Below are 57,671 nucleotides of genomic sequence, written 5' to 3'. Positions count from 1 at the left end.
CGTGCAGCAGCATGATGGCCGCCGCGCGGCGACCGCTCCCGGGCTCCGCCTCCAGCAGGACCACCGATCCGGGCTTCTCCAGCTGGTCGGCGGCGAGGCGGTATCCGGCCGGACGAGCGAACCTGTCGGCCAGACGGACCCGGTCCTCCCGGGCGATCCGGAGGGAATCGATGCCCTTGCGGATCATCCAGTCCGGACCCCCGCCGTAGTGGATGTACTGAGGTCCCGGGCCGTTGTTCACCGGACCCTGGGGATCGGTGACGGTGACGTGGTCCCCCTCGCTCATCGTCCGTCGTCCGGACGCCGGCGCTCGCGCTCGAAGCGCTGATGGACCGTGCCGCTGTTGTCGCCCGCGGTGAACTGGACCCCGGTGTTGTCGCCCTGGAAGTGGGGGGCGTTGTACTGGGGACCCCTGCCGGTGTTCACGGGTCCCTGCGGCTCGTTGACGAAGGTGCCGAGGTCTCCGTTGAGGTTTCCGATGCCACCGTTCACCCGCTGACTCACATCACGCGCCCGCATCCTGATGTGCCCGGCGTCGCGTGCCGAGTCACCGCGGGATTCCGCTTCCTCGTGGTCCGGCGTCGTCCGGGCGTCGCGGTCCTCCTGGCCCAGATCGGGGAGCAGGCGTGCCAACGCGTCGCCGAGCGCCACCAGGTCCGCCTCATGGTTGCGGTGGTCGAATCGCTTGTACTGGCAGTCCGCCAGCTCCAGCAGGTCGTCCGGGAGAGCGGTGTGGTCGATCCGCGTGGCTTTGCCGACGAGCACGGGAATCACGAGGATCCCGCGTTCCAGCGCGACCCGGATCTCATGACGGGTCCAGTCCCGCTCGTTCTCGAGGGCGGGGCGGCCGTCGGCACCCAGCACCCCCGTCCAGCGCGGTCCGATCACGGCGAGGAGCGCTCCGCACTCCTCCACCGCCCTCTCCAGCTCCGCGGGGTAGCGGTGTCCGGGTTCGATCGAACTGCTGGCGAAGAAGACGCGCTCACGTCCGAATCGCCGGGCGAGCTCCCTGTCGATCATGGCTGCTGCGGATTCCTCGTCGCCTGTGCGGTAGTTGATGAAGACATCGGGCATGGATGTTCCCTTCAGGGTGGAGTGCGGGGGATGCGCTGGTGAGCGCGCGGGGCAGATGGGCCGGGCGGGTGCCTGGCCGCGGGCAGCGGAGCCGGAGCACACCCGGTGGCACCACATGTCCGGGTCAGGAGTGTGAAGGGGAGGGCACCGACTGGCGTCTCCTGGAAGCGGGCAGCGCGACGGAGTCGGTGGGATGGTGGGGGCAGAGCGGGACGCGACGCGTCCTGTGGAAGATCCCGGAGGGGAGAGCGGATTCTTGTCCGGTGGACTCGAGTCCGTGCGGCGGAGGCGGTGTCAGCCGTGCGTGGGTGCCAGTGCCCGGGCCAGAGCCGGCTGAAGCCGGTGGACGGCCCGGCTGGTCGGGAATCGGGAGAGTTCCCGTGCGAGACGCCGGACATCGGTGTTCACCGTCGCGGAGGGCACGGCCGGCAGCACGTCCAGGAGCTCGCCGGCGATCGCGCAGGCGTGCTCGACCTCTCCGGACGCGGCGTGCGCCAGGGAGCTGCGGAAGCCGTACCGTGCACGGGTCCGTAGCGCGTGCGGCGGGAGGCGGCGGCACTCACGGTCGAGAAGCTCGGCCGCTGCCCTGGGGCGACCGAGGTCGTACAGGCACCAGCCGGTCGTCATCGCCGCCGGATCGCTCACATGAGTGGTGCCGATCACGGGATGGTCGGCACCGCTGGTGTCGTGGCTGTCGAGCAGATCCCGCGCTCTGTCGAGGCTGCGGAGGCAGTCCCGCTCGTTGCCGGCGAGCGCATGCCCCTGTGCCTCCCGTTGGGCGGCGAGTCCCCGGATGCGGGGAGGGAGTGCGTGGCTCTGGGCCCGGCGGGCCAGAGCGACGGTACCTGCCGCGTCCCCGTCGTAGAGCGTGACCAGGGCACGGCGCACGAAGGCGTAGGAGCCGAGGTGCGTATCGCCTCCGGCGCGGGCCAACTCCGTGGCCTCCCCGGTCCAGGCGAGTGCCGCGCTGCTCATCCCGGCCTCTTGGGCGATCCAACCGGTGTACTCCGCGAATCGTGAGGCAAGTAGAAGGACGGCTGCCCGTTGTCCTGACGGGGTGTCCGCAGCCAGCCCGGCGACCATGCGTGTCTGCGTCTCCAGCAGCGGCAGCAGGACCGTCGGCGCGGCGGACTGGCCGAGCCCGCGCAACTGGTCGAACTGCACGCGGAGAGAGGGGAGGAGGGCGCCGATGGCGGAGGCCGGACGAACCCCGCGCGGCAGTCCCAGGTCGACCAGGACACCCGCGCCCGCCGACAGGACGTCACGGCGCCCCATGGGTCGGAGATCGGGAGGAGCCGGGGCCCCGGTCTCCCCCGACTCGGTCCTGGGGCGGGTGACGAGGCGTTGGAGTTCGCCGTTCGCACCCAGGAAGGCGTCGCAACGCTGCGCCAGTTCGACGGACGCTGAACGCTCCCCCCGTTCGACCTTGCTGAGGTGTCCCTTGTCGTAGGTGAGCGCTGCGGAGAACTCGGTCAGGCTGAGCCCCGCCTCCTGTCGTAAACGGCGTAGTTCTGGGCCGAAGTGTCGAGTCGTACCCATCGTTGACCTCCTTTGGGCAGCGGCCGCATGAGCAGATCGCCTTCACGGAGAACCTTCGTTCGCCGGTCGTCGGGGGATGAGAAGGCCGACGGGGAGGACCTGCCCGTGCGGAGCCTTTGCGCTTCGCATCTGAGAGCGAGTCTGACACGAGATGCGCCCGGGGAATCGGGGTTCCGCAGGGTTGCCCGTTGCCTCTTTCCGTACCGCTCGATCCCGATGGTTCCCGGCCCGTGGCTGGACTCCGGCCATGCTCGGAAGGGGCGGCGAGGCGTCTGTCGTTGGAACGGCGGGGACGCGAACGTCCGAGAGGTGCTTCGGCACCGCAGCCGCCGTTGTCGACCGGGGAGGGATGCCCGGGCGATGGGGCGAGGCGTGCCGACCGTCGCAGCGCCGATCGACCGGGGCCACCGACGGCATCGGAGAGGGACGCGGGTCATGGTGGCCTGGACCGGCTGTTGGCAGCCCGGCAGGCGGCCGCCGTCGACCTGGCCACCGGAACGGACTCGGGGACCTTCTGCTGTCACCAGCCGTGGAGTTCCTGGGCCTCGACGTGGTCCGCGTCCGCTCAACCGAGGCTCCGCAGTGACCGGGAGGGGACCATCAACCTTCCCCGGTCGCGTCCCGGTGGGCGGCGTATCCACCGGCCGCGTCCCGGCGGTTGCTTCCCAACCAGTCTTCCCGCAACCGCCGTTGGCCCTTCTCGCCTCTGTTACCGTGCCTGCGGTCGGCGATCTCAGGGGGGCGGATGGGGGCGGTCCGGCGGGTGGCGGCCGAGCGGCGGCGGCAGGCGCGGGTGCTGCGCTTCTGGCGTGCCGTCGAGTACTTCAGCCCGCCGAAGGTCGATCCGGTGAATCCGCGCAAGCACCTCTTCGCCGTGGGCGCGGACCGTCCGCTGCCCTGGGAGCCCGGTTCCCCCCTCGGCCGGGTCCGGTCCCGCCCGGGGGCCGTGTGGCAGCACACCGTCTACGCCGGGATCTTCCGGGTCGACAAGGTGCGGGACGTGTTGCTGGAGGCGTTCCGGGCCCCGGAGTCCGAGCGGGACCTCGACGGCCGGAGCGGCGGGGACAGCGCCGTGCTGTGCTTCACCGTGAACCAGGACGGCATGCTGATCAAGGACAGCGCCACCCTGTCCTCCTGTGCCTGGGCCGTCGGGCGGACCCTCGCACCCGGGCCCGGCGACGACGAGTGGCTGGCCGGCTTCGACGAGTGCGGCGCGCTCCTGCTGCGACGGCTGCTGGACCTCGGCGACGGGAAGGTCGGCGTCGACCGGCGGCCCGCGACCGGCGCCGGCACGGCGGGGACGGGGGCCGGTCCCGGTGCGGCGGGGGAGGGGCTCGGTCCGGTCGCGGGGCTGATGTCCCGTCTCGTCGTCAGCGCGGCGAAGGGCGGGCTCGGCGTGGCGGCCGGTGCGGTGGGCGCCGGGCTGGGCCCCGTGGCGGGGCCGATGGCCGCCACGGCGATCGAGGAGGTCGGCGGTGAACTGATCGACTCCGCCGCCGCCCGGCTCACCGCCCGCACTCCGGCCGCCGGCACGTTCCCCGCCCGCACTCCGGCCGACGGCACGGGCCCCGGCCGTACCCCGGGCGACGGCACGTCCTCCGACCGCGCCCGGGCCCCCGGCCGTATCCCGGCCGACGGCGCGGCCTCCGACCGCACCCGGGCCGACAGCACGGCCCCCGGTCAGGATTCGGACGACGGCGGGGCCCGGACGGACGGCGGCGGGGCGCCGGAGGAGGAGACGGAGCCGGAGGGGCCCCCGCCCGAGGTGGGCACCAAGGTCCTGGACGTCTTCGACCTGGCGGCCATCACCCGCTGGACGGCCGAGCAGCTCGGCGTCGCCGGGGCCCTCACGCCCGACGCGATCCGGATCAAGAGCTATCAGGTCTCCGCCCGGAAGGCGGACGAGACCAACGGCGACGTCTTCCTCAACAGCTTCTACGCCGACGACCTGGAACGGATCGCCGGTGTCGTGGAGAGCGGCGGGGCCGGCACCGCCCTGCTGGACTACCTGCGCTCCGAGGACGGTCTCGACGTGGGGGAACGCCTCGACGTGCGGGGCCGGCCCGAGGTCGTGCTGGAGGGCGTCCGCCCGTCGGACATGCCGCTGGGCCGCTGGCCGGCGGACACCGACAAGCCGCTGGTGCTCAGCCAGCAGTTCGCCGTCAACCGCATCCTGGCGGACCTCGGGCAGGACGCCGGCGGCCTCTACGCCGTCAACGGGCCGCCCGGGACGGGCAAGACGACCATGCTGCGCGATCTGATCGCGGCCCTGGTGGTCCGGCGGGCCGAACGGCTGGCGGAGCTGAGGCGTCCGGAGGACGCCTTCGCCCCGACGCCGCACACCTGGCGCACGGAGGAGACCGCGGGCAAGAGCTATCCGCGCACCATCCATCCCCTGATCCCCGAACTCACCGGCTTCGAGATCGTGATCGCCTCGTCCAACAACGGGGCGGTGGAGAACGTCGCCCTGGAGGTCCCGGGCGCGCACGCGATCGGCGGCGCCTGGCGGGGACGCGCCGACTACCTCGCCGGTCCGGCCAGCCTGGCGCTGGGGGAGGACGCCTGGGGCGCGATCGCCGCGCGCCTGGGGCGGCGCGGCAACCGTTCGGACTTCGTCCAGCGCTTCTGGTGGGGCGAGCGGCCCAAGAGCGGCGGCCGGGCGGAGCCGGAGACGGGCGCGGGCGGCCCGTTGCTGGGCCTCCACAAGCTCCTGCAGATGCAGGGCGACCACCTGTCCGCCGCCTCGCGGACCGCCGGCGGCACGGGCCCCGGCGCCCACGGCCCGAGCGCCGGGGCCTCCGGCACCGGGGCCCCCGGCACAAGGACCCCCGGCGGGAGGGTGCCGGGCGCCAGGCGGCCGGGCGCCGGGCCCCCCGCGGCCACGCCTCCCGGCTCGGCGGCCCGCGGCAGCACGACGCCCCCCGGCACCGGGAGGCCCGCCACCGGATCCCCCGGCACGACGCCCCCCGGCACCACCGCCGCCCCCGGCACCGACGGGGCGCCCCCGCTGGGGAGCGGGACCTGGAGGCAGGCGGTCCGGCGCTTCACCCGGGCCCGCGACCGCGTGCGGGCGCTGGCCGGGGAGCGGCAGGAGATCGCGGACCTCCGCGACCGGCTCGCCGGGCCCGACCCCCGCCTGGACGAGTTGCTGGCCCGGGAGGCCGCGGCCCGTGACGCGGTGCTCCTCCTCCAGCGGGAGCAGCACCGTACGGAGGCCGAACTCGCCGGGCTGCGCGACGAGCACGCCCGGTGCCGGGAGGCCCTGGCCGCCGAGCGCGACCGGCTCGACGGGGCCGAGGCCGCTGTCCGCGGCGGCGAGGAGGGGATCAGGTCGGCGGAGTGGGTGCTCCGCGCCCACGACGCGGCCCGCCCCGGCCTGTTCGGGAGGCTGTTCGCGCGCGAGGCGGCGCGGCGCTGGGAGACCGGGCGGCTCCCCCTGAGCGCGGACGTGGAGACCGCGCACGCCCGCCTCACCGGCCTGCGGTCCTCCCGGGAGGCACGGCACGCCGCCCTCGGCACCGCGCGGGGCGAGCTGGAGCGGGCGCTGGACGCCCTCGAACGCGTCCGGGGCCGGCTGGCCGACGGCGAGCGGGCCCGCGCGCGCCGGGCCGCGGCCGTCACCGAGGCCGGACGGCAGGTGGACCTGCGGCGGCGCGAGGCGGAGGCCGAGCGGCACCGGCTGGCCGCCGCCCGGGAGCGGTGGGGCGACCGCGTGCCGGGAGCCGAGTGGCTGGCGGAGCCCGACGACCGCCCGGCGATGGAGGTGCGCGAGCAGTCGGCGCCCTGGATGGACGCCGAGTTCGCCGGGGCGCGCTCGGAACTCTTCCTCGCCGCCCTGGACCTGCACCGCGCGCTGCTGGCCACCGCGCCCGACCGCATGCGCCGGAGCCTGCAGGCCGTGATGGAGGTGGTCAAGGGCCAGGTCCCGGCCGATCTGGACGACGAAACCGTGCTGGCCGCCTGGCAGTTGCTGTTCCTGGTCGTCCCGGCGGTCTCGACGACCTTCGCGTCGATGGGCCGGATGTTCTCCCGGCTGGGCGGCGAGGCCCTGGGCTGGCTGTTCGTCGACGAGGCGGGCCAGGCCGCGCCGCAGGAGGTGGTGGGCGCCCTCTGGCGGGCCCGCCGCGCCGTCGTCGTCGGCGACCCGCTGCAACTCGAACCCGTGGTCACCCTCCCGTGGACCGGCCAGCAGCGCCTGGCGGGGCACTTCGGGGTGGACCGGCTCTGGGCCCCCGCCGCCGCCTCCGTGCAGTCCCTCGCCGACCGCGTCACCCCGTACGGGACCTGGCTGAAGGACCAGGAGGGCGAGGAGATCTGGCTCGGCTCGCCGCTGCGGGTGCACCGCCGCTGCGACCGGCTGATGTTCGACGTCAGCAACACGATCGCCTACGACGGGATGATGGTCTACGGGGTGCACCGGGACCAGGACGACTTCCCGCTCGCGCAGCGCAGCGTGTGGTGGGACGTCCCCGCCCTGCCCGGCGAGGAGAAGTGGAACCCCGGCGAGGGGAGGGCCCTGGAGGCCACCCTCGACCGGATCCGCGCCCGCGTCGACGAGGCGCTCCGGCAGGAGCGCCCGCCCACCGGGGAGGCACCGCCTGCAGACACCTCCGGGGTTCCGCCGGGGGAGGACCACGCCGCGGCGCGGGACCGCCGACTGAACGACGCCGTCTTCGTCATCAGCCCGTTCCGCGACGTGGTCCACGGCCTCGGCCGGGTCGTCGGCGGCACGCTCGCCGCCAGGCGCTACGGCACGGTCCACACCACGCAGGGCAAGGAGGCGGACATCGTGATCCTGGTCCTGGGCACCGGCGCCGGACAGGTGGGGTCGAGGAACTGGGCCGCCCAGAAGCCCAACCTCCTCAACGTCGCCGTCACCCGGGCCCGTCGGCGCCTCATCGTCATCGGCGACTTCGACGTCTGGTCGAAGCACCGCTACTTCGGGGACCTGGCGCGGCACGAGCTGATCCAGAGGTGGTCGCCGGAGCGCTGAGGCCGGAGCCGCGAGGGGGCGTCTTCCGGCCGCGGGGGGCGGGGAGAGTCCCCCGGACCCCGGCCCCTCGCGGGGGCCGTTGTGTAGCGTGGGTGGTTCTGAGTTCTTTCGCGGTTCTTTCGTACGGTGAACAGACGATGAGCTCTCTCTCGTCGGAGGGGTTCCGAGCCCGGGGGGCAGTGTGGCGGTACGGACCGTGAAACAGGAGAGGGCGGCGCGGACGCGGGACGCGGTGCTGCGCGCGGCGGCGGAGGTGTTCGCGGAGTGCGGCTACGCCGGGGCCAGCGTGGCCCGGATCGCCGAGCACGCGGGACTGACGCTGGGCGCCGTGTACTTCCACTTCAAGTCCAAGGGGGACCTGGCGCGGGTGATCGCCGCCGGGCAGCCCGACCTCGTCGTACCGGCCTGCCCCTCCGAGGGGTTGCAGCGGGTGATCGACGTGACCCTCACCTGGGCAAGGCAGTTGGCGGACGATCCCATCCTGCTGGCCGGGGCGCGGCTGATGATGGAGCAGGAGAACTTCGTCCCGCACGAGCAGAACTCCCACGACCAGTGGCTGGGCATCGTGCTCGCCGACCTCCGGGTCGCCCGGGAGCGCGGGGAGGTGAGGGAGGACGCGGATCTGGAGGCGTTCGCGCGGCTCGTCGTCAGCGCCTGCACCGGCGCGCAGATGCACACCCGGCTGGAGTCCGCCCATCGCGACCTCGCCAACCGGATCGCCCAGATGTGGCGGTGCCTGCTGCCGGCGATCGCCACGCCCGAGGCCGCCGCGCGGATCGTGGTGGGGGAGGAGCGGGGGGCGGCCCGGTGAGCGGGCGGCGCGGAGGACGTGGTCCCGGGGGCCGCGGCGGGTCCGCGCGCCGGGGGCGGGGTCCGGGAGCGGCACGGGCGGGAGCGGTCGCGGGGCGTTCCCGGCGCCGGGGACGGTGCCCGTGACGGGCGGTTCCCCCGCCGGGGTGCACGGGAGCCACCTGAGGGCAGGGGCCCGTCGGACGCCGGACGTCCGCCCGGGGTCCGGGGCCCGTCGGACGTGCGGGAGTTAGGGTCTTTGGTTTGGGTCAGGCCGGATCAGGGAGCGGTGCCAGGGCCCGCGAGCCCGGCCTGATCCAAACGAGAGGCCCCAGCCCGCGGCGTCGCCGCGGCTCCGGCCGGCCGGGGACGCCGTCGGCCGGGCAGGCGGGTCCCGTGAGCCTCCCGGGGCGAACCGGCGAACCGGCGGACCGGCGAACCGGCGAGCCGGTGGCCCGGGGCACCGTGGCGCGGTGCTCCCGAGGCGTCCTCCGCCCCGGTCCCCGGGCGTGCCCCGGCACGGTTTCCGCGCGTGACGGGAAGGAGTACTCCGTGGAACTCTCGGGGAATTCCGGCCGCGGACGCGGGCATCCGCCCTACCGGGCCCGCACGATACGGAGGAGCGGTACGACGCGGCGGGGCGCGGTGACCGCGCGGAGCCGCGGTACGGAACGGTAGCGGGAAGCGGGGCCGCGACGGAGCGGCGGTACGCGGAAGCGGTGCGCCGACGGCGTACGGCACGGCGGTGCGGTACGGCGTTGCCGTGCGGCGGTGCGTCCGGTCGCGCGGGCCGGGACGCGCCACCGGGGCGCGTTGGGTCGTCGGTGGCGCAGGGGTCCCTGCCGGTGGTGCGCGGGCCCGCGCAGGTGGTGCGCGTTGGGTGACACCCGGCCGTCGGGCCGGGGCGGCCGGGGTCCTCGGAGCGGTGGGGCCCGGCCCGGAGGAGAGCGGATGGTGGTCGGCCGCCGCCCGGGGCTCCGTCCGGCGGCGTCCGGACGGCCCGGCACCGCGCGGTCGACGGGTGAGAGGGGAACACCGTGGTGGAGTCCGGGCAGGGGCTGCTCCGGGGCAAGGTCGTGATGGTCACCGGGGCCTCCAGCGGGGTCGGGGCGGCGGCGGCCCGGCTGTTCGCCGCCGAGGGAGCGGCGGTGGCGGTGATGGCGCGGCGCGGGGACCGGCTGCGCGCGCTGGCGGCGGAGATCGGGGCCGCGGGGGGCAGTGCCCTCGTGACACCGGGGGACGTGACGTCGCCGGGGGACGTGCGGGGTGCCGTGGCCGCGGCGGTCACGGAGTACGGGCGGCTCGACGGGGCGTTCAACAACGCGGGTTGGGGGAGTTTCGGGGCGCCGCTCCACGAGACGGACGACGCCGTCTTCGAGCGGATCATGGACGTGAACGTGCGGGGCGTGTGGAACTGCCTCAAGGCCCAGATCCCCGTCATGCTGCGGCAGGGCGGCGGCGCGATCGTCAACACGTCCAGTACGGCGGGGTCGTTCGCCACCGGTGCCGTCGCCCCCTACGTGGCGGCCAAGCACGCGGTGCTCGGGCTGACCCGGGCGGCGGCGGCCGAGTACGGCGAGCGCGGCATCCGGGTCAACGCGCTGATGGTCGGCATCACCCGGACCGAACTGGTGGAGGAGGCGATGGAGGGGAACCCCGGGCTGGAGGAGGCCGCCTCGGCCCGGGCCATCCAGCGCCGTCTCGCCGATCCGGAGGAGGTGGCCCGGGCGGCGCTCTGGCTCTGCAGCGACCAGGCCTCGTTCGTCACCGGGGCCGCGATGCCCGTGGACGGAGGATGCAGCGCCGTGTGAAAACCAACAGCCTTGTGAGGAAGGGGTGTTGGGCGCAGAATTCTGTAAGAAAAAAAATCATTATGTTATTCTTCTGGTGGTCGATGCCGGATGAGACGGTGGAGGGGCGACGGAATGGATCTGAGGGTGCTCGGAGGCATGACGGCGCACGAGGGAGGGCTGCCCGTCTCACCGTCGGCGGCGATGCCCCGGCAGGTGCTCGCCCTCCTCGCCGCGTCGGCCGACCGCGTCGTCCCCACCTGCGCCATCGCCGAGGAGCTGTGGCCCCGGGGCGCCCCCTCGGACGCCGAGCGGGCGATGGAGTCCCACGTCCACCAACTCCGGTCCGACATCGGCACGGTGCTGCGCGCGGCGGGCAGTGAGCGGTCCGCCGAGGACGCGCTGGTGTGGGTGCCCGGCGGGTACCGGCTCGACACCGGCGGCGGCACCAGCGACGCCAGGTCCTTCGAGCGGATGGCCGGGGCGGGCTACCGGGCGCTGGAGTCGGGGAACCTGGAACTCGGCGGCAAGTGGCTGCGGGAGGCCCTGGGCCTGTGGACGGCGGCCCCCTTCACGGGCGTCGCCCAGGGGCCCCATCTCCGCTCCCAGTCGGCCCATCTCACGGGCTCCTGGCAGCGGGCCGTGGACCGGTGGATCGAGACGGACTTCCGGCTCGGCCGCTGGCGCGCGCTCTGCACGGACCTCGCCCGGGTCCTCACCCGGTTCCACTCGACGGCCCCGCTCTACGCCGAGCTGAAGGCGGATCTCGAACACTGCGGCCAGGACCCCGAGGTGATCCGGCGGTATCTGCGCCGACGGCGCGGCGCCCCGGCGTTCAGCGCCCGCTGGGTCGTGCCCGGCGGCGAGGGCTACCGCTCGACGCGCGGCGAGCGCCCGCGCTGTCTGTCGGCCGCCCACGGCGTTCCCCGGACGCACCGGATCTGACGCGCCGACGGGCGCCGGGACGGACGGCGGGCCTCCGCCGCGGGGGCGCCGCGCGGGCGCCGCGCGTCGTCTCGCGTCGTCTCGCGTCGTCTCGTGGCGAGGGCCCGCCGTACGAGCCCTGCGCCGCTCACCCGCCGTGCGCGCCGCGCCATCCGTCCGCCGCGCCCGCCGCGCCCGCCGCGCCCGCCGCGCCCGCCGCGCCATCCGCCCGCCGCCCGCGCCGGGTTCGCCACCCGGCCGGTGCGTCCGCCGCCCGACCGCGGTGCGCTCCCCGTCCGGCCACCGGGTTCTGCCGGCCACCGGCCGGGACGACCGCCGACCGGTCCGATTCACCTGTCGCCCGGCCAGTTCGGTCCAGTTCGGTCCGGCCGTCCGCCGTCCGCCGTTCGCCGTCCGGTCGTGCGTACTCCGGCGTCCTGCCCGGCGCGGCGGCCCCGCCCCGGGAGTCGTCCCCGGCGGTTCCGTGCCTCGGCCGGCGCACCCCGCCCCCGGCAGGCCGTCGCGTACGTCCCCCGTCCCGCGCGGCGCTCCCCAGGGCGTCGGCCCGGAGGCCGACCGCCCCGGCGCCGCACCCGGAACGGTCCGCCCGGCACGCCGCGCCGCGGTCCCCGCCGTCTCCCCGGGACCCGGCATCCGGGCCCTGCCCCGCGCCACCCCGTCTCCCCCGGCCGGTGCCCCTCCGTTCTCCTCCCCCGGTCGGCGACACGGCCGGAACCGCACCCCCGCGGGACCGTCGACCGCCCCCGCCACCGCCTTCGTTCCCCCGCCGCACACCCCGGACGGCGGTGACGGAACGCGGCCTTCCCGTCGCCGCCCGTGTGCGCCGCGGCCGAAGTCGACCCCGTCACTGGCACGAAAAGGGCGCTTGACTAGCCGATCTTGCACTGTCTAGGTTCGACGGGGGCCGCACAGCCGACGGGGGGCGGGCAGGGTGGACGACGGAGAAATACATCGCCTCGACCTGCTCACCGTGCTTCGGCTTCTGGCCGAAGAGGCACCTCTGGAGAGCTTCGAGGAACTGCTGTTACGCGCGGGACAGGAGTGCACCCCCGCCGACCAGCTCCGTCTCGAACAGGCCGTCAGACTGGCCTACGGCATCCACAACGCCCAGGAGCGGCGCCGCCAGCGCGAGGAGGCCCTCGCCGACCTCGTCGACACCGCGCGCGACCTGACCCAGCTCCACGACCTGGGCGAACTGCTCCACATCATCACCCGGCGGGTCAAGCGGATCATCAACGCCGACCTGGCCTGCTTCGGACTGCTCAACGAGGACGGCAGCCTCAGCCTCCACGCCGCCGAGGGCGTCACCACCGCCCTCGTGCCGGGGACGCGGATGGACGGCGGGCCCGGGCACCAGGCCCTCTCCATGGGCGCCCCGCTCTGGACCGCCGACTACCTCCGCGACACCAGCGTGGACCACTGGCCCCAGGCGGACGAGTTCATCCGCGCCGAGGGCATCAAGTCCCTGCTCGCGGTGCCCCTGTTCCACGGCGACAGCACCCTGGGCGTCCTGTTCTGCGCCACCCGCAGCGTGCGGCGGCTCAGCCCCGTCGAGATCGGTCTGGTCTGCTCGCTGGCCGCCCTCGGCGCGGTGGCGATCGAACGCGCGGAACGACTCCAGGACGCCAGGAGCGAGGTCAGCGAACTCGAACTGGACGGCTTCCGCGCCCGTACCACCCTGGCCCGGCTGGAACAGCTCGGGGACGCGCAGAGCCGCATGATGGGCCTGCTGCTGTCCGGCGCCGACCTGGACACCGTGGCCCAGGCGGCCGCCGACGCGCTGGACAGCACCCTGCAACTGCGCGACCCGGCGGGCCGGATCATGGCGGCCACCGCCGAACTGCCGGACCTGGACGACGCCGGGATCGCCCGCACCTCCTGGGAGGCGCACGCCCGGCGCGCCCCCGTGGTGCACGGCGAGGGCACCTGGGTCACGCCCGTCCTGGCCGGTGCCGAGAACCTGGGGTTCGTGGTCCTGCGCCCCGCCCAGGCGCTGGTGGGGGAGGACCAGCAGATGCTGCGGCTGGTCGTGCAGACCTTCGCGCTGCAACTGCTCCTCCAGCGCGGCGCGGCGGTCACCGAGGCGCCGGTGCACGACGCCCTCTTCAACGCGCTCCTCGCCCTGCCGTCCCGGGGCTCGCAGCGGGCCCGCCACCTCGAACAGCGGCTGAGCGCCATCGGCATCGACCTCACCGAGCCGCACGTCCTGCTGGCGGTGCGGCCCGAGGGCGGGGGATACGGCCGGGCCATCGTGTGGGCCTCCTCCCACGCCCACGGGCACGCCGGGCTCAAGACCGTCCAGGACGGCTGCATCATGCTGCTCCTGCCGGGCACCGACGCGTCGGCGGTCGCCCGGTTCGTGGGCGGCGAACTGGCGGCGGTGCTGGGCCACCCGGTCACCGTGGGCGCGGCCGGGCCCGGCGGCGACCCGGGCGACGTGGGCCGGCTGCGGGCGGAGGCGGTGCGCTGCCTGGAGGCCCTGACCGTCCTCGACGCCACCGGGAGCACCGCGTCCCTCGGCGACCTCGGCTTCATGGGGCTGCTGCTGTCCGACGTCCAGGACGTGGGCGGCTTCATCGGCAGCGCGGTGGGACCGGTGCTCGACTACGACCGCAGGAATGACACCGGGCTGACCGAGACGCTGGAGGCGTACTTCGCGACGGGCTCCAGCCCCAGCAAGGCCGCCGAGGAGCTCCACGTCCACCCCAACACCGTCTCCCGCCGCCTCGAACGGGTCACCGCGCTGCTCGGCCCCGAGTGGCAGCGGCCCGACCGGGTGCTGGACATCCAGCTCGCCCTGCGCGTCCACCGGATGAGGGCCGTACTGCGGCTCGGCTCCCCGGTCGCCGAACCCCTCTGAGCCGCAAGCGCCGACCGCCTCCGGGCCACCGGCACGGGCCGCCTCCGGGCCACCGGCGCCGATCGTCCGGGACCACCGCTGCCGGCCGCCCCGGCGCCCACGGCGCCCGGCGTCTCCGGGCCACCGGCACGGGACGCCTCCGGTCACGCCCCTCCCGCCGTACGGCGCCGCGCCCCGTCCCGGGGCGGGTTCGCCGCTCCGGGGGCCTCAGCCGGAGGCTCCCAGGGCCATCGCCGTGTGCGCCACGGACGCCAGCGTCATGTGCCGGTGCCAGCCGCGGAAGGAGCGGCCCACGAAGTCCCGCAGCCCCGCCCGGTCGCCGATGCGCGCGAGGTCCGCGTCCACCCGGTCCTCCAGCTTGGCCGTGCGCAGCAGCGATCCGACCGGCAGGTGCGCCATGTCGGTCACCCAGAGCCGGGACGGCGGACGGGCCGGGTTGGTCCACTCGCCCAGGAGCAGCAGGTGCCGGGGCCGGTTCCCGGCGTGGCCCGGCAGCGCCACGGGCACCGCGGCGGCCAGCGTGGTGCGCAGGGTGTTGCCCTGGGCCGCGTCCCGCCAGGCGACGGGGGTGCGCATGCCCTTGACCACCTCCAGGATCCGCTGGGCGGGCAGCGAACCGGCCCGGTAGCCCGGCAGCGCCGGGTCCGCGACGGCCACCCGGTAGGAGGGGCTGACCCGGGCGACGAAGTGCACACCGCCGGCGGCGAGCCGGCCGGTCGCGGCGGCGACACCGCCCCGCCGCAGGTCGATCAGGACCGGGCGGCGCGGGATGTTCCACCGCTGCGCCATCCGCTCGACGGCGGACACGGCGCACTCCTCCGTGCTCTCCGCCCCGATCCCCTCCGGCAGGTCGGCCTGGTCGCGCCGCTCCCGGTCGTTGATCCAGGGCTCCGGGAGGACCAGCCGCCAGTCGACCGGCGCGCTCAGCTCGGGCGAGGCGAGCCAGACGCCGACCGCCTGCTGGCCCCGGAAGACCTGTCCGAGGTGGGGCGCGAAGTGCTCCTCGACCCCCACCGAGTGCCGGCCCGCCTTGGGTATGTGCAGTGGGCGGGTCACCCACGCCTGCGGGGCGGTGGTGTGCTCCAGGTAGTCGGCCAGGGCGACGCGCAGCGGCAGCCAGTCCCAGGCGGAGCTGGTGATGAAGTGGTGCAGGCTCTGCTCCACGGCCGCCCCGCCCAGATGGGCCGCGATGTTGCGGATGGACTTGCGGCCCGGGGTGGTCAGCAGTCCGCGCAGGTACTGCTCCGCGCGCAGGCGGCGGTCTCTTCGGCTCAGCAGGGAGAACAGGGCGGTGCACAGTTCGGCGACCATGTCGTCGGAGACGTCGGCACCGGCGGCGAGGGCGCGCTGGTGGGGCACTGCCACGGTGTCAGCGGAGGGGTCCGTACCGAGAAGGGAAGTGTTCACGATGCTCCAGCCAGTGGGGCGGCGCTTGTCGGTGTCTGCCGTACTCACCATGGCCGGTGGGGCCGCTCTCCCACGAGGTGCTTCGGGCACCTGATTTCGCCGCCGGGTGCACCGGTGGTCACACGCCCGGGGCCCGTGTGAACCGTTCGTGTCCTGCGAGCCGTGCGCGTGCGAACGCCGGACGGCCCCGAACGGGCGGACGGTGCCGGGACAACCGCGGACCGGGTGCCGGAGTGGGGTCCGGCCACCCCGGTCCGCGGCGCCGTCACCGGATGCGGAGGCCGTCGACGTACGACCGGACGTTGCGACGCGTCTCGGTCACGCTGTCGCCGCCGAACTTCTCCGCCACCGCGTCCGCCAGCACCAGGGCGACCATCGCCTCCGCGACGATGCCCGCCGCGGGGACCGCGCACACGTCCGAGCGCTGGTGGTGCGCCCGCGCCGGGCCGCCGGTGGCGACGTCCACGGTGCGCAGGGCGCGCGGCACGGTCGCGATGGGCTTCATCGCCGCCCGTACCCGGAGCGGTTCGCCGGTGGACAGGCCGCCCTCGACGCCGCCCGCGCGGGCCGTCGCCCGGCCGATGCCCTCCGGGCCCGGCACGATCTCGTCGTGCGCCCGCGACCCCGGCACCCGGGCCAGTCCGAAGCCGTCGCCGACCTCCACGCCCTTGATCGCCTGGATGCCCATCAGCGCGCCCGCCAGCCGGGAGTCGAGCCGCCGGTCCCAGTGCACGTGCGAGCCCAGGCCCACCGGAAGCCCGTAGGCCAGCACCTCGACCACCCCGCCCAGGGTGTCGCCGTCCCTGTGCGCCCGGTCGATCTCCCCGACCATCGCCCTCGACGCGTCCGGGTCCAGGCAGCGCACCGGGTCGGCGTCCAGCCGCGCCACGTCGGCCGGGACCGGACGGACACCGGGGGGCGCCGCCGCGGCGGCCAGCTCGACCACATGGCTGACGATCTCGGCGCCCGCGGTCTCCCGCAGGTACGAGCGGGCCACCGCGCCGAGGGCCACCCGTGCCGCCGTCTCCCGCGCCGAGGCGCGCTCCAGCACCGGACGGGCCTCGGCGAAGCCGTACTTCTGCATCCCGGCGAGGTCGGCGTGGCCGGGGCGGGGCCGGGTGAGCGGGGCGTTGCGGGCCACTCCCGCCAGCACCCCGGGGTCCACCGGTCCGGGTGCCATCACCCGCTCCCACTTCGGCCACTCGGTGTTGCCGATCAGGACCGCGACCGGTGAGCCCAGGGTCAGCCCGTGCCGCACCCCGCCGAGGAAGGACACCTCGTCCCGCTCCAGGGCCATCCGCGCGCCCCGGCCGTGGCCGAGCCGGCGGCGGGCGAGGTGGTCCGCGACGTCCCCGGTGGTGACCGGCACCCCGGCGGGCAGCCCCTCCAGCGTCGCGACCAGTGCGGGGCCGTGGGACTCCCCGGCGGTCAGCCAGCGCAGTCGGCTCACCGGAGCCTGCCGAGACCGCTGTCGGTGAAGCCCCGGTCGCCGTGGAGCCAGGACACCGTGTCGTACATCTCCTCCTGGGTCAGCGAGGAGAGCATGGCGTTGCGGGCCCGGGCCCGTTCGCCCGCCGGGTGGTACAGCTCGCTGCCCATGCGGCGCGCGATCAGCTGGGTGCGGCCCGCGCGCTCCTGGCGCACCGCGTTGAACTTCTCCAGGCGCTGGACGACGTCGTCCTCGCCCATGCCGTCCAGCAGGTCGCCGAGGACCACGGCGTCCTCCAGCGCCTGGCAGGCGCCCTGGGCCGCGTACTGGAGCATCGGGTGGGCCGCGTCGCCGAGCAGGGCGACCCGTCCGTCGGTCCAGTTCCGGACCGGGTCCCGGTCGCAGAGCACCCATTCGCGCCAGCCCTCGCCCAGTTCCAGGAGTTCGCGGGCGGTGGCGCCGACGCCGGGGAACTGCCCGAGGACGTGCGAGGGGTCGGTCTCCCGTCCGGCGACCGGCACGCTCGCGCCGTCGTCGCGGGTCACCGCGAGGTTGAGGTACTTGCCGCCGCCGATGATGTAGTGCACGAAGTGCCACTTCGGCCCGGCCCAGAGGGTGACCGAGTTCCAGCGCAGCGGCTCCGGGACCTTCTCGATCGGGATGACCGAGCGGTAGATGGTGTGCCCCGACACCCGGGGCTCGCCGTCGCCCAGCATCGACGCCCGCACGGTGGAGCGGATGCCGTCCGCGCCGATCAGCGCCGCGCCGCGCACGGTCCGCCCGTCGGCGGTCCGCACCCGCACCTCCCCGTCGCCCTGCTCGTGGCCCGTCACCGCTGCCCCGGCGACGAGTTCGACCGCGTCCAGCTCCTGGCAGGCGGTGAGCAGGGCCAGGTACAGGTCGCCGCGGTGCACCACGGCGTACGGGTTGCCGAACCGCTTCCGGTAGGCCCCGGTCAGTTCCATGGCGGCGACCCGCTCGCCGGTGACCCCGTCCATGAACCGTAACTCGTCGATGTACACGGCCTGGCGGCGCACGCTCTCGCCGACCCCGAGGCGGTCCATGGCGTGGAAGGCGTTGGGGCCGAGCTGGATGCCGGCGCCGATCTCCGCGAAGGTGTCGCTGCGCTCCAGCACGGTGACGCGGTGTCCGTGCCGGGCCAGCGACAGTGCCGTGGCGAGTCCGCCGATGCCGCCTCCGGCGACCACTATGTGTGCCATGTTCCATCAAGTCCCTTCTGAGTGAACAGGGTTGGGCCGATGTGCCAGTGCTGGTGCCGGTGCTCGTGCGTGCTCGTGCGTGCTCGTCCGGGAGCCGGGAGCCGGGAGCCGGGAGCCGGGAGCCGGGAGCCGGGCGGCGCGGTGGCGTACGTGTGGCGCGGGCGCCCGGCCGGGGGAGGACGGGCCGGGTACGGGGCGGGGCACGGCGGGTCCCCGGCGGGACCGGGGGAGGCCCGGCACCGCACCCGCGGTGCCGCCCGGACCCCGCGCCCCGCGCCGTGGAGTCCGAACCCGGGGTCCGGAGTCCGAAGCCGGGCCCCGCGCCACCCGGCCCGGCCCCGCCCCCGGTGGGGTCAGGCGCCGTCCGGCTCCAGGGCCAGGCCGCGCCCGGCCAGCGCGGCCAGGGCGAAGGTGCCCTCCACGGTGGCCTCCACGTCGAAGGCGTGCCGCTCGGCCGGGGGGCCGCCGATCAGCGGAGCGGCCAGGTCGGGCAGCACGGCGCCCTCCGCCGCCTCCCGGGACTCCCACAGCAGGACGGCCCCCCACCGGTCGGTGGCCGCGTCGGAGATCCAGAACTTCAGCCGCAGCCCCGGGAACCCCGAGAAGCGGGGCACCGCCTCGTCGCGCAGGAACTCCCGCAGGGACTCCACGGTCTGCCGGGAGCCGGACAGGTCCCACCACACGATCACCGCGTGCACGCGAGGGCCACCCCCCGGAGCAGCGAGCCGATGATGCCCGGTCCGTCCACGGTCAGCACGGACTCGGCGTGGAACTGCATCGACGCGAAGGCACCCGCCCGCAGCGCGTGCACCTCGCCGGTCAGCGGGTCCCGGCTCACCTCGACCGTGCCGTGCGCGGGATGCTCGAAGGAGTCCCCGTCCCACCGGGCGGCGAAGGTGTTGTAGAAGCCGACCCGCGCCGCCCGGCCGAACAGGTCGATCTCGTGCTGGGCGCCCTGGTTGGGCACCGGACGGCGGACCAGGTCCAGGCCGAGCAGGGTGCTCAGCACCTGGTGGCTCAGACAGACGGCGAGGAACGGTCTGCGCTCCTCCAGCAACCGGGCCACCGCGGACCGCAGACGGGCGATCTTCGGATGCGCCGTCTCCCGGGGGTCGCCCGGCCCCGGGCCCATGACCACGAGGTCGTACGCGTCCAGGTCGTACGGCTCGTCGAAGCGGCGCACCTCCACCTCGCAGCCCAGCGAGCGGATCTGGTGGGCGATCATCGCGGTGAAGGTGTCCTCGGCGTCGATCACCAGGAGCCGCCGGCCCGCCAGGGGACCGGCGGCCCGGACCGGGTCGTCGGCCTCCCGCAGCCAGAACCGCGCGATGCCCTCGTTGCGCGAGTCCAGCGCCTCGCGCACCGCCGGGTGCGCGCCGAACCGGGTGGGCTCGCTCCCGCCGAGCGCCGCCAGCAGCCCGGCGGCCTTGGCACGGGTCTCCTGCACCTCCGAGGCCGGGTCGGAGTGGCGCACCAGCGTGGCGCCCACCCCGATCCGCATCACCCCGGCGGTGTCGATGTCGGCGGTGCGGATCAGGATCGACGAGTCCAGGGTGCGCCCGCCGGCCGCGTCCCGTCCGATCAGCGCGGCCACGCCGCTGTAGTAGCCGCGGCCCGTCGGCTCGTGGCGGGCGATGACGCGGGCGGCGCTCTCCAGCGGGGAGCCGGTCACCGTGGGCGCGAAGAGCGTCTCGCGCAGGATGTCGCGCACGTCGCGCCCGGTGCGGCCCTCGATGAAGTACTCGGTGTGGGCGAGCCGGGCCATCTCCTTGAGGTAGGGGCCCACCACGCGTCCGCCCCCGGGGCAGATCCGGCCCATCATCTTCAGCTCCTCGTCGACGACCATGTACAGCTCGTCGGTCTCCTTGGTGTCGGAGAGGAAGGAGAGGACCCCGTCCAGGTCGGGGCCGGACTCGGGGTAGCGGTAGGTGCCGCTGATCGGGTTCATCACCGCCCGGTCGCCCCGGAGGCTGATGTGGCGCTCGGGAGTCGCCCCGACGAAGGTCCGCTCGCCGGTGTGGATGAGGAAGGTCCAGTACGCGCCCGCCTCGCGTTCGACGAGACGGCGGAAGAACGACAGCGCGGCCCGCGCGTCGAAGTCCGGCAACTGGGCGGTGAACGACCGCTTGATGACGAAGTTGGCGCCCTCGCCGGTGCCGATCTCGTCGGCGACGACCCGGCGCACCGTCTCGGCGTACTCGTCGTCGCCGATGTCGAAGTGGCCCCCGGTCACCTTCACCGGGTGGTCGGGCAGCAGCGCGAGGCTGTCGCGCAGCGGGACCGCGTACTGCTCGCGCACCCGCATCGCCAGCAGCGGACTGCCGTCGTCCGGGGCGGCGAAGCCCCGTTCGGCCAGTTGCCGGTAGGGGATGAGCACCAGCAGTTCGTGGCCCGCGGCCTGCCGCGCCGCGTCGAGCCGGAGGTCGGCGAGGGTGCCGACCCGGGTCATGTCTCCGGCCAGTGCCTCCAGGGTGTCGTCCCCCGCCGCCTCCGGGCGGTGCAGCAGCGCGAACGCCCCGGCCGTGCCGTCCAGGATGCGTGCCAGCAACCCGGACGCGCCGTCCTGCCTGGTCATGGGAATCCCTTCGCCTGGGCGGCGCTAGCGCGCCGCCACGGTCGCGGTGTCGAGTTCGTGCAGGGCAGCCCCGGCCGTCAGGACCCTGGCGGCCCGCTCGGCGGCGTAGGTGAGCGCCAGCCGGTGGTAGTCGGCGGAGAAGTCCGCGACGGCGTCGCCCACCAGGAAGGGCTGGACGTCGTTGGAGTACGCCTCCACCGCCGTCATCAGGACGCCCACGTGCGCGTACACCCCGCAGACGACGAGCTGGTCGCGGCCCGCCGCGCGCATCCGGTCGAGCAGGTCCGTGCGGTGGAAGGCGCTGTAGCGCCACTTGGTGAACACCCAGTCGCCGTCCTCCGGCTCCAGCGGGGCGACCACCCGGCGGTGCTCGGGGCTGGCCCTCATCCCCGGGCCCCAGAAGTCCTTGAGGAGCCCGCGCTGTTCCGGCGTCATACTGCCGGGCTGGGCGGTGTAGGCGACGGGGACGCCCAGCGCCCTGGCCCGGTCGCGCAGCCGCGCCGTGTTGTCCACCAGGGCCCGGCCGAGGGCGGTGGTGCGGGGGAAGGGCCGCAGGAAGTACTCCTGCATGTCGTGGAGCAGCAGCACCGCGCGCCGGGGCGAGAGCCGCCAGTCCACGGTGTTCTCGGGGAGCTGGTCCGCGGTGGGCGGCGGATAGGGCTCCACCGGGGGGATACCGGGCATGGGGCGATTCCTTCCGTTCTCAGACACCGAGGGTGGCCCCGCCGTCCACGGTGAGTTCGTGCATCGTGATGTGCCCGGCGTCGTCCGAGAGCAGGAAGGCGACGGTGCGGGCGATGTCCTCGGGGCGGGCGACCTTGCCGAGCGGTATGCCGACCCGGTACTTCTCCGGGCTGCCGGCGATGGACGCCTTGGCGGCGGTGTCACCGGTGTGCATCCCGTGCAGCATCGGGGTGTCGGTGGACCCGGGCGCGACCACGTTGCAGCGGATGCCGCGGTCGGCCACCTCCAGGCCCAGGCACTTGGTGAAGGCCGTCGCGGCGGCCTTGGACGCGGCGTAGGCCGCCATGTCCGCGCGGGCCGTGCCCGCCGCGTTGGAGGCGACGGTCACGATCGCGCCGGTGCCCCGGGTGAGCATGCGGTTGACCACGGCCCGCGACACGTGGAAGACGCCGGTGGCGTTCACCGCGAAGGTGGCGTTCCAGTCCTGGTCGGTCAGGGAGCAGGCGCGGCCCAGGCGCAGCACACCGGCGGTGTTCACCAGGTGCCGCACCGGTCCCAGCCGGGTCTCGACCTCGTCGACGAGTCTCTCCACGTCGGCGCTGGAGGTGACGTCGGCGGCGAGGCCGGTCACCTCCAGACCGTCCGCGCGCAGCTTCGCGGCGGTGGCCGCGATCCGGCCGGGGTCCAGGTCCACGGCCGCCACGCGCGCTCCGCGCTCGGCGAGCAGCCGGGCCACGGCCTCTCCGATGCCGCCGGCCGCTCCGGTGACCAGGGCGAGTGTTCCTTGCACGTCTCCAACCTCCTTGTGCCGTCGGCCCTGTGCCGACACGCGTCGGGTGATGCGGTGCGAGGGTGAAACGGGTCGGTGCGGTGCGGGCGCGGTCAGTTGCCCCAGGCCGAGGCGACCTCCACGGCCTGCTGGGGGTTGAGCCGCGGATCGCAGAAGCTCAGGTACTTGTCGCCGATGCGCTCCAGCTCGACCGCGGCCGAGACGCACTCGGTGACCGCCTCAGGGGTCGTCTCCAGGTGCAGGCCCGCCGCGACGCCGCCGCCGGCCTCCACCGCGTCCCGGAACGCCTGGATCTCGCACACCACCGTCTCGACCAGGCGGGTCTTGAGGCCCTCCGGTCCCGAGACGGTGTTGCCGTGCATCGGGTCCGACAGCCAGAGCACCGGATGTCCGGCCGCGGCCACGGCCTTCACCAGGGCGGGCAGCCTGCGCGCGGCGTTGTCGGCGCCCATCCGGGAGATCAGGGTGAGCCGCCCGGGGCTGCGCCCGGGGTCCAGGCGCTCGCACAGGCCGAGCAGTTCCTCGGGGGTCATGCCCGGCCCGACCTTCACGGCCACCGGGTTGGCGACCGCGGCGAGCAGGGCGATGTGGGCGCCGTCCGGCTGCCGGGTGCGCTCGCCGACCCAGGGCCAGTGGGTGGAGGCCAGCAGCAGGGAGCCGTCGGGTTCGCGGCGCAGCAGGGGCAGTTCGTAGTCGAGGAGCAGCGCCTCGTGGCTGGTCCACACCGGGACGCCGAACTCCGCGCGGTGGCCCGCGGTGCCCCGCCAGCCCAGGTAGTGCATGGTGTCGCTGGCGGCCCGGTAGCCCGAGAGCAGGTGGTCGGGGTCGGGGCTGCGCAGTCCGGTGTCGGGCTCGGGGCGGTTGACCAGGTGCCCCCGGTAGACGGGGAGTTCGACGCCGTTCACGGTCTCGGTCGGGTTCGACCGGGGCTTGCCGTACTGCCCGGCGAGACGGCCCACCCGCAGCACCGGTTTCCCGGCGGCGAGCTTCATCGTCCCGGCGAGCACGTCGAGCAGGGCGGTCTTGCGGGCGACGTCGGCGGGGGTGGCCTCGGCCGGGTCCTCGGCGCAGTCGCCGGCCTGGATGATCTGGAGGTGCCCGGCGGCGGCCTCGGCCAGCAGGCTCCGCAGGCGGCGGACGGCCTCGATGTCCACCAGGGCGGGCATGCGCCGCAGATGGGCGCGGGCCGTGTCCAGCCGGGGGTGGTGGGCCCAGTCGGGCTGTTGGAGGGCGGGCAGGGAGCGGAGGTGGGACTCAATCTCGGTCATCGGATTCCCTAGGCGGGCGTGCCGGAGTGGCTCCGGCTGAAGGCGGGCGTGGCCATGGATGAGTGAGCACGGGCGTGTGCGAGCCGGCGGGGGCTGGGCCCCGAGGGACTGCGGTCACGGGCATCCCGTCGTGCGTCCTCCAGTGGGCTCGCATCCGGGCCCGGTGGGGCGAGCACCACGTTGGAGGGGGGCGCGCCGGGCGGCAACGCCCCGCGGTGTAGTCCGTCGCGATGGCGGTCAGTCCGTCGGGTCGGGGCGTAGTCCGTCAACTAGCGCGTGGTCGATGTCACGTGAGGGCTCTCCGGAGACCTCCGCAGACCTCCGGGGCCCGTCCGGGCGTGGGCGGCGCGCTCCCCGGCCCGCCCGGGGAGACCGGTGCGCACCGCCCCGGGAGGGGGAGGGAGAGGGTCCGGATCGCCCCCGCGGGCGGCGACTCCGTCATGTTGGCCCGCCACATGTGACGGATTCCGCGGCGCGTGACAGAGTTCGCGGCCGCTCCGTGCGGCGCCGCCCGCCCCTGTGCCAAGAATCTCCCCGTCCGAACCGCCACCCCGCCCCGCAGAGCAGGAGCGTTCCGCGATGACCACCCTCCTCCCCGGCACCGCCGCGCACCACGCGACCGACGACGACGTCGTGACCGCGGTGGCCGTCCGGCCGGTCCCGGGGACGGGGACGGGGGCGGCGGGGACCGACGAACAGCCCGGCACCACCGGGCCCCGCGCACCGGAGTCCGGCACCACCGGGCCCCGCGCACCGGGGCCCGGCACCACCGGGCCCCGCGCGCCGGGGCCCCGAGGGACCCGCGCCCCCGGATCCCACGTATCCGGGACCGGCGCACCCGCGGGCCGCACACCGGCGTACGGCCCGCCCGCGAACGTCGGCCCGGCGGACACCGCCCGCCGCGCCGCCCCCCGCACCGCCCCCGCCGTCCGCACCGCCCCCGGGCACCCCGCCCCGACCTCACCGCGGCACCGCGCCCCCTCCTGCGGGCACCCGGCGCCGCACCCCGTGCCGTGCCACCGCGTCCCGCACCGGCACGCACGGTCCCGCTGCCGCGCCGACGGCTGAACCGCACGACGGCGGACCGCCCGCCCCCGGGCCCACGCCCGCGACCGGACCGGCGGACCACCGGCCGGCCGCCGGGGCGCCGCAGACCGACCGATCCCTCCGGGGCCGCCACCGGCCCCCATCGGACCTGGCCGAAAGGAAGCTCTCCGATGTCCGCAGCAGACCCCCTTCTCGAACTGCCCTACGGCACCGCGCCCGACCCCGGCGAGTTCCTCCGCGCCGCGATCCGCTGGCACTTCTCCAAGGAGACCGGAACGCCGTTCTGGCTCGACCGCGTCGGGCGGCTGGACTTCGACCCCGTCGAGGACGTCCGGACCTTCGACGACCTGAGGCTCTTCCCCAACTTCGCCAACGAGCTGCGGGAGGTGCGCGCCGAGGACCTGATCCCGCGCGGCTACGGCGAACGCCCCGGCATCGTCGGCGTCTTCGACAGCGGCGGCACCACCGGCGCGCCCAAGCGCGTCGTGATGCTCCAGGAGTGGCTGGACATGCTGCTCGCGCACAGCGACGCCCAGCTCGACGCGCACGGCGTGCCCCGCGACGCCAACTGGCTGCTCGCCATCCCGTCCGGCCCGCACATGGTCGGCGCCTCCTTCCAGCAGCTGGTGGCCCGGCGCGGCGGACTCTCCTTCTCCGTCGACGTCGACCCGCGATGGGTGAAGAAGATCATCGCCCGGGGCGACCAGGCGGAGTCCGACCGCTACACCGAGCACCTCATCGACCAGCTCCAGCACCCGCTCCGGTCCCAGGACATCGGCGTCCTGATGCTGACCCCGCCGGTGCTGGAGCGCCTGTGCCGCCGCGACGAACTCGTCGACCTGGTGCGCGAGAAGGTCAGGGCCATCATGTGGGTCGGCACCCAGCTCGACCCCGACACCCGGCACCTCTACCGCACCGAGCTGTTCCCCGACACCGTCCTGTGCAGCGGCTTCGGCAACACCATGACCCTCGGGCACGTCACCGAGCGCCCGGGACTGGGCGACGACGACCCCTGCGTCTACGACCCGTTCTCGCCGTACATGACGTACAACGTGGTCGACCTGGAGAAGCGCCGGCCGGTCGGCTACGGCGAGCGCGGACGCGTGGTCATGCACTACGTCGGCAAGAGCCTGTTCCTGCCCAACAACGTCGAGCGGGACGTCGCCACCCGCATCCGGCCGCTGCCGGGCCACGTCGGCGACGCCGTCGCGGACATCGCCCCGGTGCGCGAGTTCGACGACGAGAAGGTCATCGAGGGGGTCTACTGATGGCCGCCCCCGAGCCGTACACACTGGACGCGCTGGGCCCCGGCGGCCCCTACCGGGCCCGCCACCGCGAGACCGTCACCGACACCGCCGGGACCGCCGTCGCCGAACTCAGCCTGGTGCCGCGGCTGTTCGTCGGCCGGGCACTCGGCGCCCTGCACCGGGCGGAACCGCTGCCCAGGGAGCGGCGGCTGGCCGCCCTCGCCCGCGCCGCCCGCGTCTTCCGCGAGGACGAGGTCCACGGGCTCGGCTACGACGCGTACGAGCGCACCGTCTCCCGCGTCTCCGGCATCCCGCTGGCCGCCGTGCGCTCGGCCGCCGACGAGATCGCGGACTCGGCGCGCCGCGCCCTGGTCGGCGCCTACGGCGCGCTGCCCGGCGGCGCCGTGCTGGACTGGCGGGACGGGCGCACCCGCACCGGCAGCGCGGTGTGGACGCGGCGCGGCGAGGTGCTCGCCGTGAACGCGGCGGGCAACCACCCGGCCCCGCACGCCCTGTGGCTGGAGGCCCTCGCCCTCGGTTTCCGGGTGGCCGTCCGGCCCTCGCGCCGGGAGCCGTTCACCCCGCACCGCCTGGTCGCGGCACTGCGCGCGGCCGGCTTCGGCGACGACCACGTGGTGCTGCTGCCCACCGACCACGACGTGGCCGGGGAACTGCTCGGCGGCGCCGACCTGGCGCTGGTGTACGGCGGCGACGACGTCGTCCGCAGGTACGCCGCCGACCCGAGTGTGCTGGTCCAGGGGCCGGGCCGGACGAAGATCCTCGTCACGGCCGGGGCGGACTGGCGGGCCCACCTGGACACGCTGGTGGACTCCGTCGCCCACCACGGCGGGATGAAGTGCGTCAACGCATCCGCCGTCCTCGTCGAGGGCGACCCGGCGCCGGTGGCCGCCGCGCTCGCCGAACGCCTGGGCGCGCTGCCCAGCCTGCCGGCCGAGGACGAGAAGGCCGGGCTGCCCGTCCAGCCGCTCGACCGGGCCCGGGCCCTCGACCGGCACCTGCGGGAACGCGCCCGGGGCACCGTCGCCCACCTCGGCGGCGACGGCGTCGTGGAGGAACTGGCGGACGGCGGCGCGGTGCTGCGCCCCGCGGTCTTCGAGGCGCCCGGCCTCGGGGGCGGCTGGCACACCGCCGAACTGCCCTTCCCCTGTGTGTGGGTGGTGCCCTGGAGCCGTGCCGACGGGGCCGCCGCCCTCGGCGGTTCGCTGGTCGTCGGCGTCCTGGCCGACGACGCCGAACCGGCCGACGCCGAGCTGATCGACGCCCTGGTCGCCGACCGGACCATCGCCAACGTGTACGTCGGCGACCACCCCACCCACTGGATGGACCGCAGCGTCCCGCACGACGGCTACCTCGGCGAGTTCCTGATGCGCAGCAAGACCGTCATCCGCGGCTGACCGGCGGCCCCCGGGCCCCCAGCCGACACTCCCGTCACACCCAGAGGAGCAGACTCATGTCCATCACCGACGCACACAACGGCGCCGTCCCCGCGGGCGCGGCCGGGGAGTACGCCCTGGCCGGTGAACTCGTCGTCCGCCGGATGGGGTTCGGCGCCATGCAGCTTCCCGGACCGGGGGTCTGGGGACCGCCGAAGGACCGGGCGCGGGCGGTCGCGGTGGTCCGCCGCGCGGTGGAGCTGGGCGTCAACCACATCGACACCAGCGACTACTACGGCCCGTACGTCGCCAACGAGGTGATCCGCGAGGCGCTCCACCCCTACGACGACGATCTGGTGATCATCACCAAGGTGGGCGCCTTCCGCACCCCGGACCAGGCGTGGCCGGCGGCCCTGAAGCCGGAGCAGCTCCGCCGGGCGGTCCACGACAACCTGCGCGGCCTGGGCCGCGACCACCTCGACGTGGTCAACCTCCGGATCGTCGAGGAGGCCGGCGGCCTGGGACCGGAGGACTCGATCGCCGAACCCTTCGGCGCGCTGGCCGAACTGCGGGAGCAGGGCCTGATCCGGCACCTCGGGGTCAGCAACGTGACCGCCGCGCAACTGGCCGAGGCCCGGGAGATCGCCCCGGTCGTCTGCGTGCAGAACGAGTACAACGTGGTGCGCCGCCTCCACGAGGACCTCGTGCGCACCTGCGCCGAGGCGGGGATCGCCTTCATGCCCTTCTTCCCGCTGGGCACCTTCACCCTCCAGCACGAGAAGGACACCTCGACCGACACCAAGGTGCCCCAGCAGGTCCCGCTGGACGCCCGGGTCATCCACGCCGTGGCCGGGCGACTGGAGGCCACCCCCTACCAGGTGGCCCTCGCCTGGCTGCTCCAGCACTCCCCGAACATCTGCTGCATCCCCGGCACCTCCAGTCCGGGGCACCTGGAGGAGAACGTCGCGGCGGCGGCCCTGCGGCTGTCCGACACCGACGTCAAGGAGCTGGACGCGCTGTACGGGGGCGGGGAGCGATGAGCCTCGGGTACTTCGCCGGCCAGAACCGCAACGAGGTCGTCATCGTCCCGCCCGGCGAGGGGCCGAGCCGGTGGGCCTTCGGCGACCGGTACACGGTCAAGTCCGGTGAGCACAACACCGGCAAGTCCCTCTTCCTCATCGAGGCCCTGGTGCCGGAGGGCGGCGGTCCGCCGCTGCACGTCCACCACTGGGAGGAGGAGGCCTTCTACGTCCTGGAGGGCACCGTCGAGTTCCGGGACCGCCACGGGAAGCACCAGGCGCCCGCCGGCTCCTTCGTCTACGTGCCCCGGGGCACGGAGCACGCCTTCAAGAACGTCTCGCCGGAGCCCGCGAAGATGCTCTTCCTGACCCTCCCCGGGGGCAAGGAGAGGTTCTTCCTGAACGTCGGGGTCCCGGCGGACGACGACACCCCGCCGCCCTCGGAGGAGCAGCGCCTCAAGGACGTGGCCTACGGCTACGAGGTGGGCCCCGAGTTCGGCGACGAGTACCTGGAGTGATGCCCGGCGCCGCCACGGCGCCGCGCACCGCCGACCCCACCCACCATCGAGGAGTTCCCTTGTCACGCACCGGAAAGCAACCCACCCGCCGCTCCCTCCTCGCCGCCGCGGGAGGCGTGGCCGGCGTCACCGCCCTCGGCCACGCCCAGCCCGCCCTGGCCGCCCCCGGCGGCGCGGCGGGAGCGGCCGCGGCCCCCGACACCGTCGTCGAGGCCGCCGTGGTGCCCGGCGACCCCCGCTACGGGGACCTCCGGGCCGGGCTGAACCAGCGCTGGACGTCCTCCCCGGACCGCATCCACCTGGTCTCCACCACCGAGCAGGTCGTCCGGATCGTCGCGGAGGCCGCGGCGTCCCGCAGACGGGTGACGGTGCGCAGCGGCGGCCATTGTTACGAGGAGTTCGTCTACAACGCCGACGTCGAGGTCGTCGTCGACATGTCGGAGATGAACGCCGTCTACTTCGACCCGGACCGGAACGCCTTCGCGGTCGAGCCGGGCGCGACCCTCGGCGACGTCTACGACCGGCTGTTCCGCGGCTGGGGCGTGACCGTGCCGGGCGGCATGTGCTACTCGGTGGGGGCGGGCGGCCATGTCGCCGGAGGCGGCTGGGGACTCCTCTGCCGCCGCGACGGCCTGATCGTGGACCACCTGTACGCGGTCGAGGTCGTGACGGTCGACGCGGCCGGGAACGCCCGCGCCGTGGTCGCCACCCGCGACGACACGGGCCCCCTGCACGACCTGTGGTGGGCGCACACCGGGGGCGGCGGCGGAACCTTCGGGATCGTCACCCGCTACTGGTTCCGCTCGCCCGGCGCCGCGGGCACCGACCCCTCCGACCTGCTGCCGAAGCCGCCGGCCGAGGTCCTGGTCAGCGCCCTGTCCTGGCCGTGGGCCAAGCTGACCAAGGCGGACTTCACCACGCTGGTGCGCAACTTCGGCACCTGGCACGAGGCCCAGTCGGCGCCCGGCGGCACCACGGCCGGGCTGGTCACCCTGCTCAACCTCAACCATGTGTCCGCCGGGGAGATAGGGCTGCTCACCCAGGTCACGGGGGACACCCCGAACGCCGAGGCGGTGCTCCAGGACTGCCTGGACCACATCACCCGGGGCATGCGCATCGCGCCCACCCGGCCCTCGGAGAACTCCAGCGAGCACGGGCCGCTGGCCAACTTCTTCGTGCCGCGCCGCTGGAGCTGGCTGAAGGCCACGCACTACCTCGGCACGAGCAACCAGGTGATGACCAACCCGCTGCTGCGCGGCGACCAGAAGTCCGCCTACCACCGGCGGGGCTTCACCGCGGCCCAGATATCCACCCTCTACCAGCACCTGCGCTCGACCCAGCTCGACAACCCGATGGCCCAGGTCGTGATCAGCTCCTACGGCGCGCAGGTCAACGCCCTGGCGCCGGGGGACACCGCGCAGGTGCACCGCGACTCCGCGTTCAAGGTGCTGTACCAGGCCAACTGGACGGAGACGGAGGACGACGCGGCCAACCTGGCGTGGCTGCGGGGCCTGTACCGGGAGACGTACGGGGACAAGGGCGGCGTCCCGGCCCCCGACCAGCAGACCTCGGGCTGCTTCGTGAACTACTGCGACATCGACCTGAGCGACACCCGGTACAACTCCTCCCCGGTGCCCTGGCACGACCTCTACTGGGGCGGCAACTACCCGCGCCTCCAGCGGACCAAGGCGCACTGGGACCCGACCGACTTCTTCCGGCACGGCCAGTCGGTCCGGCTGCCCTGACGCCCCGCCGCCCCGGACCTGCCCCGGGTCCGCCCGGACCCGGGGCACCCGGCGGCCGCTACGGGGTCCCCGCCGCCCGCAGCACGCTCGACAGGAGCCCGGGGAAGCGCCGCTCCAGGTCGTCGCGGCGCAGCGTCAGGGTGTACTCCCGGCCCATGGCCTCCTGCCGGATGAGCCCGCCCTCCCGCAGCACCCGCCAGTGGTGGGTGAGGGTGGACTTGGGGACGCCTTCCAGGAGGCTTCCGCACGGCGTCGGGCCGGCCTCGGCGAGGGTGCGCACGACCTTGAGGCGCGTCGGGTTGCTCAGGGCGGTGAGGACGTCCTCGAGTCGGATCTCTTCGGCTTTCGGGTGACGGAGTGCCATGGCAGCCATAGTACGAACATACGCGGATCGTGGCCCGGCCCGCCTTGCGATCGGCGCATCTACGATGGTACGAGTATGTACGTAGCAAGGCTCCGGCGGGCCCCATCCGTCCGGGTGCGGTGAATCCCCCGGCCGACACCCGGCGACCGGGGTGGGTGCGGGCGACAACCGCCCGCACCCACCCCCTCCGGCATGGACCGCCCAGGTCACGAAGGTGAGGAAAGCGCAGTGAACCAACCCTCAGCCGCCTCCGCGGACGAGCCGGTCACCCACGACGTGGTGATCGTGGGAGGCGGCCCCGTCGGGATGCTGCTCGCCCACGAGCTGGCCCTCCAGGGCGTGCCGCCCCTGGTCGTCGAGAAGCTCCCGGTGCCCTCCGGGGTGTCGAAGGCCGGGACCCTGCACGCCCGCACCGTGGAGAGCCTGCACCGCCGGGGGTTACGCGAGGCCGTGCAGCCCCGTCCCGCTCGCGGCGGCCGGGACAGCGTCCCCTTCCACTTCGCCGGGATGTTCGACATCGACCTCGCGGAGGTGAGCGGCGAGGGCCCCGTCATCGTCGGCAGCCCGCAGGCGTACGCCGAGCAGGTCTTCGCCGACCGGGCCCTGGCCCTCGGCGCGAGGATCGTGCGCGGCCAGGAGTGCACCGGCGTCCGGGACGAGGGGGACCGCGTCCGCGTGGACCTGCTGGGCACGGACGGGACGCGGTCGCACGTCACCGCGCGCTGGGTGGTCGGCTGCGACGGGGTGCGCAGCGCCGTGCGCCGGACCGCCGGAATCCCCTTCACCGGGACCCCCGCCACCGTCTCGGCCCTGATGGGCGAGGTGCGCCTGCTCGACCCCTGGAGCGCCCCCGCCGGCTGGCAGCGCACCCCGCGCGGCTGGACCCTGATCTGGCTGAACCCCGCCGGGCACAGCCGGGTGTGCACCTACGACTTCCGCGGACCGGCCCGGGACCGCCGGGCACCGGTGACCTTCGAGGAGCTCCAGGGCGAGATGGACCGCATCGCGGGCCGGCCCGTGCCGATGGCGGACCCCCACGACCTCACCCGGTTCAGCGACGCCGCCCTCCAGGCCGAGCGCTACCGGGCCGGCCGGGTGCTGGTGGCCGGGGACGCGGCCCACGCCCACTTCCCGATGGGCGGCCAGGGGCTCAACACCGGCCTCCAGGACGCCCTGAACCTCGGCTGGAAGCTCGCCGCCGAGATCAGGGGATGGGCCCCGGCCGGGCTGCTGGACAGCTACGACGGCGAGCGGCGCCCGGTGGCGGCCCGGGTCCTGTACAACGTGCGGGCCCAGGTGGCGCTGATGAACCCCGAGGTGCTCACCGACTCCCTGCGCGGGCTGTTCCGCGAGATGATGCATCTGCCGCAGGTGAACGACCTGCTCACCGGCATGATCAGCGGCACCGCCATCCGCTACGACGTCCACGCCCCCGGTGACCCGCTCGCCGGCTCCTTCGCGCCGGACGCCCGGCTCAAGACCGCCCGGGGCCTGACGAGCCTCGCCGCCCTGCTGCACGACGGGCGCCCCGTGCTGGTCCACACCGCCGCGGCGGCGCACTGGGCCCGGGTGGCCGAGCCCTGGTCGGACCGGCTCTCGATCGTCGAGGCGGTACCGGAGCCGGCCTCCGCCCTGGCGGCCCCGGCGCTCCTGGTCCGCCCCGACGGCTATGTGCTCTGGAGCGCGCGCGAGGACGGCGCCACCCCGGATCTCGCCGGGGTGGCCACCGCGTGGCTGGGCGCTCCGGCCTGACGCGGCCGGGAGCCTCAGACCGGTTCCGCGGGCGCGGGTCCGAGGGTCCGGATCACCAGGTCGATCGTGGTGGTCAGCCGCTCGACGTCGTGGCCCGCGCGCTCCCGCACCCGCAGGCCGAGCACCGTGGTGAACAGCAGTTCCACGGTGTCGTCGATGTCGAGCCCGGCGGCCAGCTCACCGCGGTCCCGGCCCAGCTCCAGCGCCGAACGCAGGGCCTGCCGGGTGACCTCGAAGGCCGCCTCGGTCCGGCGGCGGACCTTCTCGTCGGTGGTGCCCAGCTCCGTGGCCGTGTTGACCACGAAGCAGCCGCGGCCGGACTTGCCGTCGGCCGGACAGGTGACCAGCCAGAGCATCCACTCCCGCAGCGCCTCCTGGACGGTCCGGTCCGTCGCGTCGAGCCGCTTGCGCGCCTCGGCGGACTCGGTGGCCCGGTAGTGGTCGAGGGCGCGCAGGAACAGCGTGTGCTTGTCCGTGAACGTGCGGTACAGGCTGCTGGGCGTGAGCTTCAGCTCGTCGCCCAGATCGCGGACCGAGGTCGCGTGGTACCCGCGTCGCCAGAACAGCTCGGTCGCCGAGGTGACCGCGTTCTTCTCGTCGAATTGTCGGGGGCGTCCCATGTATTCACCTTACCCAACTTGTGGAGCGAGCGCTCCCATACTACTCTTCTCTTACGGGAGCGATCGCTCCCGAATGGTGAAGGAGGCCCCGTTGACGACCGCAGAACAGACCCCCGCCCTGACGAAGGAGCCCGAGGTCCCGGAGAAGAGCCGCTGGCTGGCGGTCTCGGCGGTGGCGTTGGGCACCTTCCTGCTGGTGACCGCGGAGCAGTTGCCGATCGGCCTGCTGACCTCCGTGGGATCGGCGCTGTCGGTCTCCGAGGGCACGGCGGGCCTGATGGTGACGGTGCCCAGCATCGTCGCGGCCTTCGCCGCCCCCCTGGTGCCGATGCTCGTGGGATCGCTGGACCGGCGCGTCCTGCTGATCGCCCTGATGACCCTGATGACCGTCTCCAACCTGGCCACGGCGCTGGCGCCGAACTTCGGCATCCTGGTCGCCTCCCGCGTCGTCGTCGGCATCGCGATCGGCGGCTTCTGGGCGGTCGCCAGCGGTCTGGCCATCCGGCTCGCCGCGCCCGCCGACGTGCCCCGCGCCACGGCGGTGATCTTCGGCGGCGTCGGCGCCGCCAACGTGTTCGGCGTCCCGCTCGGCACCCTGCTCGGTGACTTCACCGGCTGGCGCATCGCCTTCACCTCGCTGAGCGTCCTGGCCCTGATCACCCTCGTCGCCCTGCTCGTGGTGCTGCCGAAGCTGGTGGCCGCGCAGATCATCCGGCCGAAGCTGCTGATGGAGCAGTTCCGCAACCCGGGCGTGCGGGTCGGCATCATCGCCACGGTGCTCATCGTCTTCGGCCACTTCGCCGCCTACACCTTCGTCAGCCCGGCGCTGCAGAAGCTCTCCGGGATCGACGAGAGCTACGTCGGACCGCTGCTGTTCGGCTTCGGCGTGGCCGGCCTGATCGGCAACTTCGCCGCCGGCTCCGCCCTCTCCCGCCAGGTCTTCCGGACCGTGCTGATCATCTCCGTGGCCCTCGGCATCGCGATGCCGCTCTTCCTCCTGCTGGGCCAGAACAAGGTCGGCGGCGCCATCCTGCTGATCATCTGGGGCCTCTCCTACGGTGGTGTCTCGGTCGGCCTCCAGACCTGGATGATCAAGTCCGCCCCGAAGGCGGTCGAAGCGGCCTCCTCGCTCTGGGTGGCGGTGTTCAACCTCTCCATCGGCCTCGGTGCCCTGGTCGGCGGCTTCATCGTCGACACGCTCAGCCTCAACGGGGTCCTCTGGCTCGGCGGCGCCTGCGCCCTCCTCGCCGCCCTGACCATCTGGACCGCCCGCGGCAACCAGGCCTTCCGCTGACCGGCCCCCTCACCAGGGCCACCCGAGGCGCCCCGCACCACGGCGCCGACCGGCGTGCCGTCGCCCCACCGGCGACGGCACGCCGTTCGCGTGTCCGGGACACCTCCCGGCCGCCCCCGCACCGGCTCCGCCCCCGCCCCTGCGCCCGCCCGCTCAGGTGCCACGCGCGCCCGCGTCCGCCCGCACCGGCCCCGCGGCGCTGTCGGCGGGGGATGGGAGGATGCCGGGGCCGGGGAAAGGGGCGGGGTGTGGGGCGTGCGGAACGGGAGGTGCTCGCACGGGCGGCGCGGCTCGCGGACGCCGCGCGGGGCCTGACGGAGGACCACGGCAGGGCCGTCGGCGCCGTGCGCGACGCCTGGGCGCCGATCCGGGACGCGGCGGTGGAGCGGGAGTTGCGCACCCTCCCCGTGGAGCGGCTCCAGGACGTGACCGAGGGCCGGCTGCGGGTCGGGCCCGTCGAACAGAGCGGCCTGGACACCGTCGGCGCCGTGCTCGCGGCCGGGCCCCACAGGCTGCGGCAGATCCCCGGCATCGGACGGCAGACCGCCGACCAGATCCTCGCCGCCGCCCGGCGGCTCTCCGACGCCGTGGTCGACGCGGTCGCCGTCCCCATCGACGTGGACCGGCCGACCCCCCGCACCACGGCCCTCGTCGCCGCCCTGCACGTCCTGGTCGAGGCGGGTCCCGAGGCCCGGCGGGCGGTGACGGCGGCCGAGGCCCTCACGGCGCGCCTCGGCCCCCCGCTGGCCGACGCCGGACCGGCCGCCGGGCGGCTGCGCATGCTGGTCGCGGGCAAGGAGGGACGGGCCCGCGCGACGGCCGCGGTCACCGGGCTCCGCGCGCTCCTGGAGGAGGCGGAGGGGGCCGGGCTGCCCCCGCTTCTCGCCCAGACCTCGGTGGACCTGCTGCGCCCCGCGGACGAACTCGCCGCCTGGACCGGCTTCGAGCTCCGCTCCGCCGAGTACCACGGACTGCTCGCGGAGGTCTCCGGGCTGCTGCCCGACGCCGCCGCCGCGGAGGGCTTCCTGCCCGAGGAGGTCGCCGAACGGGTGCGCGGCCAGCGCCTGGACGACATCCACCGCAGGGTCTCGCTCCGCGGCTACCAGGCGTTCGGCGCCCGGTTCGCGCTGGCCCAGCGCAAGGTGATCCTCGGCGACGAGATGGGCCTCGGCAAGACCGTCCAGGCCATCGCGGTCCTCGCCCACCTGGCCGCCGAGGGGAAGGGCCGCTTCATGGTGGTCTGCCCGGCGAGCGTGCTCGTCAACTGGACCCGCGAGATCGAGACCCGCAGCTTCCTGCCCGTCTCCGTGCTGCACGGCCCCGAGCGGTGGAGAGCCTTCGCGGACTGGCGGACCCGCGGCGGCGTCGCCGTCACCACCTACGAGGCGCTGCGCGGCTTCCCGGCCCCGGAGGACGACGCGGAGGGGACCGACCTGCTCGTGGTCGACGAGGCGCACGCCGTGAAGAACCCCGGGGCCCAGCGGTCGCGGGCGGTCGCGAACTGGACCCGGCACAGCGAGCGCGCCCTCTTCATGACGGGCACACCGATGGAGAACCGGGTCGCCGAGTTCCGCAACCTGGTCGCCATGCTCGATCCCGGGATCGCGGACTCCCTCGCCGAGCGGAGCACCCTGGTCGACTCGGCCGCCTTCCGCCGGGCCGTCGCCCCCGTCTATCTGCGGCGCAACCAGAAGGACGTCCTGACCGAACTGCCGAGCCTCCAGCACACCGACGAGTGGGAGGAGCTGAGCACGTCGGACGGCGCGGCCTACCGCGAGGCGGTGCGCGAGGGGAACTTCATGGCGATGCGCCGGGCCGCCTACGCCCGCCCCGAGCGGTCGGCCAAGCTGGAGCGGCTGCGCGAGATCGTCCGGGAGGCCGGGGAGAACGGGCGCAAGACGGTGGTCTTCTCCTACTTCCGGGACGTGCTCGACACGGTGGGCGGGGCGCTCGCGGCCGAACCCTCCGGCGCTCCGCCGCTGTTCGGGCCCCTGTCCGGGAGCCTTCCGGCCGGGCGGCGGCAGTCCCTCGTCGACGACTTCACCGCGGTCCGGGGCCCCGCGGTGCTCCTGGCGCAGATCCAGGCGGCTGGCGTCGGCCTCAACATGCAGGCCGCCTCCGTCGTCGTCCTGTGCGAGCCCCAGGTCAAGCCGACCCTCGAACACCAGGCGGTGGCCCGCGCGCACCGCATGGGCCAGGTCAGACCGGTGCGGGTGCACCGGCTGCTCGCCACCGGGGGAGTGGACGAGCGGCTGGTGCGGGTGCTGGAGCGCAAGACCCTCCTGTTCGACACCTACGCGCGCCGCAGCTCGGTCGCCGAGGCGACCCCGGACGCGGTGGACGTGGCGGACAGCGAACTGGCCCGGCGCATCGTGGAGGAGGAGCAGGCACGGCTGGGCGTGGCCCCCACCCCCGCCGGCCCCGCGTCCGCGCCACCGCCGGAGGCACCGGCGCACCCCGTGGCGCCGGGGGAGCCGGCGGAACCGGGTGCCGACGGCGGCCCCGTCCCGCCCCCACCGGCGGCGCCCGGTCCGGCGGCGGTGGAACCGGGGGTGCCCGAGGAGGGAGCGTCCGGTCCGGGGGCGTCCGACCCCGCGACGCGCGCCGCGGAGGCGGCGGCCGGGACGGGAGCGTCCGGGCGGGGCTCGGAGCCCGGCCCGGAAGGACCCGGTCCGTGCGGCACCGGAACGCAGCCCGTGGCCGGGACGGAGGCGCCCGCTGCGGGTACGGCACTTGAGTCGGCGGACTCCGGTCCGGAGGCCGTGGCCGGGCCGGAAACACCCGCTGCGGGTGGAGCACTTGGTCCGGTGGTGTCCGGTCCGGAGCCGGTTCCTGGCCCCGGGGCTTCCGGTCCGGAGAGGGTCCCGGGCCCGGGGGCGTCCGGTCCGGAGCCCGTGGCCGGGACGGGAGTGCCCGGTGCGCGGGCGTGCGATGCGGGAGAGGTGGTCGGATCGGGGGCGCCCGGGACGGGAGGCGTTCGGACGGAAGCCTGAGTCTCCGATGTCCCAACACCCCTGTTCCGGCAGGGGAGATGCCAGGACGCCTCCGCGGCGCCCGGGCTCGCCGTGCCCGCCGCGTGGCCGGAGGGCGGGCGCCCGTGCCGCCGGGGAGGCTGTGTCCCGGCAACCGGGCGTGGAGGACAGCGGGTCGGTGGGCAGCGGCAGGGATGCGGGACGGGTGCCGTCCGCGCCCGGACCGGGGCGCGTGCGCGCCCGCGGCGACGTACCGTTCCGGTCCCGCCCCGCCCAGGCCCTCCGGGCCACCACGCCGCTCAGCCGCCGGCCATTCGCCCCGCCCCGCCACGCCGCCCCCGGCCCGCCGGACCACCGCCCGGCGGGGCCCCGTACCCGCGCCGTCCGCGGGGTCCCGTACCCGCCCGGCCCGCCCCGCGCTTACGATGCGCCCAGTCACCGCTCGAACACCGGTGCGCCCGGAGCCGTTCCGCACCGTCCCGCACCCCGCCCGAACCAGGAGCACACCTGCCCGTGTCCACGCCGCCGCCCCCCGGACCCCACGGGCCGTACCCGCAGGGTTCCCCCGCCGCACCCTGGGGCCACCCCTACGGGCCACCGCCGCCCCCGGAGGCCCCGGTCAACGGCGTGGCCATCGCCGCGCTGGTCCTCGGCATCCTCTGCTTCCTGCCGGCGGTCGGACTGGTCCTCGGGATCATCGCGTTCCGTCAGATCCGGCGGCGGGGCGAGCGGGGCAGGGGGCTGGCCGTGGCCGGGGCGGTGCTGTCCGGCATCGGCATCGGGCTGTGGGCGATCGCGCTGGCCACCGGCGCCGCCGCCGCCTTCTGGGAGGGCTTCCGCGAGGCGGCGGACGACCGGGCCGGCACCCCCTTCACCCTGAGCAAGGGCGACTGCTACAACTCCCCGGGCGGGTCCGTGGAGGGCGAGATCGACGAGGTCGACGAGGTGCCCTGCGAAGAGCCGCACGACGCCGAGGTGGTCGGCTCCTTCCGGATACCCGGCCGGACCTACCCCGGGGACGACGGGATCGCCGAGGTCGCGGACGACCGCTGCTACCGGATCGCCGAGACGTACGCGATGGACTCCTGGGCCCTGCCCGACGAGGTGGACCTGTATTACCTGACGCCGAGCCCGCAGAGCTGGCGCCTGGGCGACCGGGAGGTCACCTGCGGGTTCGCGCGGACGGACGAGGAGCCCCTGACCGGCTCGCTGCGCGCCGACGAGAGCGTGCTCGACGAGCACCAGGTGGCCTACCTGCGGGCGGAGGCCGTGCAGTACGCGGCCCTGGACGAGATGCCCGAGGCCGACGACTTCGACGAGGACCCGGCCGCCCAGCGGGCCTGGGCGGACCGGATGGCGGACGCCCTCGCCGAGCAGTCGGAGATGCTGGGCGGGCACGACTGGCCCGCCGGGGCCGACGGACCGGTGGCCGCGCTCGTCGCGGACCTGGAGAAGGCGCGGAAGGAGTGGGGCCGGGCCGCCTCGGCCGAGGACGCCGACACGTTCTACGGGCACGAGGACAACGGCTGGCAGCTCATCGATCCCGAGGACACGGTGACGGCCCGCGAGGCCCTGGGGCTCGCCACGACCCCGCCGGACACCGGGGAGGACGGCGAGGACGCCGGGGACGGCTCCGGCATGGAGGTGTGACGGCGGCCTGAGCGGGGAGAAAGTGCCTGCGTAAAGCCACCGTCCCTCCTGGGTAATCACTTCGAGTGATTCTCTGGCCTTTGCTTGCCTCGCACAACCCTGGGTTGCGACGCTGTAGCTGTCCGTACAACCTGATGGGAGCGGCGAGTGACTTTCGGTGAGCAGCCGGCGTATCTGCGGGTCGCGGGGGATCTTCGCAAGAAGATCGTCGATGGCGCGCTGCCGCCGCACACCCGGCTGCCCTCCCAGGCGAGGATCCGCGAGGAGTACGGGGTCTCGGACACCGTCGCCCTGGAGGCGCGCAAGGTGCTGATGGCCGAGGGGCTCGTCGAGGGCCGCTCCGGCTCCGGCACCTATGTGCGCGAGCGCCCGGTTCCCCGTCGCGTCTCGCGCTCCGGGTACCGGCCGGTGGGCGGGTCCACCCCGTTCCGGCAGGAGCAGGCCGAGTCGGGCGGCCGGGGCACCTGGGAGTCGCGCAGCGAGCAGGCCGAGGCGGGCGTCACCGTGGCCGAGCGGCTCGGGGTCAAGCCGGGGGACCGGGTGATGTGCACCCGGTACGTCTTCCGGGAGGCGGGCGAGGCGATGATGCTCTCCACCTCCTGGGAGCCGCTGGACCTCACCGGGCGGACACCGGTGATGCTGCCCGAGGAGGGGCCGCTCGGCGGCATGGGCGTGGTCGAGCGGATGGCCGCCATCGAGGTCGTCGTGGACAACGTCACGGAGGAGGTCGGCGCCCGTCCCGGCCTCGCGGAGGAGCTGCACGTGCTGGGCGGGGTGCCCGGCCATGTGGTCCTGGTCGTCCAGCGCACCTTCTACGCCTCGGGGCGGCCCGTCGAGACGGCCGACGTGGTCGTCCCGGCCGACCGGTACCGGGTGGCGTACCACCTGCCCGTCCGCTGACCCCGGGGCCCCTCCGGCTCCGGCGTGTGAGATGGCGCACTCGGCCCGTGCGCCCCCCACGCGCTCGCCCGTGCCCGCCCCGGCGGCCGGGCCGCTCGCACTGCCCCGCGCGGAGCGGAGGGGCCGGTCGTCGCCGCAGGTGGCGTCCGCCGCGGTCGCGGGGTCCCGAACCCGGCGCACCGGTGCGCGGGGAGGGCGCGTTGACGATTGCGCGCCCCCCGGTGTTCTGGCTGGTTGCGTACCTCTTTGTGAAAAGCCGTATTCGCTGCGTAAAGGTTGGGCGTAGGCTCAGGCATATGCGGATTGCGGTTTCCTTAGCAGACGGAACGCGACACGCGCCGCGGACGGGACGTGGAGGGGCGCGATGAACGACGGCACGATCACTCTTCCCTGGCTGGTCCTCCGCCAGGACGACAACGGCAATCGCTACCGGGTGGGCCGGTACGCGACCAGAGCCGAGGCCCAGAAGATCGCCGACAGCCTGGCGGACCGCGGTCAGCGGCAGGACTACCTGGTCGAACGGCTCGGCCAGCCGGAGCCGGGCGCCGCGGGCTGACGGGCCCGGGCCCGGGGTCTCCGGATGTCCGGGGGCCGGCCCGGTCCGGTTCCGGCGGACCCGCCGGGTGCGGGGCACGGGGGTTCCGGGGCGCGGGCCACCGGGATTCCGGGTGCCAAGGGCTCCGGGCGCCAAGGGCTCCGGGACGCCAGGGGCTTCTGGACGCCCAGGGCTCCGGGGCGATGGATCGCCGGAGTTCCGGGGCGCCGGGCCACCCGGTCCGGAGGTGTGCCGGTCCGGCGGATCGTCGGCCCGGACGGGCCGCTCCGGCTCGCCGGGGCCATCGTGCCCGCCGGTCCGTCCGGAGCGCCGCTTTCCCGGGCTCCGCGGGGCCCGTCGGTCCGCCCGGGGTACCGGCCGACTGGTTCCGCCGGGCCGTGACGGCTCCCGTTTCGGCCGACTTCCCGGACCCCGGCTCATCGGTTCCGGGCTCGTACGGACCCCGGTCCGTCCGGATGCCCCGGGGTGACTCCCCTGCCTGCTGACGGGGCGCCGGTGGCGGGGGTGCCGGGGCGCGGGGGTGCGGAGGGTCCCGGGTCCGGTGCGGGGAGCGGTGCTTCCGGAGCCGGCGCGCGGTGCGAGTGGTCCCGGCCCGACGGGGCGCTCCTCCACCGGGCGCGTGCGGACGCCGTCCGCCGGGGCACTAGGGTCGCGCCTGACCAGGGTTCCGGAGGGCGGAGGCGGAGTGATGTCGGGCCTGATCGACACGGTGGCGTGGGTGCGGACCGAGAACGGCCGCATCCTGTGCGCCCGGCCGCGGGGCAAGGACGTCTTCTACATCCCCGGCGGCAAGCGGGAGGGCGACGAGAGCGACCTCCAGACCCTGCTGCGCGAGATCGAGGAGGAGCTGACCGTGCGCCTCGATCCGTCCACCGCCGTGCACGTCGGCACCTACGAGGCGGGGGCGCCCGGACTGCCGCCCGGCACGGTCGTGCGCATGAGCTGCTACACCGCCGAGTACGAGGGCACCCTGACGGCCAGCAGCGAGATCGAGGAGACCGCCTGGTTCTCCTACGCGGACCGCCCCCTGGTCCCGCCCGTCGACCAGCTCCTCTTCGACGACCTCAGGGCCGACGGGGAGTTGACCTGACGCGGCGCCGGAGCCGTGGTCGGAGCAAGGGCAAGGGCAAGGGCAAGGGCAAGGGCAAGGGCAAGGGCCAAGGCGGGGGCCGATGCCGGGGCCTCGGCCGGGTCCGGGCCGGGAGCCGCCCCGGGCCCCCGGGGCCGCGCTTGGGCCGATCCGGACTCCCGGAACCGGATCTGAGGCCGTGACAGGAGCGGGGCCGGGAGGGCCGCGAGGGGGCCTGGACCGGCACGGCGCCCGCGCCACCCCGGTCCGCCGCGCGGCCCCTCCGTCCCCGGCCCGGCGCCCCGGTCCCGGCGGCACCGCCGGGCGCGGGGCCCGCACCCGCCCGGCGTCCATCCTCCGCACCGCCCGCCCGGCATCCGACTCCACCCGGCGCGCGCCGAGATGAGGATGACGGGCCGCCGAGCGGTATCCCGCCCGAATATGGGGTATGGGGCCATTAACCCCACAAAATCGGACAAGGGTGGGGGGTTCGTCGGCCGGGGAGGTGAGGCGTGTGACCGGCATAGGGGACGGCTGCGCGGAGTGGGTCTTTCCCGCGGCGCCGGACGCGGTGCGGACCGCCCGCGCGTTCGTCCGCCGCCAGTTGCGCGACTGGGGTCTGGCGCCCGTGGGGGATCTGACCGTCCTGCTCGTCAGTGAGCTGGTCACCAACTCCCTGCGGCACGCCACCGGTCCCATCGGGGTGCGCCTGGTGCGTCCCTCGGGCCCGTCCGGGGTGCTGCTCGTCGAGGTCTCCGACCCGCTGCCCGAGCTGCCCCGTGAACGCGTCGCCCGCCCCGAGGACGAGGGGGGCCGGGGGCTGCTGCTGGTGGCCACCGTCTCCCGCCGCTGGGGGGCCACACCGGGCGACGCGGGCAAGACGGTCTGGTTCGAACTCGCGGCGCCGCGATGACCGTCCCGTCCGCCGGGCCCCGAACCACCCGCTCCCTGTCCGCCCGCTCCGTGGCCGCCCGGCTCCGAGCCGCCCGCCCCGGATCCGTGCGCCCTCCGGTCCTCCGCGGCCCGGCCCCGCCGTCCCCGGCCCCGCGGTCCCCGGTCCCCGGGTCCGTGCCCGCCCCGCTCCCGGGAGCCCGGTGCCCCGCGCCGCCCGCTCCCGGCCCGCTCCTTCCCGTCCCGCCCCGGGGCCGTTCCGGGTCGCCGCCGGGCGCCTTACGGGTCCGCCCGCCGCCCGGGGGTACCCGGTCCGGCGGCCCCGAGGGGTACGTGGAATGGTTCAGGCCAATGGCAGTTGTGGCGCCGTGTGATTCGACGGCGCTTCCGTTGGTTAGAAGACTGGAAGTGCTGTCGCGGTCCGGACCGGAAATCATCGGGACCGTGCTGTGATCGTGAACACCGTGTTGCGCGGCCCCGTAGTACTGGATACTGCGGGCAGCCGCCCTCGGTGACCGGTGCCGGACGCGGTGAGCTGGAGGGGACGGTTCGCGTGAGCGAGATACCAGCGAGGGCCACGGGCTCCGAGGGCCCGTCGGGCGCCGCGCCGCCCGGTGACGCCGTGTGGCGGAGCAGCCCGCCCGGCTCCATCTACGACTACGTCAAGGTCGCCTCCTTCTCGATCGGCCCCGACGGACTCGTCGACCAGTGGAGCCTGCGCGCCGAACAGCTCCTCGGCATCCCGGCCGAGCACGCCATCGGCCTGGACCCCATCGAGACCTTCATCGACCCGGATCTGCGCGGCCGGGGCCGGCGCAAGATGGCCGAGATCCTGGACGGGCGGGAGTGGACCGGTGTCGTCCCGTTCCGCGCGCCGCCAGCCGACGGGGAACCGGCCCGGCCCGGACCGCGCGGCCACCGCGAGCCCGCCGGGGCCGGGGGGCCGCGGGACCGGCGGGCGTTCCGGGAGGGGCGCGCCGAGCGCGGACAGCGGGGGCTCGCCGAGGTCTATGTGATGCCCACGCTCACCGAGAGTGGTGAGAGGGCCGCCGTCTGCATCGTCGTCGACGTCCGCGGACTGCGCAGCATCGAGACCGATCTCGCCGCCTCGCAGGCCGTTTTCGGCCAATCTCCGTTCGGCTTCCTGCTGATCGACCCCGACCTCCGGGTCCGCCAGGTCAACCAGCAGTTCGCCTCCGTCTTCGGCGGAACCCCGGACGACCACCGGGGCAGGGGGGTGTACGACTACCTGCCGCGCACCGAGGCCGACCGCGTCTGCGCCACCCTGCGCCGGGTGCTGGAGAGCGGCGAGTCCGTCACCGACATGCACGTCACCGGGCACCTGCCCGGCACCGACCTGCGGCGCCACTGGTCCGTCAACCTCTACCGCGTGCACAGCGGTTCGGGACGGCCCATCGGCATCGCCTGGCTCGCCACCGACATCACCGCCCGCCGCGCCGCGGCCCGCGAGGCCGCCGCCGCCCGCCGCAACCTCGCCCTGCTCAACGAGGCGGGTGCCCGCATCGGCAACTCCCTCGACCTGGAGACCACCGCCCGCGAGCTCCTCGACGTGGTCGTCCCCGGCTTCTGCGACCTGGCCACCGTCGACCTCTACCAGGGGCTCCTGGTGGGCGACGAGACCCCGCCCGGCCTCGCGGACGGCAGCGCCGAACTGCGCCGCGTCGCCTTCTCCAGCGCCGTGTCCGACGCCCCGTTCCTCGGCACCGGCCAGCGGGTCAAGCTCGGCGCGGTCCACCACTACCCGTTCAACTCGCCCTGCGCGGACGCCCTGCGCACCGCCCGGCCGCGCTCCGTGCCCGCCGAGGACGGCGGACTGGTGCAGTCCAGCCTCGCCGTGCCGATGGTCGCCCACGACACCGTCGTCGGACTCGCCCAGTTCGCCCGGACCAAGGGCAGCGAGCCGTTCGGCGACCGGGACCGCGACCTCGCCGTGGAACTCGCCGCCCGCGCGGCGGTCTGCATCGACAACGCCCGGCTCTACCGCCGCGAGCACGAACGGGCGCTGATCCTCCAGCGCTCCCTGCTCCCGCCCGGCGACCCGGAGGCGTCCGGCCTGGACATCGCCTGCCGCTACCTGCCCGGCAACGCGGCCACCGGACGGCCCAGCGAGGTCGGCGGCGACTGGTTCGACGTCATCGAACTCCCCGGCCACCGCACCGCCCTCGTCGTCGGCGACGTGATGGGCCGCGGACTGCGCGCCGCCGTCGCCATGGGGGAACTGCGCACCGCCGTCAGGACCCTGGCCCAGCTCGACCTGGAACCGGCCGAGGTCCTCTCCCACCTGGACGAGATCGCCCGGGGCCTCGGCGCCCCCGGCGGCCCCGCCCCGGCCTTCGGCTCCGCGCCGGGCGTCCAGCAGGCCACGCGGTCCGCGCGCCGCCCCCGGGAGGCCGACCTGTCCGAGGTGTACCTGGCCACCTGCGTCTACGCCGTCTACGACTCGGTCACCCGCCGCTGCACCTTCGCCAACGCCGGCCATCTCCCGCCCGTCCTGGTCGAGCCCGGCGAACCCGCGCTGATGCTGGACGTTCCGCCGGGCATGCCGCTGGGCGTCGGCGGCGAGCCCTTCGAGGAGGTGGAGGTCGAGCTGCCCGAGGGCTCCCTGCTCGCCCTCTACACCGACGGCCTGGTCGAGAGCCGGGACCACCCCCTCGACGAGGGTCTCCAGGCGTTCGTGGGGGCGCTCACCGATCCGTCGCGGCCCCTGGAGGACGTCTGCGACCACGTCCTCGACACCCTCAACACCCATCACGGCGAGGACGACATCGCCCTGCTGATGGCCCGGGTGCAGGGGCTGCCCAGCGAGTCCGTCGGCGACCGGACCCTGCCGCGCGAGCCGCGCAGCGTGGGCCGGGCCCGCGAGTACGCCCGGGAGAAGCTGTTGGCCTGGGGCCTTGAACCCCTGGTCGACACCACCGAGTTGCTGGTCAGTGAGCTGGTCACCAACGCCCTGCGCTACGGCGAGGGCGAGATCAGGCTCCGCCTGCTGCTCGACCGCACCCTGGTCTGCGAGGTCTGGGACGCCGGGCTGGTCCAGCCGCGCCGCCGCCGGGCCCGGGACACCGACGAGGGCGGCCGGGGCCTGCAACTCGTCGGACTGCTCAGCGCGGCCTGGGGCTCGCGCCGTACGCCGCGCGGCAAGACCGTGTGGTTCGAACTCCCGCTCCCCGGCGCCGACACCCGTCTGGCGGACCCGGCGGAGGCCCTGATGAGCCTCTTCTGACCCCCCCCGGCGCAACCGGAACACTCCGCCGCCCCGTCCTCACCCGTACCACGGGACCGAGGACGGGGAGGACGGGTCATGGCGGAGCGCACCGGACCGGACACGGACGAGGAGGGTGCCGCCGACGGCCGCCTCCCGGACTCCCCGGTCCTCCCGGGCGCCGCCCCCGACCGCACCCCGGAGCACACGGCCCCCGCCGGAGCCCCGGCCGACGACCCCGGGCCGGCCGCCCCGAAGCCTCCCACCGAGCCCCCCACCCAGCCCGCCGCTCCCGCCCCGGCCGACGGCGCCTCCGGGGGCACGGCCTTCTCGTCGGTGCCCGCCCGGACCGGGGCCGGTGACACGGTCTCGGATGTCCCGGCACCCGCCGCCGGGGCTGCCGCCGCGCCCGCCGTGCCCGCCGCTCCCGGCACGGCCGACGGCGCCCTCGGGGGCGGCGCGACCCGCTCCGGAGCCCCGGCTCGCGCCGGAGCCGGTGACGCCGGACCGGACGCCCCGGAGCCCGCCGCCGGGGCGGCCGAGGTGCCCAGCGCCGGGGCAGCCGCCCGGGCGGCGGACGTGCCCGCCTCCGCAGCCGCCGATGACGTACCGGCCGCCCCCGCCCCGGCCGACGGAGCCCCCGGAGCCGCGGTCCCCGCCGGGGCCGTCGCCGACGGCACGGGGGTGCCTCCGCGCGCCCCGGTCCACGGGCCCGCGGAAGCCGCCGTCCCCGGGGCCACCGGCACCGCCGCCGCCGTCCCGGCCCGTGGGACGCCGGAGCCCGGTGCCGGGGACGTCCCGGAGGACACCCCCGGGGACGCCGACGCGCCGCCCCCTCCCGGCACCTCTGAGGACACCCCCGCCGGGAGCGCCCCCGCCCGTCGGCGCCGCCCCCGGCTCCGCCTCCTGCGGCGGATCGCGCTCTGCGCGGTGCTCGTCGTCCTGCTGCCCCTCCTGGCCGTCGAGACGGCCCTGTACGCGAACGGCACCGGCACCCCCGCCGACGGCACCCTCACCCGCGGCCGGGACGCGCTCTGGCTCGGCCACGCCTGGGTCGACGGGCGCCGGGACGACGCCGACCTGGACGCCCTCGCCCGGCGCCTGGAGGGCACCGGCATCCGCGACCTGTACGTCCACACCGGACCGCTGGAGCACGACGGCACCCTGCCCCGGGACCGCTATCCGAGGGCCCGCAGGCTGACCGAGGCCGTGCACCGCCGGCTGCCCGGCGTCCGCGTCCAGGCGTTTCTCGGGGACGTGCTCGCCACCGAGGGCCCCGACGGGATGCGGCTGGAGCGGGCCGCCACCCGCGCCGGGATCGTCCGCTCCGCCCGCGAGGTGCTGGACGGCGCCGGGTACGACGGCGTCCACCTCGACCTGGAGCCCGTGCGCTCCGGCGACCGGGACTTCCTCGCGCTCCTGGACGACCTGCGCGCGCTCACCCGCTCCCGGGACGCCCTGCTCTCCGTCGCCGCCCACCAGATCGACCCGCTCCCCGGCCTCCACGCCCCCTGGGGCGCCGTCACCGGGCACCCCAAGTGGTGGGCGCAGCGCTTCTTCGGCCGGGTCGCCGGCCGCGTCGACCAGATCGCCCTGATGTCGTACGACACCATGCAGCCGCTGGCGGCCACCTACCGCGGCCACCTCGCCCAGCAGACCGCGCTCGCGCTGGAGGCCACCCCGCCCGGCACCCACCTGCTGATGGGCCTGCCCTTCTTCCACGAGAACCGGTTCGGCCACTGGAACCACGCCGAGACGGTCCCGGCCGCCGTGCGCGGCATCCGGCTCGGGCTGTCCCGCGCGGACGCCGACCGCGCCCTCTTCGGGGTCGCCCTGTACATCGACTTCGCCGCCACCGAGGCCGACTGGGCCGGGTACCGGGACGGCTGGCTGCGCTGACCGGGCGTTCCCCGTTCCGCCGCACGGGTGGGGTTGCCCCGGGCCCCCGCCGTGCCTCCCCGCCCGGCGGAACCGTTTCCTCTTCAGTGGGCCGCACAACCGTCCGGATACAAATGATCAACTTCTTGTACCGCCAGTAGTGATCACGCCGGAGCCGTCCTCCGCGCCCGTGGCCACCCCGGGGGCGGTCACCAGGCAGTGATCAGTACGCCCGCGGCCCTCGGAGGTAGCGCAGATGTCCCACGTCGGTGTCGGACCGCGACCGGTGTCGCGCCCGGTCGTCCTCCTCACCGCGGGCGTGCTCGCGGTGCCCGCGCTGGCCGGCTGCGACTCCGGGAGCCCCGCTGCCCGACCGGCCGCCCGGCAGGACATCGCCTCCGCCGACCGCGCCCGGATCGCCGACGGCGGCACCCTGCGCTGGGCCGTGGACTCCGTGCCGGAGACGCTGAACACCTTCCAGTCCGACGCCGACGCCACCACCGGCCGCATCGCCCAGGCCGTCCTGCCCGCGATGTACCGGACGGACGCGGCCGGCCGCCCGGTGCGGGACGCCGACTACCTGGAATCGGCCAGGGTCGTCGCCACCGAGCCGCAGCAGGTCGTCCTCTACAAGCTGAGCCAGCAGGCCGTCTGGAGCGACGGCCGGGAGATCGGCGCCGCCGACTTCGCCGCCCAGTGGCGCGCCCTGTCCGGCAGGGACAACGCCTACTGGACCGCCCGCAACGCCGGTTACGACCGCATCGAGAAGATCGAGCGGGGCGCCGGGGACCTGGAGGTCAAGGTCACCTTCAGCCGCCCCTACGCCGACTGGAAGTCGCTGTTCACCCCGCTGTACCCGAAGGACGTCATGGGCACCCCGGACTCCTTCAACGACGGGGCCCGGCGCACCCTCAGGGTCACCGCCGGGCCCTTCGCGCTCAAGAAGGTCGACACCGGACGGGACGAGGTCGTCCTCACCACCAACCCCCGCTGGTGGGGCGCCCCGGCCAAGCTCGGCTCCATCGTGCTGCGCGCCCTGCCCCGCGAGGACCGCGTCGCCGCGCTGATCGCCGGGGAGGTCGACCTCGCCGAGGTGGACGCGGGCACCGCCGACCAGGTCACCCGTGCCGCCGCGCCCTTGGGCCCCGCCCCGGACACCCCGCTGATGGGCCCGCGGGGCACCCCCGCCGCCGGGCCGGGCGGCTCCCCGCTGGCGGGCCCGGAGCGCCGGACGGCGGCGGAGGACCTGCGCTCCTGGGCCGTGGCCAAGGGCTCCGACGAGGAGGCCGCCGAGCGGGAGGCGCTCGCCCGCGAGGAGCGCGGCCGGGTCCTCGCGGCGTACGAGGAGCGGCGGCGCGCCCTGAGCGGCTTCGAGATCCGCAAGTCGCTGGAGCCCGCCTACACCCAGCTCGCCCTCAACGGCGCCGACGGCCCGCTCGCCGACGAACGCGTCCGCCGCGCCGTCGCCCGCGCCCTGGACCGGGGGCAGCTCGCCCGCGCGGTGCTGAAGCCGCTGGGCCTGCCCGCCGAGCCGGTCGGCAGCCATCTGGCGCTGGCCGGGCAGCCCGCGTACGCCGACGGCAGCGGCGCGCTCGGCGGCCCGGACGTCAAGGAGGCGCGGGCCCTGCTCGCCGCCGCCGGATGGGTCCCCGGCGGCCCCGTCAAGGAGGGGGCGGAGAAGGGCGAGAAGGCGGCCGGGTCCGAGGGCCGCGGGACCCGGGACGGCAAGGACGGCGGGAAGGACGCGGACGACGGCGCCGACGACGGCACGTACATCGTCGGCGAGGACGGCACCGACGACCGCGACGGCGACCGCGACGGCGACCGCCCCGACCGCGCGGCGGCCGGGGGAGAGGCCGCCGCCGGGGGCGAGCGGGCCGACGGCGGGACCGGCGGCACCGGGGACGACGGCAAGAGCGGCACCGACGACAGCGACGGCGACCACGCCCGGAACTCCGCCCAGGGCGGCGCCCCCGGCGCCTACGCCCCGCGCGGCACCGCCGCCCCCGCCGGTTCGGCGAACCTCCCGCTGGCCAAGGACGGCAAGGCGCTCACCCTGCGTTTCGTCGTCCCCTCCGGCCCCGGCTCCGAGGCGCTGCGCACCGTCGCGGACCGCATCTCCGGGATGCTGCGGAAGATCGGCGTCGGCACCGACATCACCAAGGTCCCGGACGAGAGCTACTTCAAGGACCACGTCGCCGCGGGCCAGTACGACCTCGCGCTCTACTCCTGGCCCACCACCGCCTTCCCCGCCACCGACGCCCGCCCCATCTACGCCAAGCCCGTCCCCTCCGCCGACGGCTCGCTGAACGTCGCGCAGAACTACACCCGGGTCGGCACCGACCAGGTCGACCAGCTCTTCGACCAGGCGCTGACCACGCTGGACGACAAGGCGCGCGGCGCCCTGCTGCGCAAGGCCGACGCGCGCATCTGGGCGGCGGCCGGGTCCGTCCCGCTCTACCAGCGCCCCCAGCTCGTCGCGGCCCGCAAGGACCTCGCCAACGCGGGCGCCTTCGGCTTCCTTACCCCCGCCTACGAGGACATGGGCTACCTGGCCAAGGGCGCCGGGGGCCCCGCCCCGTCGGCGGCGGGACGGACCGGGTCCGGGGCGTCCTGAAGGCCCCGCCGGGGCACCCGCACCACCCGCGACCTGCGCGCATGTGCCCCGGCACACCCCATCCGGCGATGCCCCGTACCATGGGGTGAGGCCGTGGCATGTTCTGCCCGGCAGGCTCCGGCACAGGGATGTGCGTGCGGGCCGACACCACACTCCGGGAGTACGCCTCATATGGCCACGCGCCACGACATTCGTAACGTCGCCATCGTCGCCCACGTCGACCACGGCAAGACCACCATCGTCGACGGCATGCTGAAGCAGGCCGGCGCCTTCGCCGCGCACCAGCTCGATACCGTCGACGACCGCATGATGGACTCGAACGACCTGGAGCGTGAGAAGGGCATCACGATCCTCGCCAAGAACACCGCGGTGAAGTACCACCCGAAGGACGGCGGGGACCCGATCACGATCAACATCATCGACACCCCCGGCCACGCCGACTTCGGCGGCGAGGTCGAGCGTGGTCTGTCGATGGTCGACGGCGTCGTGCTCCTCGTCGACTCGTCCGAGGGCCCGCTGCCGCAGACCCGCTTCGTGCTGCGCAAGGCGCTCCAGCGGCGGCTGCCGATCATCCTGTGCATCAACAAGACGGACCGCCCCGACGCCCGCATCGACGAGGTCGTCAACGAGACCTACGACCTCTTCCTCGACCTGGACGCGGACGAGGAGCAGATCGAGTTCCCCATCGTCTACGCCTGCGGCCGGGACGGCATCGCCTCGCTCACCAAGCCCCAGGACGGCCAGGTCCCGCCGGACTCCGACAGTCTGGAGCCGTTCTTCAACACCGTGCTCCAGCACATCCCGGCCCCGGTCTACGACGAGGACGCCCCGCTCCAGGCCCACGTCACCAACCTGGACGCCGACAACTTCCTCGGCCGTATCGCGCTGCTGCGCGTCCACCAGGGCGAGCTGAAGAAGGGCCAGACCGTCGCCTGGATGAAGCGCGACGGGTCCGTGCAGAACGTGCGGATCTCCGAGCTGATGATGACCGAGGCGCTCACCCGCAAGCCCGCCGAGCGCGCGGCCCCCGGTGACATCTGCGCCGTCGCCGGCATCCCGGAGATCATGATCGGCGAGACCCTGGCCGACGTCGAGAACCCGGTCCCGCTGCCGCTGATCACCGTCGACGAGCCGGCGATCTCCATGACCATCGGCACCAACACCTCCCCGCTGGTCGGCCGCGGCGTCTCCGGCAAGGGCGCGGACGGCAAGGGCTCCGTCAAGGACCGCAAGGTCACCGCCCGTCAGGTCAAGGACCGCCTGGACCGCGAGCTGATCGGCAACGTGTCGCTGCGCATCCTGGACACCGACCGCCCCGACGCCTGGGAGGTGCAGGGCCGCGGTGAACTGGCGCTCGCCATCCTCGTCGAGACCATGCGCCGGGAGGGCTACGAGCTGACCGTCGGCAAGCCCCAGGTCGTCACCAAGGAGGTCGACGGCAAGGTCCACGAGCCGGTCGAGCGCATGACGGTCGACGTGCCCGAGGAGCACATGGGCGCGGTCACCCAGCTCATGGGCGTGCGCAAGGGCCGGATGGACAACATGTCGAACCACGGCTCCGGCTGGGTGCGCATGGAGTTCGTGGTGCCCTCCCGCGGTCTGATCGGCTTCCGCACCGAGTTCCTGACCCAGACCCGCGGCACCGGCATCGCCCACTCCATCCACGAGGGCCACGAGCCCTGGTTCGGCAACCTCAGCACCCGCAACAACGGTTCGCTGGTGGCCGACCGCTCCGGTGCCGTCACCGCGTTCGCGATGACCAACCTCCAGGAGCGCGGCGTCCTCTTCACGGACCCGGGCACCGAGGTGTACGAGGGCATGATCGTCGGCGAGAACTCCCGCGCCGACGACATGGACGTCAACATCACCAAGGAGAAGAAGCTCACCAACATGCGGTCGTCCTCGGCCGACATGACGGAGACGATCGTGCCGCCGCGCAAGCTCTCCCTGGAGCAGTCGCTGGAGTTCTGCCGCGACGACGAGTGCGTCGAGGTGACCCCGGAGGCCATTCGCATCCGCAAGGTCAAGCTGGACGGCCGCGAGCGCGCCCGCGCCGCGAGCCGCGCCAAGCACGGCTGATCCCACCCGCCGCCGGAACCGGCGGCGCGCGGTGGAGCCCGGGTACCCCCCGCGTGGGGGTGCCCGGTTTTTCATGCCCGCGCCCCGGAGCCGTCCCTCGCGGGCGTCGTCCGTCCCGGCCCGCGCCCGTCCGCCTTCGGGCCCGCGCCCGTCCGCCCGCCCCCGGTTCCGGCCGCTGTGCCGCCGCCGTGCCGACGTCCGCCCGCTGCCCCCTTCCGGCGGATGGCCGCGCCGCCGCGTGCGCCGTCCCGGGGCCGGTGCGCGCCGGGCACCCGCCCGTACCAGGGCAGCGGACCCGATTCCGCCGTCTTCGCGGCACAAACACTTTGTCCAGATTGGGGAAGGGTTCTCCGCCATCCGTGACGCAATTGAGATTTTCAGACGGGTGGTCGGCCTTCCGCTCATGGCAGATAGTTAGCCGCGTACCGCTCGGGTCGACGGGTCACGCGCTGCGGGGACAGTGCCGGACCCACGAGCACCAGGGGGCGTCCGGCCGTCCGTCAGGGGCGCCGGGGGCAAGGCGCCGCCCCTCCCTGTCGGTGAGCACGTGGAGTCCTGAGGAGGAGCCATGCGTGGTGTCCCGCACATCGGACGGGTGACCCGGGCCCGGTCGGCCACCGCCCGCCACGGCGCCCCGGACGGCGCCCGGTCCTGAGGGAGCGCGCGGGCCCCGGCCCCGGACCGCCGGCGTCAGGGCCCGGCTACGCGCGTCCGGCTGCGGGAACACCCCGTTCCCCGGGCGGCCCCCGGCATGTCTTCCCGGTCCGTTCCGCGGTCCCGCGCACCCCGCGGCGACCGGCGGTTCGGCACACCCGCATCTGCGAGATGGGCGGATCGTGACAAGTCCCACCGACATCGAGGGCGGCGCGGCCCCGGCCGGCGGCGCGCCGGAGCCGGACGGCCGGACCGCCGGACCCGGCGGCTTACCGGGCCGTTCGCCCGGCCGGCTGATGTGGCTGCGCTTCCGGCGCGACCGCGTCGGCGTCGCCTGCTCCTGGATCGTGCTGGCCTACTTCGCGGTCGCGGCGCTGGCACCGCTGATCGCCCGGGCCTACGGCAAGAACCCGTACACGCTCTACGGCCAGGACCCCGAGTACAGCACCGGCCACCCGGTGCTCGACGAGTTCGGGCTGCCGCTGGGGTACTTCGGCGGGGTGTCGGGGGAGCACTGGTTCGGCGTCGAGCCGCAGTTCGGCCGCGACGTGTTCACCATGCTGCTCTACGGCATGCGCACCTCGCTGTACATGGCGCTGGGCGTGACCACCCTGCTGATGGTGACGGGGGTCCTGGTCGGCCTGGTCGGCGGCTACTTCGGCGGGCGCACCGACTACCTCCTCGGCCGGGTCACCGACTTCTTCCTCTCCTTCCCGCAGCAGTTGTTCTTCATCGCCTTCATGCCCGTGGTGACCTCGTTCTTCGTGGACCCCCGGAGCGAGACGCCCACCTACTTCCGGGCGCTGGCCATCCTGATCGTGCTCTGGCTGCTGGGCTGGACGGGCATGGCCCGGCTGGTGCGCTCGACCGTGCTGTCGCTGCGGGAGCGGGAGTTCGTGGAGGCCGCCCGGGTCGCCGGGGCCTCCCCCTGGCGGATCATCCGCAAGGAGATCCTGCCCAACGTCGTCTCCCCGATCCTGGTGCAGTTCACCTACCTGCTGCCCAGCACCATCCTCAGCATCGCGTTCCTCTCCTTCGCGGGGGTCGGCTTCGTCGAACCCACCCCCGACTGGGGCCGGATGTTCGCCACCGGGGCCAAGGTCGCCGAGCAGGACCCGGCGTTCATGTTCTTCCCGGGTGTGGCCCTGGTCGTCTTCGTCCTCTGCTTCAACCTCCTCGGGGACTCCGTGCGGGACGCCCTCGACCCCAAGTCCGGCCGATAGCAAGGGCGGTGGCGCGGGCGGGCGCCCGGTGCCCGCCGCTCCCCGCCGGAGGAACCGCAGCCCGTCCCGCCGTCCGCGCCGGGCCCCGGGGGGGCCGGGCCCTCGCGTACCGCCCTCCTCCCGCGCCGGGCCGTACCCCGTTACGGGACGCCGGGCCGTGCACAGCGCAGCTTCAGTGGCCAACCCACCCGACAGGAAGGTGCACCCACCCCATGAAGACGCTCCACTCCCGCACCGCGCGGGCCGCCGTGGTCGCGCTGGCGGCCGGTTCGCTCGTCCTCACCGGCTGCTCGGAGAACAAGGGCGGCGGTTCCGGCAAGGACGCGAGGAAGGACCAGAAGGAGGCGGCCGTCCAGTCCAGGGCCGTCGTCTACGGGGACGCCGCCGCCTCCGCCGGCCCCGCCGAGGAGGTGCCCGGCGCCAGGAGCGGCGGCACCATCAAGGTCTACCAGGAGCAGGGTCTCTCCCACCTCGACCCCGGCCAGATCTACGTCTCCGACGCCCGCCAGCTCTCCGACCTGATCTTCCGCGGACTCACCGGCTTCCAGGAGGACGACCGGGGCAACGTCTCCGTCGTCGGCGACCTCGCCACCGACGCCGGCACCTCCTCGCAGGGCGGCCGGACCTGGACGTACACCCTGAAGAAGGGGGTGAGGGACCAGAACGGCGCGGCGATCACCTCCGCCGACGTCCGGCACACCGTCGAGCGGATGTACGCCAAGTTCGTCTTCGACGGGCCGACCTACCTCCAGAACTGGCTGAGCGGCGTCGGCTACCGCTCCCGGCTCCCCGGCGGCGGCTACGACGGCAAGCACCTGCCGGACTCCGTCCTGGAGACCCCGGACGCCCGGACCGTCGTCTTCCACTTCGATCTCCCGCGCCCCGACCTGCCGCAGACCCTGGCCATGGCGGGCTACTCCGTGGTGCCGCGGAGCACCGACACCAAGGAGAAGTACGACAAGGCCCCCGTCGCCACCGGCCCGTACCGGATCGCCGAGTACAAGCCCGGCAAGTCCCTCCGGCTCGTCCGCAACGACCAGTGGGACCCCGCCACGGACGCGATCCGCCACCAGTACGCCGACGGCTTCGACTTCGACTTCGGCATCACCGAGTCCACCCAGACCAAGCGCCTGATCGCCGACCAGGGCGAGGCCAGGAACGCCATCCAGTTCACCAACGGGGTGGAGGCCACCCAGATCCAGGACGTCATCGGCGACCCGTCCGTCCGCAGGCGCACCGCCAAGGGCTACCAGCCGTTCGTCATGACGCTGACCTTCAACCTCGACCGGGTCGGGAACAAGAAGGTCCGCGACGCCGTCACCCACGCCGTCAACTCCAAGTCGCTGATCGCGGGCGAGGGCGGCGCCTACGGCGGCGACGTGGCGCCCAACCTGTTCGCCCCCACCCTGCCCGGCTACGAACCCGGCTACGACCCCTACGGACGGCTCAAGGCGCCCGCGGGCAACCTCGACCGGGCCCGGGAGCTCCTGAAGGACGTCCCCGCCGCCGAGAAGAAGCTCGTCCTCGCCTACCGCAACACCGAGGTGGGCCAGAAGCGCAAGGTCGCCGTCGAGGACGCGCTGCGCAAGGCCGGGATCGAGGTCGTCGCCAAGGAGATCGACGGCGCCAGCTTCTACGAGCAGATCGGCCGGCTGGACAACCCGTACGACATGTACATCACCGGCTGGGCGCAGGACTGGCCGTCCCCCGGCACCGTCGTGACCCCCATCTACGACGGCGAGCAGGTCGCCGACGGCAACTCGAACTACTCGCACCTGAACGACCCGCACGTCCAGGCGCTCATCAGGAAGGCCCTCACCCAGGAGCCGACGGAGGCCGCGGCCACCTGGCGGGAGGCGCACCACTACATCCTGGAGAAGGTCAACCCCGCCGCACCGCTCTGGTACGCCAAGCAGTTCCAGCTCTTCGGGTCGAACATCGGCGGGGCCCGCTACGGCGTCGTGGCCAGCTACATCGACGTCAGGCGGCTGTACCTGAAGTCGTCCTGACCCCGCGGCCGAGTGCGGGGGCGTGCGCCGGGCCGGGCGCGCCCCCGGTCCCGCGACCGCCTCCGACCACCTTCCGAGAGAGCAGCCGCCCGCCATGCTCCAGTTCATCCTCCGGCGCGTCGCCGGCGCCGCCGTCACCCTGTTCCTGATCGGTGCCGCGACCTTCTTCCTGTTCGTCGCGGCCCCGTCCGACTACGCCTCGCTGGCCTGCGGCAAGGACTGCTCACCCACCCGGCTGGCGGAGATCCGCGAGGCCCTCGGTCTCGACCTGCCCGTCGTCCAGCAGTTCTGGCACTTCATGTCCGGCATCGTCACCGGCCGCGACTTCCCCGACGGCCCGTGTCCGGCGCCCTGCCTGGGGGAGTCCTTCTACTCGGGCGAGCCGGTCTGGGACATCATCAAGGACCGCTTCCCGCTCACCCTGTCGCTCACCGCGGGCGCCACCGTCGTCTTCCTCGTCGTCGGACTGGGCACCGGCACGCTCGCCGCCTACCGCCGGGGCTCGGCCGTCGACCGGGCCGCCACCGGCGCCTCCATGGTGCTCAGTTCCTTCCAGATCTACTTCCTCGGCCCGATCGCTCTCTCGGTCCTCGTCTACGGCACCGGCCTGATGGAGGACCCGAAGTACGTCCCTCTCACCGAGGACCCGGTCGGCTGGCTGACCGGGCTCTCCATCCCCATGGTCGTGATGGCGACCATCTTCACCGCCCAGTACACCCGCATGTCGCGTTCCTCGCTGATCGAGCAGCTCGCGGAGGACCATGTGCGCACCGCCCGTGCCAAGGGCCTGGCGCGGCGCCATGTCTTCCTCCGCCACGCCTGGCGCGGCTCGCTGATCCCGGTCGTCACCATCCTGGGCATCGATCTGAGCAGCCTGCTCGGCGGCGCCGTCGTCACCGAGCTCACCTTCTCCCTCCAGGGCATCGGGCGGCTCGCCGTGGACGGGGCGACCACCAAGGACCTGCCGCTGACCATGGGCGTCATGCTCGTCGGCGCGCTGGTGATCCTCGTCGTGAACATCGTCACGGACGTCGTGTACGCCTGGATCGATCCGCGCGTGCGGCTGTCCCAGGGGGCCGGGGAGCGGTGACGGCGGCGACCGGGGGTCTGGGGCGGGTCCCGCGCGGGCACCCGTGGAGGAAGGGCTCCCCCCGCCCGGCGCGGGGGACGCGCCGCACGGAACGAGGCGTCAGGAATGAGGAGTCATGAAGGAAGAACCCGTCCTCCCCGCCCCGCGCGGGTCCGCTCCCGGCGCCCCGGGGGAGCCGCTGCTGGTGGCCGAGGGCCTGACCAAGCACTTCCCGGTCAAGGGCGGCTTCCCGGTCCGGCGCACCGTGGGCCGGGTGCAGGCGGTCGACGGGATCGACCTGACCGTGCGCACCGGCGAGAGCTTCGGGCTGGTCGGGGAGTCGGGCTGCGGCAAGTCGACCACGGGCCGGCTGCTCACCCGGCTGATGGAGCCCACCGGGGGGCGGATCCTGTACCGGGGCCGGGACATCACCCACGCGAAGCGGCGGGCGCTGGCGCCGATCCGGTCCGAGATCCAGATGATCTTCCAGGACCCCTACGCCTCCCTCAACCCGCGCC

38 protein-coding genes and 1 pseudogene (1 of these 39 running past the window's edge) are annotated in these 57,671 nt (G+C 74.7%); 26 read left to right on the top strand and 13 right to left on the bottom strand.

The genetic code is table 11. The features are described from left to right. The 3 genes from ACZ7LB_RS30535 to ACZ7LB_RS30525 all read right to left on the bottom strand — a co-directional run. On the bottom strand, window positions 1–286 hold the start of the coding sequence (locus ACZ7LB_RS30535) for a hypothetical protein (RefSeq protein WP_471472727.1). Its footprint begins 1,700 nt before the window's first position; only the first 286 of its 1,986 coding nucleotides appear in the window; the start codon lies at window positions 284–286; its stop codon lies off the left edge, out of view. Continuing rightward, window positions 283–1,074, bottom strand: a complete 792-nt coding sequence (locus tag ACZ7LB_RS30530; RefSeq protein ID WP_471472726.1) for a toll/interleukin-1 receptor domain-containing protein — start codon at window positions 1,072–1,074, stop codon at window positions 283–285. The genes ACZ7LB_RS30535 and ACZ7LB_RS30530 overlap by 4 nt, the downstream gene beginning before the upstream one ends. Window positions 1,075–1,368: 294 nt before the next feature. Continuing rightward, the gene (locus ACZ7LB_RS30525) at window positions 1,369–2,613 is read right to left on the bottom strand and encodes a helix-turn-helix domain-containing protein (RefSeq protein WP_471472725.1); all 1,245 of its coding nucleotides are present in this window, start codon (window positions 2,611–2,613) and stop codon (window positions 1,369–1,371) included. Between the two features lie 745 nt (window positions 2,614–3,358). Here ACZ7LB_RS30525 and ACZ7LB_RS30520 point away from each other — a divergent pair. The 5 genes from ACZ7LB_RS30520 to ACZ7LB_RS30500 all read left to right on the top strand — a co-directional run bounded on the left by ACZ7LB_RS30520 (window position 3,359) and on the right by ACZ7LB_RS30500 (window position 13,990). Beyond that, complete coding sequence (locus ACZ7LB_RS30520; protein ID WP_471472724.1) at window positions 3,359–7,606, top strand: DEAD/DEAH box helicase; 4,248 nt, start codon at window positions 3,359–3,361, stop codon at window positions 7,604–7,606. Between the two features lie 196 nt (window positions 7,607–7,802). Beyond that, window positions 7,803–8,417: a ScbR family autoregulator-binding transcription factor gene (locus ACZ7LB_RS30515; RefSeq protein ID WP_471472722.1), complete on the top strand. Its 615-nt coding sequence runs from the start codon at window positions 7,803–7,805 to the stop codon at window positions 8,415–8,417. A gap of 1,015 nt (window positions 8,418–9,432) precedes the next feature. After that, a complete protein-coding gene (locus ACZ7LB_RS30510; RefSeq protein WP_471472720.1) occupies window positions 9,433–10,206 on the top strand; it encodes an SDR family NAD(P)-dependent oxidoreductase in 774 nt (257 codons plus the stop codon). A gap of 138 nt (window positions 10,207–10,344) precedes the next feature. After that, window positions 10,345–11,130 carry an AfsR/SARP family transcriptional regulator gene (locus ACZ7LB_RS30505; protein ID WP_471472718.1) on the top strand — a complete coding sequence of 262 codons (786 nt, stop codon included), beginning with the start codon at window positions 10,345–10,347 and terminating at the stop codon, window positions 11,128–11,130. A 931-nt stretch (window positions 11,131–12,061) separates the two neighbouring features. Beyond that, window positions 12,062–13,990 (top strand): helix-turn-helix domain-containing protein, encoded by a 1,929-nt coding sequence (locus tag ACZ7LB_RS30500; protein ID WP_471472716.1) that lies wholly within the window; start codon window positions 12,062–12,064, stop codon window positions 13,988–13,990. 207 nt (window positions 13,991–14,197) lie between these two features. Here the strand turns inward: ACZ7LB_RS30500 and ACZ7LB_RS30495 are convergent, their stop codons facing one another. From ACZ7LB_RS30495 to ACZ7LB_RS30460, 8 genes are all read right to left on the bottom strand, one after another. Beyond that, entirely contained in the window at window positions 14,198–15,397 is a 1,200-nt protein-coding gene (locus ACZ7LB_RS30495; RefSeq protein WP_471472714.1) for an IS701 family transposase, read from the bottom strand. A 265-nt stretch (window positions 15,398–15,662) separates the two neighbouring features. Then, the gene (gene aroC, locus ACZ7LB_RS30490; RefSeq protein ID WP_471472712.1) at window positions 15,663–16,847 is read right to left on the bottom strand and encodes a chorismate synthase; all 1,185 of its coding nucleotides are present in this window, start codon (window positions 16,845–16,847) and stop codon (window positions 15,663–15,665) included. Next, window positions 16,844–18,046: a 3-hydroxybenzoate 6-monooxygenase gene (locus ACZ7LB_RS30485; protein WP_471472711.1), complete on the bottom strand. Its 1,203-nt coding sequence runs from the start codon at window positions 18,044–18,046 to the stop codon at window positions 16,844–16,846. Before ACZ7LB_RS30485 ends, aroC begins: the two co-directional genes overlap by 4 nt. A gap of 353 nt (window positions 18,047–18,399) precedes the next feature. Continuing rightward, the gene (locus ACZ7LB_RS30480; RefSeq protein ID WP_471472709.1) at window positions 18,400–18,744 is read right to left on the bottom strand and encodes a hypothetical protein; all 345 of its coding nucleotides are present in this window, start codon (window positions 18,742–18,744) and stop codon (window positions 18,400–18,402) included. After that, entirely contained in the window at window positions 18,732–20,621 is a 1,890-nt protein-coding gene (locus ACZ7LB_RS30475) for an anthranilate synthase family protein (RefSeq protein ID WP_471472707.1), read from the bottom strand. Before ACZ7LB_RS30475 ends, ACZ7LB_RS30480 begins: the two co-directional genes overlap by 13 nt. A 24-nt stretch (window positions 20,622–20,645) precedes the next feature. Next, entirely contained in the window at window positions 20,646–21,305 is a 660-nt protein-coding gene (locus tag ACZ7LB_RS30470) for an isochorismatase family protein (RefSeq protein ID WP_471472705.1), read from the bottom strand. Window positions 21,306–21,324: 19 nt separating this feature from the next. Continuing rightward, complete coding sequence (locus tag ACZ7LB_RS30465) at window positions 21,325–22,095, bottom strand: 2,3-dihydro-2,3-dihydroxybenzoate dehydrogenase (RefSeq protein WP_471472703.1); 771 nt, start codon at window positions 22,093–22,095, stop codon at window positions 21,325–21,327. A 92-nt stretch (window positions 22,096–22,187) separates the two neighbouring features. After that, a complete protein-coding gene (locus ACZ7LB_RS30460; RefSeq protein WP_471472701.1) occupies window positions 22,188–23,363 on the bottom strand; it encodes a 3-deoxy-7-phosphoheptulonate synthase in 1,176 nt (391 codons plus the stop codon). Between the two features lie 1,217 nt (window positions 23,364–24,580). Here ACZ7LB_RS30460 and ACZ7LB_RS30455 point away from each other — a divergent pair. The 5 genes from ACZ7LB_RS30455 to ACZ7LB_RS30435 are packed head-to-tail and all read left to right on the top strand — an operon-like array spanning window position 24,581 to window position 30,333. Next, window positions 24,581–25,678 carry a phenazine antibiotic biosynthesis protein gene (locus ACZ7LB_RS30455; protein WP_471472699.1) on the top strand — a complete coding sequence of 366 codons (1,098 nt, stop codon included), beginning with the start codon at window positions 24,581–24,583 and terminating at the stop codon, window positions 25,676–25,678. After that, on the top strand, window positions 25,678–27,072 hold the full coding sequence (locus ACZ7LB_RS30450; RefSeq protein ID WP_471472697.1) for an aldehyde dehydrogenase family protein: 1,395 nt from the start codon (window positions 25,678–25,680) through the stop codon (window positions 27,070–27,072). Before ACZ7LB_RS30455 ends, ACZ7LB_RS30450 begins: the two co-directional genes overlap by 1 nt. A gap of 56 nt (window positions 27,073–27,128) precedes the next feature. Continuing rightward, window positions 27,129–28,091: an oxidoreductase gene (locus tag ACZ7LB_RS30445; RefSeq protein WP_471472695.1), complete on the top strand. Its 963-nt coding sequence runs from the start codon at window positions 27,129–27,131 to the stop codon at window positions 28,089–28,091. Next, window positions 28,088–28,588, top strand: a complete 501-nt coding sequence (locus ACZ7LB_RS30440; RefSeq protein ID WP_471472693.1) for a cupin domain-containing protein — start codon at window positions 28,088–28,090, stop codon at window positions 28,586–28,588. The genes ACZ7LB_RS30445 and ACZ7LB_RS30440 overlap by 4 nt, the downstream gene beginning before the upstream one ends. 59 nt (window positions 28,589–28,647) lie before the next feature. Further along, entirely contained in the window at window positions 28,648–30,333 is a 1,686-nt protein-coding gene (locus ACZ7LB_RS30435) for an FAD-binding oxidoreductase (protein WP_471472691.1), read from the top strand. 58 nt (window positions 30,334–30,391) lie between these two features. On the opposite strand, the gene ACZ7LB_RS30430 is transcribed toward ACZ7LB_RS30435, so the two are convergent. Beyond that, entirely contained in the window at window positions 30,392–30,697 is a 306-nt protein-coding gene (locus ACZ7LB_RS30430) for an ArsR/SmtB family transcription factor (protein WP_471472689.1), read from the bottom strand. A 228-nt stretch (window positions 30,698–30,925) separates the two neighbouring features. Here ACZ7LB_RS30430 and ACZ7LB_RS30425 point away from each other — a divergent pair, with 228 nt between their 5' ends. Next, window positions 30,926–32,449 (top strand): FAD-dependent monooxygenase, encoded by a 1,524-nt coding sequence (locus ACZ7LB_RS30425; RefSeq protein ID WP_471472687.1) that lies wholly within the window; start codon window positions 30,926–30,928, stop codon window positions 32,447–32,449. A gap of 14 nt (window positions 32,450–32,463) precedes the next feature. Here the strand turns inward: ACZ7LB_RS30425 and ACZ7LB_RS30420 are convergent, their stop codons facing one another. Continuing rightward, entirely contained in the window at window positions 32,464–33,069 is a 606-nt protein-coding gene (locus ACZ7LB_RS30420) for a TetR/AcrR family transcriptional regulator (protein WP_471472685.1), read from the bottom strand. 91 nt (window positions 33,070–33,160) lie between these two features. Between ACZ7LB_RS30420 and ACZ7LB_RS30415 the strand changes: the two genes are divergently transcribed. The 15 genes and pseudogenes from ACZ7LB_RS30415 to ACZ7LB_RS30345 all read left to right on the top strand — a co-directional run. Beyond that, window positions 33,161–34,363 carry an MFS transporter gene (locus ACZ7LB_RS30415; protein ID WP_471472683.1) on the top strand — a complete coding sequence of 401 codons (1,203 nt, stop codon included), beginning with the start codon at window positions 33,161–33,163 and terminating at the stop codon, window positions 34,361–34,363. Between the two features lie 212 nt (window positions 34,364–34,575). Beyond that, a pseudogene (locus ACZ7LB_RS30410) lies at window positions 34,576–36,783 on the top strand (DEAD/DEAH box helicase); the annotation flags it as partial. A gap of 1,065 nt (window positions 36,784–37,848) precedes the next feature. Further along, window positions 37,849–38,985, top strand: coding sequence for a DUF4190 domain-containing protein (locus ACZ7LB_RS30405; RefSeq protein WP_471472681.1), 1,137 nt, complete (start codon window positions 37,849–37,851; stop codon window positions 38,983–38,985). 147 nt (window positions 38,986–39,132) lie between these two features. Further along, window positions 39,133–39,885 (top strand): GntR family transcriptional regulator, encoded by a 753-nt coding sequence (locus ACZ7LB_RS30400; RefSeq protein ID WP_471472679.1) that lies wholly within the window; start codon window positions 39,133–39,135, stop codon window positions 39,883–39,885. 364 nt (window positions 39,886–40,249) lie between these two features. After that, window positions 40,250–40,441, top strand: coding sequence for an SPOR domain-containing protein (locus ACZ7LB_RS30395; protein ID WP_161227325.1), 192 nt, complete (start codon window positions 40,250–40,252; stop codon window positions 40,439–40,441). A 688-nt stretch (window positions 40,442–41,129) separates the two neighbouring features. Beyond that, the gene (locus ACZ7LB_RS30390) at window positions 41,130–41,531 is read left to right on the top strand and encodes an NUDIX hydrolase (protein ID WP_471472677.1); all 402 of its coding nucleotides are present in this window, start codon (window positions 41,130–41,132) and stop codon (window positions 41,529–41,531) included. 427 nt (window positions 41,532–41,958) lie between these two features. Beyond that, window positions 41,959–42,423, top strand: a complete 465-nt coding sequence (locus ACZ7LB_RS30385; RefSeq protein ID WP_471472675.1) for an ATP-binding protein — start codon at window positions 41,959–41,961, stop codon at window positions 42,421–42,423. Between the two features lie 531 nt (window positions 42,424–42,954). Then, window positions 42,955–45,645 carry a SpoIIE family protein phosphatase gene (locus ACZ7LB_RS30380; RefSeq protein ID WP_471472673.1) on the top strand — a complete coding sequence of 897 codons (2,691 nt, stop codon included), beginning with the start codon at window positions 42,955–42,957 and terminating at the stop codon, window positions 45,643–45,645. A gap of 663 nt (window positions 45,646–46,308) precedes the next feature. After that, window positions 46,309–47,523, top strand: coding sequence for a hypothetical protein (locus ACZ7LB_RS30375; protein ID WP_471472739.1), 1,215 nt, complete (start codon window positions 46,309–46,311; stop codon window positions 47,521–47,523). Window positions 47,524–47,758: 235 nt separating this feature from the next. Next, a complete protein-coding gene (locus ACZ7LB_RS30370) occupies window positions 47,759–50,119 on the top strand; it encodes an ABC transporter family substrate-binding protein (protein ID WP_471472671.1) in 2,361 nt (786 codons plus the stop codon). 171 nt (window positions 50,120–50,290) lie between these two features. Beyond that, complete coding sequence (typA, locus tag ACZ7LB_RS30365) at window positions 50,291–52,198, top strand: translational GTPase TypA (RefSeq protein WP_471472669.1); 1,908 nt, start codon at window positions 50,291–50,293, stop codon at window positions 52,196–52,198. Window positions 52,199–53,034: 836 nt separating this feature from the next. Further along, the gene (locus ACZ7LB_RS30360; protein WP_471472667.1) at window positions 53,035–54,075 is read left to right on the top strand and encodes an ABC transporter permease; all 1,041 of its coding nucleotides are present in this window, start codon (window positions 53,035–53,037) and stop codon (window positions 54,073–54,075) included. Between the two features lie 212 nt (window positions 54,076–54,287). Further along, window positions 54,288–56,084 (top strand): ABC transporter substrate-binding protein, encoded by a 1,797-nt coding sequence (locus ACZ7LB_RS30355; protein ID WP_471472665.1) that lies wholly within the window; start codon window positions 54,288–54,290, stop codon window positions 56,082–56,084. A 94-nt stretch (window positions 56,085–56,178) separates the two neighbouring features. After that, window positions 56,179–57,174 (top strand): ABC transporter permease, encoded by a 996-nt coding sequence (locus ACZ7LB_RS30350; protein ID WP_471472663.1) that lies wholly within the window; start codon window positions 56,179–56,181, stop codon window positions 57,172–57,174. A 115-nt stretch (window positions 57,175–57,289) separates the two neighbouring features. Then, the coding region (locus ACZ7LB_RS30345; RefSeq protein ID WP_471472661.1) for an ATP-binding cassette domain-containing protein at window positions 57,290–57,671 on the top strand (382 nt) is incomplete at its 3' end.

The sequence above is a fragment of the Streptomyces sp. NPDC107521 genome, assembly GCF_055598485.1.
This window is presented reverse-complemented; position numbering and strand designations above follow the sequence as displayed.

Bases quoted from the DNA above. Each gene is read 5' to 3' on its own strand.
- ACZ7LB_RS30530 (WP_471472726.1), bottom strand. From the start codon at position 1,074: ATGCCCGATGTCTTCATCAACTACCGCACAGGCGACGAGGAATCCGCA.
- ACZ7LB_RS30525 (WP_471472725.1), bottom strand. From the start codon at position 2,613: ATGGGTACGACTCGACACTTCGGCCCAGAACTACGCCGTTTACGACAG.
- ACZ7LB_RS30520 (WP_471472724.1), top strand. From the start codon at position 3,359: ATGGGGGCGGTCCGGCGGGTGGCGGCCGAGCGGCGGCGGCAGGCGCGG.
- ACZ7LB_RS30505 (WP_471472718.1), top strand. From the start codon at position 10,345: ATGACGGCGCACGAGGGAGGGCTGCCCGTCTCACCGTCGGCGGCGATG.
- ACZ7LB_RS30485 (WP_471472711.1), bottom strand. From the start codon at position 18,046: ATGGCACACATAGTGGTCGCCGGAGGCGGCATCGGCGGACTCGCCACG.
- ACZ7LB_RS30475 (WP_471472707.1), bottom strand. From the start codon at position 20,621: ATGACCAGGCAGGACGGCGCGTCCGGGTTGCTGGCACGCATCCTGGAC.
- ACZ7LB_RS30470 (WP_471472705.1), bottom strand. From the start codon at position 21,305: ATGCCCGGTATCCCCCCGGTGGAGCCCTATCCGCCGCCCACCGCGGAC.
- ACZ7LB_RS30460 (WP_471472701.1), bottom strand. From the start codon at position 23,363: ATGACCGAGATTGAGTCCCACCTCCGCTCCCTGCCCGCCCTCCAACAG.
- ACZ7LB_RS30455 (WP_471472699.1), top strand. From the start codon at position 24,581: ATGTCCGCAGCAGACCCCCTTCTCGAACTGCCCTACGGCACCGCGCCC.
- ACZ7LB_RS30450 (WP_471472697.1), top strand. From the start codon at position 25,678: ATGGCCGCCCCCGAGCCGTACACACTGGACGCGCTGGGCCCCGGCGGC.
- ACZ7LB_RS30445 (WP_471472695.1), top strand. From the start codon at position 27,129: ATGTCCATCACCGACGCACACAACGGCGCCGTCCCCGCGGGCGCGGCC.
- ACZ7LB_RS30440 (WP_471472693.1), top strand. From the start codon at position 28,088: ATGAGCCTCGGGTACTTCGCCGGCCAGAACCGCAACGAGGTCGTCATC.
- ACZ7LB_RS30430 (WP_471472689.1), bottom strand. From the start codon at position 30,697: ATGGCACTCCGTCACCCGAAAGCCGAAGAGATCCGACTCGAGGACGTC.
- ACZ7LB_RS30420 (WP_471472685.1), bottom strand. From the start codon at position 33,069: ATGGGACGCCCCCGACAATTCGACGAGAAGAACGCGGTCACCTCGGCG.
- ACZ7LB_RS30395 (WP_161227325.1), top strand. From the start codon at position 40,250: ATGAACGACGGCACGATCACTCTTCCCTGGCTGGTCCTCCGCCAGGAC.
- ACZ7LB_RS30390 (WP_471472677.1), top strand. From the start codon at position 41,130: ATGTCGGGCCTGATCGACACGGTGGCGTGGGTGCGGACCGAGAACGGC.
- ACZ7LB_RS30385 (WP_471472675.1), top strand. From the start codon at position 41,959: ATGGGGCCATTAACCCCACAAAATCGGACAAGGGTGGGGGGTTCGTCG.
- ACZ7LB_RS30370 (WP_471472671.1), top strand. From the start codon at position 47,759: ATGTCCCACGTCGGTGTCGGACCGCGACCGGTGTCGCGCCCGGTCGTC.
- typA (WP_471472669.1), top strand. From the start codon at position 50,291: ATGGCCACGCGCCACGACATTCGTAACGTCGCCATCGTCGCCCACGTC.
- ACZ7LB_RS30355 (WP_471472665.1), top strand. From the start codon at position 54,288: ATGAAGACGCTCCACTCCCGCACCGCGCGGGCCGCCGTGGTCGCGCTG.
- ACZ7LB_RS30350 (WP_471472663.1), top strand. From the start codon at position 56,179: ATGCTCCAGTTCATCCTCCGGCGCGTCGCCGGCGCCGCCGTCACCCTG.